This is a genomic window from Asticcacaulis sp. P2_B1 (assembly GCF_056404915.1).
Window position 1 is genome coordinate 285,716 of record NZ_JBFUDD010000004.1, and the last position, 47,509, is coordinate 333,224.

Consider the following 47,509-nt stretch of genomic DNA (forward strand, 5'->3'; position numbering starts at 1 on the left):
GGTGGAACTGGGTGTCGCCAACAAGGTGACGACTTTCACGGCGTCGGACTTCGGCCGCACCTTCTCGTCCAACGGCAACGGCTCCGATCACGGCTGGGGCTCGCACCACTTCGTCATCGGCGGCGCGGTCAAGGGTGGGCAGTATTACGGCACGGCGCCGCACGTCTCGATCGACACCGATGACCAGGTCGGCCAGGGACGTCTGCTACCCTCGACATCGGTGGATCAATTGGCGGCAACCCTGGCGCGGTGGTTCGGCGTATCGAATTCGGAACTGGCGACCGTATTGCCGCGGATCGGCAATTTCGCCACCTCGAATATCGGCTTCATGTCCTAACGCCGGTTAACCCTTTCCCTACGCGCGACCTTAAACATTATCGTTCATAATGACCCCAAGAGTTTAAAGGGCCAGCGTACATGTCGGCAATCACTACGGCTATTTCGGGCGTTATTTCGGCCGGTGCGCGTTTCGACAAGGCCGCCACGGCGACCGTGCGCGACATGTCGCAAGGCAACGATATCGTCAGCGACCTGGTCGAACAGATCGATTCCCGCAACGCCTTTCAAGCCAGCATCAATGTCGTCAAGACGGCCGACGAGATGCTGGGCCGGCTGTTAGATATTAAAGCGTGAGTGCAGTCCTCCCCAAACTGAAAAGCCCGCCGGAACGGTCCGACGGGCTTTCTTTTTATGTGCGCTCGCATCGGCCCCCCAAAGGCTGCCGAAGAGATACGGAGTAGATTTGGCCCTAACAGCAGAAATCAGCGCTCCGAATGGGAAAACGATCGCCCGCATAAGGTGTTATGATACCTGCCAAATGGGCAGCCGCGACGTACCCTGCGGTCGATGAAATATGAGTCAAACCATCCGCTGGCGACACCGTCCTCATTCGGCCCCCTTATTCGGAGTGTCGATTTTACTGAAATAATACCAAATCTACTCCGAATCTCGCCGCCAGCCATTTCGGAGACCGGCGGCGAAGTCGGACTTAGACGGGGAACTTAGACGGGGGACTTAATAGTCTTCGTCTTCCTCGGGTTCCGACAACTTGCCACCGCCCTTGCCGAAGACGTCCTCGACCGACAGGTCGTTCTTCTTGGCATAGGGGCTGTCGTCTTCTTCCTCGAAGGCCGGCTGCACCGTGACGGCGGGCTTCAGGCTCGGATCGTCAAGCGGGATGCCCAGCTTCTCGGCCTGCTTGCGCTTGACTTCCGCGGCCTTCTTGACGGCGGCGTCGAGTTCGATCTGACCGATGAGGCCCAAGGTCACCGGATCGACCGGCTTGATATTGGCCGAGTTCCAGTGACCGCGCGAACGGACCTGTTCGATCGTCGACTTGGTGGTGCCGAGCAGCTTGGAGATCTGCGCGTCGGTGATTTCCGGGTGATGCTTGACGAACCACAGGATGGCGTCGGGGCGATCCTGGCGGCGCGACACCGGCGTATAGCGCGGCGCCTTCTTGGCCGGCTTCAGCAATTCGGCGTGACGGCTAACCTGGGCCTTCATGCGGTAAGACGGGGTCTTCTCAGCCTTGTCGAGCTCTTCGCGCGTCAGTTGGCCATTGGCGATCGGGTCGGCGCCGCGAATATCGCGCGCCACTTCGCCGTCGGCGATACCCTTGACTTCGAGCAGGTGCAGGCCGCAGAAGTCGGCGATCTGGTCGAAGCCGAGCGAGGTATTGTCGACCAGCCACACGGCGGTGGCCTTGGGCATCAGGATGTCAGACATGGACTTTATCCTTGTAGTGAACGACCGTTACGGTGGTCCAGAAATGGCTACGCCCGGCCTTTTCGGCCGGGCGCGGGTGTTGGCCCAAGTCTATAGAGCGATTTTGCCGTGAAGGGAACACCCTGGCGTGATATTTTGATGACGGCAATTTTATCCCTTGAAGTTGAAAAAAAAGACGACAAGGCCGCGATAATCCATATGATGCCCTCCGTTGTAAGACCATAACAGACCGACGTCATGAATGCGGTCAAATGTTACAGGAAGCGATACTATGATGAATGCAGACCTTCAGTTGGCGTACAAGACGTTCAAAAGCGACCCGACGTCGCGGTCGCAATTCAGCAGCCTGGCCAAGGCTCTGGGAGAAAACGCCAACTTCGCCGATCTTCTGCGCGCTTCGCGCCTGTTTGAGACATCGGGCAAGGATCAACGTCTCGCCCTCTATTATCAACGCTGGGCCCTGTTCGGCCGCCGCCGGTTCGAGGAAGCTCTCGAAGTTGCCGAGGCCATGACGCAAGGCGACGAAGTTCAACCCAACGATTTCAGCTGGGTCGTCAAGATCCTGACCCGCCTCGGCCGCAATGATGAGGCGATCAAGGTCGCCCAGGGTGCCCTCGCCACCTGGCCCGACCATGACGGCCTGACCGCCAACCTGGCCGCCGCTTCGCAACCGGCGCCTGCCGCCGATCCGCGCGTCGCTCAAACGGCCCAGATCAAGCCTGCTCCTGGCGCCCGTCCCCGCCCCGACAAGAAGACGACGGGCAAGCGCGGCAAGGCCAGACGTTAAGCCCGCCCTTCACAGCCTCAACACGACCTTGCCTGTATGGGCGCCGCTGTCCATATAGACATGCGCCGCGCCCGCATCGGTAAAGTCGAAAACGCGATCAATCACCGGCTTGATCTTGCCGGCCTCGATCAGCGGCCACACACGGCTGTGCACGGCGGCGGTTAGTCGCGCTTTTTCGTCGGGTGAACGGGGCCGCAACATGGATCCCGTCAGGACAGCGAATTTTTGCATGATGCGGCGCAGGTCAAGCTCGACCGTCGACGGCTTGCTGAAACCGACCTGGACCATACGTCCGCGCGGGTTAAGACAGGCCAGGTTCTTGTTGAAGAAATCGCCGCCGACAATATCCAACACGACATCGGCGCCGCCGAAGGCCTTGACCGCCTCGACATAGTCATCGTTTCCGGTATCGATGACGAGATCGGCGCCGAGATCGCGTGCAAAGGCGCATTTGGCCGGTCCGCGCGCCGTTGCCACCACCTTGGCGCCGAAGGCCTTGCCCATCTGGATGGTCATGGACCCTATTCCGGAATTGCCGCCGTGGACCAAAACGGTCTCGCCGCCCTGCAAGGCGCCGTGCTCCATCAGGTTGGCATAGACGGTCAAAACCGTCTCCGGCAGGCTGGCGGCCTCCAGCAGGCTCAAGCTCCTGGGCACCGGCAGCAGATGGCGGATATCGACCGAGACGAATTCGGCATAGCCGCCGCCATTGACCAGGGCGCAGGCTTCATCACCGATCTTCCAGCCGACATCGTCACCGAAATCGGGCGGCAAATTGATCTCGACGATCGTGCCCGAGATCTCAAGTCCGAGGCCCGGCGCAGCACCCGGCGGCGGCGGATAGGCGCCCTTACGTTGCAGGATATCGGGGCGATTGACGCCGGCAAAGCTGGTTCGTATCAGCACATGGCCGCGTCCCGTTTCGGGGCGCGGGCTGTCGCCGACGTAAAGATCGTCCGCCCGCTGACCATCGCCGCGGATCAAAATGCTTCTCATCACATCGCCCATGGTGATTCGTTTTCCTTGATTTTATCGCGCAAGAGGCGTTTCATCACAAAAGGGACGATGCGTAGATTTAAGCGAATTGTCCAGCCTGGTCGGAACGCGAGGTAGCCGGATGATAGATGACGATCTGCCGCAAATGTTTAAAACCGCCGCGGGGACCGCGGCCTTGACGGGCTTGGCGCGTGAAGACCTCGATCCGTACAGTGTCGAGGACCTGGCCGAGCGCATCGGACTCCTCGAAAGCGAAATCGAACGGTCCCGCGCCGCCATGGAGCGTAAAAAAAATCGTCTCTCCGCAGCCGAAGCTTTATTCTCTTTTAAGGGTAGTTAACGCTTAATAACCCTGAATGACCTGTCGCCATGGCATAAGCGTTGCAGACAGGACCTCAGGTTTGACGATGAACGCGCCGGTTTCGGCCATGCGGTCAGAACGAACCGCCCGTAAAAGATTTAGCATAAGGCTTACAGATGTCCGAAAGCTCCGCCCAGAATATCAACGCCCGCGTCCACCTGGTGCGCGACTTCGCCTCGTCGGACCTGTTCGACCGTACCTTCAAGGAAGGCATGGCGTTGGTTGAGGAAACGGCGTCCTATCTCGATGGCGACGGCCGCCGCGATTCCCGCCTGTTGTCGCGTGAAGACGCCCTGCTCTATGCCGGCGAAAGCATGCGCCTGACCACTCGTCTGATGCAAATCGCCTCCTGGCTGCTGGTCCAACGCGCCGTCCGCGAAGGCGATATGGACGCCACTGACGCCTGCGACGACAAGTATCGCATCTCGCCGCTCAACGGCGACAGCCTCGACCCGCACAAGATCCTGCCGGGCGGCCTGCTCAATCTGCTCGATCGCTCCAACCGCCTGTATGAGCGCATTTCGCATATGGACAAGCGCATGTTCGTCGACGGCGAAGGTGACGAAGTGAAGGTCAATCCGGTCATGAACCAGATGGCCATGCTGCAAAACGCCTTCGGCCTGGAAGCCTGATAGCGTTCTGATATTCAGCCGTAATTTTGAAAGGCATCGTCCGATCGGGCGATGCCTTTTTCGTGTCCGTAATCCCGCCATATTGCGGTAGCAAATTCCCGCGGCATGGTTATCTTGAGCTTGCACCTTTATGGGGGATATCTGACTTGACCAAGCCACGCCGCGTTTCACTGGCCGTTCTCTTGCTGGCCATGGCCTTGCCGGCAGCCGGTGCGTCTTTGGCCGGCGACAGGTTGGCGCCCTATGATACCGGTGTTCAGTTCGCCCATCTCCACAGCGATATCGTGCCGGACCCCGATGTCCGCTTCGGCCGACTGCCGAACGGCCTGACCTATGTCATCAAGCATAATGCCGTTCCCGCCGGCGGCGCCACGGTGCAGATGCGCATCGCCTCGGGCTATTTGATGGAAGCCGAGGATGAGCGCGGCCTGAGCTTCCTGCTCAGCCGTCTCGCCTTCGACGGCGACAAGAACCTGAAGGGTCAGACGCTCGACGACTATCTCAAGGCGCATGACCTGCAAATGTCGATGACCAACGGCGTCACGGTCAATCCCGACACGACGAAATACCAGATGGACCTGCGTGGCGCCGCGGCTACCGACATCGATACGGGTCTGTTCGCCCTGCGTGAAATCGCCGACGGCTTGACCTTGCCGGGTGATGCCGTGAAGCAGGAAGCCGCCACAGCTGCCCAACGCTACGCCATGAGCGAGGGCAATGTTGCCTACCAGGCATGGACGGCGTCGAACGCCAAGCTCTATGCCGGTCAGGCCTATGCCAATCGCGAGCTGCTTGGCCTGCCCGACGTCCTTCTCTACAGCCCGCCAGAAAAACTGGCGGCCTTCTATGCCGCCCATTATCGCCCGGAATTGACCACCATCATCCTGGCCGGCGATTTCGATCCCGATATGGCCGAGAAGCGTATCAAGGCGGCCTTCGGGAGCTGGAAACCCACGGTCAAAAGCCCGCCGCCGGCGGCCGACTTCGGCGTCTACCAGCCCAAGGGGCCGAGCGTCCAGTCCCTGACCCAACCCGGCTTGCCCGAAGGCGCCCTGATTTCGTGGCTGGCGCCGTTCGACGACAGCTATCAAACCAATGCTCAGGTTCTCGACCAGACTCTGAACCAGGTGGCCATTCTTATCCTCAATGCCCGCCTGGCGCGCGCCGCCAGCGACCCGACTTCCCCCCTGACCATGGCGGAGCTCAGCCGTGCCTCGACGCCTAAAACGGCGGAGCAGATGACCTTGTTCGTCAGGGCCAAGCCCGGCCAGGAGGAAGCCGCCATCAAACTGGCCCTGACCTATGTCGAGCAATTGAAGGCCCATGGCGTCAGTCAGGACGAGATCGACGATGCGTGCAATCAGATGTCCCAGACGATCGGCGCCTATCGCGACCGCTCGGCCAAACAGGACGACAGCGACCTGGCGCAATTCCTGTCGATCAATCTCGACAACAATGCCGTCATCAATTCGGCTGAGCAGGACGTTGATCATCTCGAGGCCAACAAGCCTTTCCTGACCCGCGAAGCGGTCGCCGGCGCCATCAAGCGGCTGTGGTCGTGGGACGGTCCGGCCTTCCAGCTGCTGGGCGGGGCCTACGGCAAGCTGAACAGCGATGCTATCCTGGCCGATTATCGCGCCGTCGCCGCCGCTACGCCGCCCAAGCCGGAGGAGGTCAGCCATGCTGCCTGGGCCTTCGATAATTTCGGTCCGCCGGCTCAGCCGGTCAAGACTGAGACGGTCGGCGATACCGGCATTACCCATCTGACCTATGCCAACGGTCTCAACGTCTATATCGAGCGGCGGACGGATACGCAGAACGCCATCGCGGTCCGCCTGGACATCGCCGGCGGCGTGCAAAAATTTCCGCTGCAGAACCCGCCGCCCCTGTTCATCACCACGGTACCGGGCTTCCTGGAAGGCAGTATCGGACCGATGATCCACGACGACGTCGTTCGTGTCATGAAGAACAAAATGCTGTCGATGAATTTCTCGATCGACGAGTCTGCAACCGTGCTGCAAGGCAGCACCAACCGCGATGGCCTGGAAACCCAGATACAGTTGATGATGGCCTATGCCACCAACTATCACCTGACCCAGGGCGAGTTCGAGCGCGCCACGGCCGGTTTCGACGACTATTATACCCGCGTCGGCGGCACGGCCGAAGGCGTCATGAGCGGCCTGGCGACGCGCACCCTGCGCAGCAACGATCCGCGTTTCGGACCGCCGGGGCAGGAACAGGCGGCCCGTCTGACGCTTGCCGATGCCCAGGGTGTTTTCGATACCGCCCTGGCGCCGGCGCCGATGACGGTGACCATTGTCGGCGACGTCGATCCGGCGGCCGCCCAGGCAATAGTCGACAAGACCTTCGGCACGCTGAAACCTTTGCCCGCCAAGGCCAACCTGCCCGCCGGCGCCGACCACATCGCTTTTCCGGGCAAGGCGATGGACAAGACCCTGTACTTTCAGGCCAAGGGTGAACAGGCGATCGGCCTGCTGACCTGGCCGGCCTTCGACTATCTCAGCGACCTGAAACGCTCGGAAGCCTTCAAGCTGATGACGCGCGTCCTCAATCAGCGGTTCTACAACCTGCATGCCAAGGACTACGGCATGTCGGACCCGACCTTCTTCAGCAATTATTTCTCGATCGGCTTCAAGGGCTACGGCTATCTCAGCGCCATGACCTACGTGCCGGCCCACGCCGATGATACGCCGGTCGTGAATGCGGTCCGCGATGCGTTCGCCGACATGATCGCCCATCCCATAACCCAGGCCGAACTCGACAAGGCCAGGACCTGGGCCAGCCATCAACAACAGAATACGGCGCAAGACAATGCCTATTGGGCGGAGGTCATAGCCAGCGGCGCCACCCCCGCCGATATCGCGATGTTGCAGCACTATGACGCGACCCTAACGGCCGTCGATCTCAAACAGGTTCAGGATCTGGCCAATACCTATCTCAAGATGGACAAGACCGTGCATCTCAATATCGAACCCCTGCCGCTCGATCGTGCCAACGCATCATAGTGACATTGTTGCACCTGCTCACAACTATGTGACAACGCTGTCATCGGTTTCGCTTTAACCGCTTCGGTGACCCGCGTATAATTGCCACTGCGACAACGCACCACGTTGGAGAAAGCGCAAAACGGTTACGGGCCAAAAGCTCAAGCCATGTAAGACAATACATTTCCGGCCAACGGAATCCGACTGTTCGACCTTGTTTCACGACATCGCCCCCAGCCAGTACCCTTGCCGGACGTGGGGGGCATTATGTTCAAAACCTCGCTCAAAATCGTCGATAGCTACATCGACAAGATCACCGACGGCACCTTGCGGACGACGCAGGATTTCTGCAACTCAGACCGCGAGCGCCTGATGTACCTGTGCACGGAAACCAAGACCGGTTATCTGCAGATCAGGAACACCGACCTGTTCACCCACGGCATAGACGATTTCAAGGCCATCGTGTCGAACGACGACCAGTGGGAGCCGTTCGTCCATAGCAAGCTCGACAGCTATTTCGGCGAGCGGCTCGACCTGTCGCCCCTGAATAGCGCTGCCGAGGATGCGACACCCGACATGACGCCGGAAACCCTGATCCGCCTGTCGCTGGGCCGGATCGAGACTCAGTTCCCCGGCGGGCTGGGCCAGGACTATGGCGACCAGGACGTCCGCGACCTGATCGCCGCCAAGGGGCTGGTGCTGTATCACAATTACAAGCACCTCAACGCGGCGCGCCGCGGCCATATCGCCAAGCTGTACCGCTATGCGACAATCATGGCGGCTGTATCCGCGGCCTACCTGGCGGCTACGGCCTTCTGGCCGGTGTCCCTGCCCGTCCCGGCTCTCGTCGTACTCATGCCCGTTGCGGTGATCGCCTTTCATCTGATGAGCATCCTGACGCGCCGCAAGCATCGCGTCCTGGCCGATCAGTTCAACGCCGCCACGCGCCAGTCGTGCGCCGTGGTCAGCAAGTGCGCCATCATCCGCCAGGACAATATGATCTTCGCCAGCCACGCCATGTTCGAAATCGCCAATAGCGGCAAGGAGGACTACTGGGCCCAGGGCCGTCTGAAACGCTGGACTGAGGTCAATGAAAAATGGTGCGAACTGATCTTCTGGCTGAACGGCCGGGTGACCGCCAACGCCAATTTTGCCTTTATCCGCAGCAAGCTGATCGGCATGACCCTGGAAGGTCTGCAAGCCGAGGCCCGGTTCGAAAGCCTGAAACTGACCGGCCTGTGGTTGGCGGCGTTAACGGTTGCCGGCCTTATCGGTCTCGGCTTCGGCCTGCACGCTCCGCTCGATGCCGCCATGCTGGTCGTCTTTACCGGCTATATGGTGTGGCAAGTCCTGCGTTTGCATGACCTGATCAAGGCCGAGGATGTCCCCGACGCCGTCGACGAAGTCCTGCATTCGGACTCGCTGCAGAAGATGAAGGGCCATCGCGAAGCCAAGCTGCACGAAGAAGTGGCCCGCTTCATGAAGCGCGAAAAGCTGAAACAGCTTTATGCCGAACGGACGCGTTTGAATTCCGGCGTGATGAACGACGTCGTGGGATTGGTCTAACACCCCAGCCAGGCGACAAGGTAAACAAAACCTTACCGCCTGGCACGAGGTTTGAACCCTGTTACGCGAGCTGTTTCACATTGATACAGCGTGTCACACGAGTTAGGGGTTCGAAACCATGGCTACCGATATCGATCTGCACTTGGGTAAGCGTCTGCGTCGCCGTCGCCGCCTGTTGGGTCTCACACAACAACAACTGGCTCTGGCTGTCGGCATCCGCTTCCAGCAGATTCAGAAATACGAATGCGGCGCTAATCGTATCTCGGCGGCCCGCCTGTTCCAGCTCGCCAAGGCGCTGGAAACCCCGATCAACTATTTCTACGACGGCCTGACCGACGACAAGACCGAAGTCGCCGCCGTCAATAACGAAGGCATCGAAGTGTTTTCGCGCAAGGAAACGCTCGACCTGATCCAGGCCTATTATCGCCTGTCGGAGCGTCCGCGCCGTCGTCTGCTCGACTTGGCGAAATCGCTGAACGGCGAAAACGAACAAGCTGCGTAAGCCAAGTAAAGCACCCCACCACCACGCCCTCCGGGCGCGGTTCCCCTCCCCGGCAAGCGGGGAGGATCAGGAATACGGTGTTCCTCCCCGCTTGCCGGGGAGGGGGAGCACACGACGAAAGCGCAGCTTTCTAGATGTGGTGGTGGGGTGCCTTTTTAGTCTTAAACCAAGAAAGTTCGTGTCCTGACTGGACCCGCATAGCCCAACCGGCTATGCGGGTCTTCATGTCAAACACACCCGATTTTCAAACCCTGGAAGCCTTCGCCCTCCAGTTAGCCGCCGCGGCCGCCGATGCCGCCCTGCCGCTGTTTCGCACAGCCGCCCTGGCTGAGGACAACAAACTGGCCCACCTGTCGCGTTTTGACCCGGTGACCGAGGCCGACAAGGGCGCTGAACGCGCCATCCGCCATCTGATCAATCGCCACTTCCCCGACCACGGCATTATCGGCGAGGAATATGGCAGCGAAAACGAAGACGCCGAGTTCGTTTGGGTGCTCGATCCGGTCGACGGCACGCGCGCCTTCATTTCCGGCCTGCCGTTGTGGACGACCCTGATCGGCCTGCGCTACAAGGGCTATCCCGTCCTCGGCCTGATCGCTCAGCCGGTCCTGCAGGAAGTGTTTCTCGGCTCGCCACTGGGGTCGAAACGCATTACGCCGGTCAGCCAGACGCCGTTGACGGTCCGCCCCTGCACCGGCTTGGCCGACGCGGTTATCGGCACCACCGACCCTTATCTTTACGGCGACGGCGCCGAAATGACGGCCTATACCGGGTTGCGCAACGCCACCAAATTGCAGCGCTATGGCTGCGACGCCTACGCCTTCGCCATGGTCGCACAAGGAACAATGGACATCGCGCTGGAGACCGGCCTGAAGCCGTGGGATATCGAAGCGATTATTCCCGTCATCGAAAATGCCGGCGGCATCGTCACCAACTGGCGCGGCGAGCGTGTCGGTCCGGAAGCCGGCCAGGTCATCGCCGCCTCGTCACGCGCCCTGAGCGACGAAGCCCTGACACACCTGTCGCCGGCAGCGGCCTAAGCGCTTTTTTGGCCGTCAGCCGGGCTTTCTTCTTCGGCCAGAACCTCATCTGCCGGCAAATCTTCGTCTTCCGCCAAACCTTCATTTTCAGGCAGTATCTCGTCCTCGGGGATCAGGCTTTCGGGCGAAATATCCTCCGGCAGGTCCGACATGACCTCGGCCAGGTCCGCCACCTTGGTTGCGGGAGTCGTCGCGGCTGCGGGTATGGCCATGGGCTGATGCACCAAGCCGTGCGGCGCGACGAAGTCGAGCAGGGTGTCGAGCTCTTCCATGGCTTGGCGACGATACTGGTCGGCTTCGATCAGGATTTCATGCTCGGCGCCGGCGACCTCGATATACTGCCCCTTGAACAGCTTCTTGGCGAACAGCTTGGACGGCTGCTTGTTGATCAGGTTGTCGTCGCCGGAACAGATGATGGTGATCGGCGTCTTGACCTTTTTCAGCACCTTGTTCTTGTCGCGCAGCAAGGTCTCGCCGATCTTCAAGGCGAAGGACAGCCAGCCCCAGGTCGGCGAACCGACCGCCAGGTGCGGGCAGGCGAACAGTTGCTCGCGCCAGATTTCATACCGCGTCGCGTCATGCGTCAGGGCGTCATCTTCGAACGTATGCTCGAACGGATCGTCGAAGATTTCCGGCACATAGTCCGTGCCGCGGCCGTGATTGACCTGCCAATTGGTCTGGAAATTGACCGACCACAAGGAGTGCCGGCCGGTCTTCATGCGCAGCATCGGGTTGGTGAAATAGGCCCCGGCGATGCGCGGCTCGCCCTTGACCAGCGTGGCCAGGTTGAGCGCCGCTCCCATCGAATGACCGACCATGACCCACGGCTTGGGCGCCCGGTCTTCGAAGCTGTCGAGCAGGCGTTGGTAATCGTCGAGGAATTCCTCGGTCGAACGGGCATGGCACTTCAGCCGGTCCGGCAGCAGGCGCGCCGACAGGCCCTGACCGCGCCAGTCGTGAACGACGACATAGAAATCGCGCTTCAACAGGTCGCCGATCAGTTCGTAATATTTTTCAATCGGTTCCGATCGGCCGGGTGAGATAAACACCGTGCCGCGCGGCGGCCGGGCGCACGCCCAGAAACCCAGGCGCAACCGCAGACCGCCAGCGCCACGAAACCATTCGCCGGTCCCGCCTTCGGGCGGACGCGACTCAGGGATCGACATCAGCGGCGCATGGGTCGAAAGGGCGGCAATCCGGCTCAAATCTCTACACCTGTCATTGCGGTTTCCTGAACTTCAAGGTCATACGGTCGCTTTCTCCGATCGATTCGTACAGGGTACCATCGAATTCCGGATTAGGCGGCTGACCGCGAAAATTTGTCAGTCGTTGCGGTGGTAACGTCCATACTCCAAACGGATGATCCTTGTCATCCTTCGGATTGGCATTGATTTCGCTGGCGCCGACATATTGGAAGCCGGCCTCGGCCGCCAACTGCTTGATGAACGGCTCCTGGACATAGCCATTGCTGGCGACCGCGTCCTGGACGCTGCCGATATCGGCGCGGTGCTGCTCGACCCCCAGGATCCCGCCGGGTTTCAGAGCCGCAAAAGCCTTGGTAAAGCCGTCCTCGGCGATACCGCGCGCCATCCAGTCGTGAACGACCAGCAGCATCAGCACGGCGTCGGCGGAAAAATCGGGCGCCAGGCTGCCGCTGTCGGCGCCGAACTCGCTGAAGCTGACCGCGCCGTAGAGCTTCTTATTGCCGCTGAAATGTTGACGATAAGTGTCGCCCAGGGCCTTTGCGGCGGCATCGCCGGCCTGCCCCGGTCCGAACATGGCGGCGATATAACTGCCCTTGCCGCGCGTCAAGTAGGGCGCCAGGATCTCGGTCGTATAACCGGCCCCCGGCCACATATCGATGACCGTATCGTGCGGTTTAATCTCGAAAAAGTTCAGGGTTTCAATGGGATGACGATACTTGTCGCGCGCCTTGTCAAAGGCGCTGCGCCAACCGCCCGACACCGCCCATTCCAGCGTGCCCTCCTGCTTGGCAAGCTTCGGGTCGATGGTTTCGGTCGGATTATTGCCGTACTCATCCGGCACGATCTGGCCCTTGGGCTTTTTGCCGCACCCGGCCAGCCCGGTCATCAGCGCCCCCGCGCCAAGTCCCAAACCCAACACACCTCTGCGGTCATACACGCCCAAACGCCTGCCCTATCGTTCGCAAACTCAGTTGCGCCGCAAGTTAGGACCTCTGCACGCAAAGGTCAAAGCGCTTATCGCGCCGTTAACCAAAAACCCAGGGTCGCGGACCCTGGACCCGAAACTGACGCTCGGCAGGGCCGGTAGCTAACGAGCTGACAACATGCCCGCTATCAGATCAGCCTTCGCCTTCGATTTCCTTCATGGCGCTCTGGATATAGTTGGCCTCGCCCATCAGCTTGATCAGGCCCAGTTGCGTTTCCAGGAAGTCGATATGGTGCTCGGTGTCCGACAGAATGCGCAGCAGCAGTTCGCGGCTGACATAGTCCATATGCTCTTCGCAAAACTTGACACCCGGCACCAGAGTCTCGCGACCGCCCGTTTCGACCCTCAAGTCCGATTCGAGGCATTCGCCGATCGTCTCGCCGATGCGCAGCTTGTTCAAATCCTGCAAATTCGGCAGGCCGTCGAGGAACAGGATCCGCTTGATGAGCAAATCCGCATGCTTCATCTCCTCGATCGATTCCTTGTAGACGATGCGGCCCAGGTGATACATGCCCCAGTTTTCGATCATCCGCGCATGCAGAAAATACTGGTTGACCGCGGTCAGCTCGTTGGTGAGCACCTTGTTCAACAATTTGATGATCTCTGGCTGACCCTTCATGGCGCGTGCTCCCTGGTTGCGACGCACAACTTAAGCCCTTACGCACGCCGTGTGAAGCCACTAATTCTATAAAATACAGGCGCTTAGCTGCGAATGAAACGCAGATTAAATCGCAAAACGGCTATTCCGCCGCCATACCCAGGCTGACCTGCGCGTCGTCGATCATCTGGCGAATTTCGCAGACGCATTTGGCGCACTGCGGCCGGCACTGGGCGTGATCGAAAACGGCCTTGGGCGTCGCAGCGCCGGAAGAAATAGCCGAGCGCACCTGGCGCTCACGGATGGCATTACAATTACAAACGTACACTGTGGTCCCGGGGATTAACTGCGAATGCGTCTCATATAGCATTGCCCCGATTCAAATGCAAGTCATTCGCAGCAGGGGCACAGCCCCTGCACCCGGAACTGACACTCATAGCCGCCGGTTCACGCTAAGAGGGGATAGTGGGTGCGGCGGGATTGAGCTTGCCCACGCGGGCTGGATGGGCCAAACCTGACACATGACGCCCGAAGCCCTCGACCTTGCCGATCCGCTCCGCCATATGCGCGATCGCTTCGCCCTGCCTGAACATGTGACCTATCTCGACGGCAATTCACTTGGCGCTTTGCCAAAGGCGACAGCGGAGGCCGTCGCCAATACTGTGGGCGAAGAGTGGGGCAGCGGCCTGATCCGCAGCTGGAACTCTGCGGACTGGATCAATGCTCCCACCCGGATCGGCGGCAAGATCGCTCCGCTGATCGGTGCGCAATCCCACGAAGTCATCGCCGCCGACTCGACTTCGGTCAATCTGTTCAAACTGCTGACGGCCGCCCTTCAGGCCCGGCCCGGCAAGATCATCGCCGAACCCGGAAATTTTCCCACCGACCTCTATGTCGCACAAGGGACGGCCAGCCTGCTCGGGCGGACTCTGGTCGTCGCCGATGATGTTCTTGGTGCCATCGATGATGATACGGCCGTCGTCCTATTGACTCACGTCCATTACAAGACCGCCGCCGTCCACGATATGATGGCCATAACCGCCGCTGCCCATCGGCACAACGCCCTCGTTCTGTGGGATTTGTCGCACTCAGCCGGCGCCATCCCTGTCGACCTCAATGTGGCCCAAGCCGACCTGGCCGTCGGTTGCGGCTATAAATATCTCAACGGCGGTCCGGGCGCGCCGGCCTTTCTCTTCGTCGCCGAACGTCATCACGACAGTCTTACGTCGCCCTTGACCGGCTGGATGGGCCATGCCGAACCCTTCGCCTTCAATGACGACTATGCGCCGGCTCAAGGCATCCGCCGCTTCCTGTGCGGTACGCCGCCGATCCTTGGCCTGGCTGCTTTGGAGGCCGGTGTCGATCTATTCAGCGATCTCGACCTGGACACCGTCTTCGCCAAGTCGCGCGCCCTTACAGCGCTGTTTATCGACCTGATCGATGCCGCCGATCTCGGCTTCCAGGTCGTCACGCCGCGCGATCCGCTGCAACGCGGCAGCCATGTTTCTCTCAGCCATCCGCAAGCCTGGGCAATTTGCCAGGCGGCCATCGCCCGCGGCGTCATCGGCGATTTTCGCGCGCCCGACATCCTGCGCTTCGGCTTCACACCGCTCTATACGCGCTTCACGGATGTCGCTCATGCCGTCGCGACCCTGACCGATATCGTAGAGACGCGCGAATTCGAACATCCGCGCTTCCAACGCCGCTCAGCTGTGACATAGCAAGGCCTCCCGACGGAAACCGGAGGCCTTGCTAGGGACGGGTGCCTCAGTAGTTCGGCGTGTAATCCGCCGAGCCTTCGTAATTCTGCTCCGGCGTTTCATGCCACGATCCGTTGTGATCCTGGTAGCCGTAGCTCGCGAACCGGCCTTCATGCCACTGGCCACGATTGTCCTTCCAACCAAAGGCGAGCGGACGGCCGGCGTGCCAATTACCGTAGCTGTCGCGCCAACCCTGGGTGCCATTGCTGTCATAGCGGGTATTGTAGGGTTGGCTGTTATAGGGCTGCCCATTGTTATAGGACTGATTGCTGTAGCCGTTGTTATAGGCATAGCTCGGCGATGTATGGCGGTATTGGTCGTAATAGACGGTGCTGTAGGTGCTGGTGCTAGGCCGGGTCTTGTAATAGACGACGTCATAGCCTTCCGGCGGGCTGGCCGGCGCATAGTAGCCGCTTTGGTACGAATAGTATTCGCCGTTCAGGCACTTGACCGAGCTGTTGCCGATACTGCGGCCGACAACGCCGCCGATCACCGCGCCGCCGACCGTGCCCAGCCCGCGTTCGTTTTTCGATATCTGGCTGCCCAGCAGGCCGCCGGCGATGGCGCCGACGACGGTGCCGGTCGTCTTGGCGTGTTCCTTCTTGGCGTAGCAATAGCCGTCATAACTTTGGTCCTGGGCCTGGGCCGCCGGGACAATGGCTGTCGCAGCCATTACCAGCGCCGCACCCGCCGCCCATGTCCATGTGTGCGAAGTCTTCTTTGTCGAAGTCATGGGAGAATATCCCTTCAATCTTCCGTCAGCCGACCCCAGTCACGCATGCTGCATTGTCGGCTTTTGCGCGTCTCAGACAATGCGGAGAGACCATAGAAAACAGGGCGCGGACGTAAAATCTGCATAAGCCGCCGCGCTTGCCTTTTCATAATTTTTCAGGCAAGCCCGGCGCATGACCAAATGTCGTCTCTACCTCATCACCCCGCCCGTCATTGACGATGTCCCGGCCTTTGTCCGCGACCTCGAAGCCGCCCTGTCCGGCGGAGACGTCGCCGCCCTGCAAATCCGCCTGAAAGACCTCAGCGACTATGACCTGATCGCTGCCACACGGTTGATCGCGCCGGTCGCGCAAAGTCGGGGCGTCGCCGTGTTGATGAACGACCGCGTCCAGTTGGTAAAGTCGCTGAAGCTCGACGGCGTCCATATTGGTCAAAGCGATATGCCGTTGAAAGACGCGCGCAAGGCCCTGGGACCCGACGCCATGATCGGCGTCACCTGTCACAACAGCCGTCATCTCGCCATGGAAGCCTCCGAGAATGGCGCCGACTATGTCGCCTTCGGCGCCTTTTTTCCTACGACCACCAAGACGGTCGAGCATACGGCCGAGCTGGAGACCCTCAATATCTGGCAGGAAAGCATGGAAATTCCGTGCGTCGCCATCGGCGGGATCACGGCCGACAATGCCGGTGAGATCGCGCGCGCCGGCGCCGATTTCATCGCTGTGTCGGGCGCCGTTTGGAACCATCCGGAAGGCCCCGCTGCCGCCGTGCGTGAGCTCAATGCCGCGATTGCCTGATTAAAACCTTTGTAACTTGGCTTTGCGGCGAAATGTGGCATTTTCCCGCCATCATGAACTACCAAACCAAATATGCACTGGCCTTCGCCATCCTGGGCGTCGTCTTCATCGCCTCGATGGCGTTGACGGCCGGTATCACCCTGGGTCACTAATTTTTCGCTGTCGGACTATTCCGTGTCGGATTGGCCCGGCGGCGGCGCCCAGCCGATCGACAACCTTGCGACCTTGGTCCCCAGCGCCCTGACCGCCGCATCGTCGGAACTCAACGGCTTTTCGCCCGAAAGACTGTCCGGCACGCTGGCGCCTTCCGGAGTCTCCAGTCTCACACTCAGGCTGCAACCGCCCGGCAGATGCGCCAGCTGGCCGCCTTTGAGATCGTTGACAAAGCCGCCGTAATCCCAACCGAAGCCGAACAAGGTGAACGGTTTGCCGTTCGCCGTTTCGACATCGGCAAGCGGGCTGCCGAGATGCAGGCCGGACGGTCCGGTCCAGGCGGTCGCACCCGCCCCCAGACTCACATCCGACACCTTGGTCATGTCCTCGTCCCAGAAGGTGATTTCGACACGCCGGGCCGGATCGTTGCCGTAAAGGATGACGCCGTGCGCTTCGGAACCTTCCGGGCCTGAAATCGTGCCGACCACGGCATCGCCGGGATAGGCGGCCAGCAAGCTCTTGGCGCTGGCACCTTTCGCCACCGGCGTATCGCATGACAAAATATGGGTAACCGGTAAGGCTGTTGTGGCCGATGCGCTGCTAGAAGCAGGCTTTGGTGACTTCGGCGAACAGGCCGCCACGGATAATAGGATACAACCCAGAACTGCTAAACGATGGCTATACATAATCACTTCCTCGTAATGCGGGTAAATTACCGCATGGGAAGGTAACTTGTCACGCCCACCGCACGACTATTGCCAAAGCGTTGCAGTTATATCGCCCCCTTGCCTTTCAGCGCCTTAAAGGCTAGTACCGCCGCCACTCATCCTTTCTTTGACAAGTCATATCCAAATGAAAATCAACGCCAATCAGATCAAGCCCGGCATGGTGCTCGAATATCAGAAGGGCCTTTGGTCCGTCGTCAAGTCGCACCACGTCAAGCCGGGCAAGGGCGGCGCCTTCGCTCAGGTCGAGCTRAAGAACCTGATCACCGGCACCAAGCTCAACGAACGTCTGCGCTCCGAAGATACCGTCGAGCGCGTGACCTTGGAGCAAAAGGACCATCTTTATCTCTATACCGAAGGCGATATGCTGGTTTTCATGGATCAGGAAAACTACGAGCAAATCAGCCTGCACAAGGATTGGGTCGGTGAAGACCAGATCCAGTACCTGCATGACGGCATGGTGGTCACCCTGGAATTCCACGACGAGCGCCCGATCTCGATCAGCCTGCCCGACACCGTGATCCTCGAAGTCATGGAAACCGAGCCGACGATCAAGGGCCAGACCGCATCGTCTTCCTACAAGCCCGCCAAGGCCAGCAACGGCATGCGCGTCATGATCCCGCCCTTCATGGGTGTCGGCGAAAAGATCGTCGTCTCGACGCTCGACGGCGAATATATGAAGCGCGCCGACTGATAAGCCCCTCCTGCCCTACGGGGTAGCCCTGCCCACATTGTAAATCCTCCTCGAAGGCCCATCCCATGGTCACGATTCTTCAATCCTCCCTCATCCAGGTCATGGTCGGCGCCGTGCGCAAAGGCTGCAAGGGCGTCGCCCGCGACTTCGGCGAAGTGACTGAACTCCAGGTGTCCAAAAAGGGCCCGGGCGATTTCGTCACAGCTGCCGATAAGCGCGTCGAAGCCGCCCTGCTGGCAGAATTGCTGCGCGTTCGTCCCGGTTATGGTTTCCTCGGCGAGGAATCCGGTGAAGTCATCGGCACCGACAAGACCCACCGCTGGATCGTCGATCCGATCGACGGCACAACCAACTTCATGCACGGCATCCCGCATTTTGCCTGCACCGTCGCCCTGGAGCGCGAAGGCGAGATCGTTGCCGGCGTCACCTTCAATCCCGTCACCAACGACCTTTACTGGGCCGAAAAAGGCAAGGGCGCCTATCATAACGATCGCCGCCTGCGCGTTTCGTCCCGCAAAAACCTCGACGAGAGCCTGATCGGCACCGGCCTGCCCTTTATCGGCAAGGCCGGCCACGCTCAGGCCCTCAAGGAATTGCACCAGATCATGCAGCGCACGGTCGGTATCCGCCGCAACGGCGCCTGCTCGCTCGATCTCGCCTATGTCGCCGCTGGTCAATTGGACGCCTTCTGGGAACGCGGCCTGAAGCCGTGGGACATGGCGGCCGGTCTGCTTTTCGTCGCCGAAGCCGGCGGTAAGTTCGGCTCGATCGACAGCGAAGAAGGCCCGCTCAAGACCGGCGACCTGATCTGCGGCAATATGGACGTCTATCCGCAATTGCTGGAAAAGCTGAAGCTGGCGAAGTAAAACCAACGGCCGATGATTTGACACATCGGCCGTTGGCAGCGGGCAAGCGCCCGCCGCCGCCGATGCGGCGAGCCATGCGGCGTTTGAGCTGAAAATCTACTTGGCGCGGCTCTTCATGCCGCGCACCATCCACATGGCGATGCTGAGGTTCCACACGACCTGACCGACCAGGAACCAGAACAGAGTCTGGACGTCGATCCGCGCCGGGCTGATCAGGATAAAGGCCGCCGATATGCCGCCGGTCAGCATGGCCATGAGGGCGATCAGCCGCGCCAGGCCGCGATGATGCATCAGGGCATGGCCCCACATGATGATGCCGACCGCCATGAAGACCAGGCCAAGCTTGGTCAGGGCCTGATTAGCGACACCGCACAGGGCCAGCAGGTCGTAGGCCGCAGGATGCGCCGTCGGGTCAGCTAACCGCGCCGCCAGATCCGGTACGATAAAGCCGTCGATCAGGCCGGCGAGAATAACGAATACGCAGCCCATGACGTAGCCCAGCCAGCCGGCCATGATCGCCGGATGCTCGATACCCAGCCGCCAAGCAAAGCCGGAAAAGCCCACCGCCCACATCAGCACGATGGCGATCAAGGCGCCATGGATCCAGCGGTCGGCACCGCCGATGGCAACCAAATTCTGCAGGCCCTGCCCTTTGTCGTGCATGTCGGCGACCGGGTGGTGCGCGACCAGGATCAGCGCCAGCAAGGTGGTGATGGTCAGTATGACGCCATAAACCGGCGCATTGAGCCGCAGTTGCGGCAAGGGAACAGTTGAGGGGGTGTCCGACATGATAAAATCTCCTGATGAGCGGCCAGAGCTATCAAAAGAGATGCGGACGGGCTTCAAATGCTGCAGGGTGTTTGTCCGCTACCGGACAAAAGGAAGAAAATGTCTGCCGCTCCCGATCGCCGCCAGGAAAGGACCCGACAGGCCATTTCCGAGGCCTTTCTTACCCTGCTGTTCGAACTGCCCTACAATGCCATCACCATTGCCGGCGTCGCCGAACGCGCCAATGTCGGCCGATCGACCTTTTACGAGCACTTCAAGACCAAGTCCGACCTGCTGAGGGACAGCCTGAAGGCCCCGTTCGGCGCTTTAGCCTCCATTATTGCTGCGTCCGAGCCACCCGTATTTCTGGTCGATTTGCTGCAACATTTTCGCGACAACCATGCGCTCGGCCGCGTCCTGTTCGGTGGACCGGCGCGCGCCATACTGCATCGCGTCCTGGCAAGTCAGATCGAGGGCTATTTGCCCGACGGTCCCCTGCCCTTGCCACGGGCGTTGCTGGCTAGCCAGATCGCCGCTGCCCAGTTAGCTCTGCTGGAACCCTGGAGCCTGGGTCAGGTCGCGGCTTCCGCCGAAACCATGGCCAGGACACTGCACCGCACCAGCCGAGCCTTGGCCGCCGCCATAGCCTAATCATGGTATTGATATGACTAATGAAATGCCTTGACGTCCCAGGGTATCGAGGCGTTACTGCCAGCAAAAAGCCCGAGGAGACGTCATGACTTTCAATCGCCGTACGGCCATCACAGCAACCCTGGCTGCCCTTGCTCTTCCCAACCTGGCGCGCGCGGCGGACATCCCCGTCGCCATGACCGCGCCCGGCGCCATTTTGGGCGAAGGCCCTTTATGGTGCGCAAAAGAGAATTGCATCTACTGGGTCGATATTCGCGGCAAGATACTGCACCGCTTCGCTCTCGCTGATGGCCGTCAGGACGCCTGGCCGATGCCCGGGATGATCGGCTGGATCGTCGAGCGTGAACAGGGGGGCTTCATGGCCGGCATCGATCGTGGCGTCTTCGCGGTCGATACGAGCACGACACCGCCAACCTTGACCCATCTGCTCGATATCGAAGCCGACCAGCCCGACAATCGCCTGAACGACGCCAAGGTCGATCCTAAAGGCCGGCTATGGACCGGCACTATGCATATGCCATTCTCGCAGAAGACCGCGGCGCTTTACCGTATCGACCCGGACCTCAGCGTTCATCAGATGGACCCCGGCTATATCTGCACCAATGGTCCGGCCTTCAATGTCGCAGGCACACGCCTCTATCACAATGAAACCGCTGAGGGCATCGTCTACGCCTTCGACCTGGCCGCCGATGGGTCCCTATCGAACAAGCGCGTCTTCGCCACCTTCACCCAGGCCGAAGGCTATCCCGACGGCATGACCATCGATACTGAGGACGGCCTGTGGGTGGCGCTCAACAATGGCGGCGCTATCATCCGCCTGAATCCGGACGGCAGCCGCGATTATGCGATCGCCATGCCGGCGCGTCAGGTCACCAGCCTGACCTTTGCCGGGGCGAACCTGGAGCGCCTGTTCGTTACCACCGCCGCCCAGCCGCCGGTGGCCGCCGACGATCCGTTGGCGGGGACCATGTTCGAGGTGCCGGCAGGGTTGTTGAAGGGCCGCAAGGGCCTGCCGACCAACCTGTTCAAGGGATAAAGACGTCGCGAACACGCTGCCAAAACGATCGGCGTGACAATGGGGTGACAGGCAAGGGCTGAGGCTGTGTCTCGGGCGACGCCTCGGAAACCGTCTCCGGCGGTGTCAGCACCGTATTCATGGTCTGCCAGAACTCGGGCGCCAGGGCCAGTTGCCGGCCGAACATATGTGGATAGAGCAGAAACCGGGGGGCGGAGGTGTCGGGCTCGATCTTGCGCAAGAAGCGCTCGATCTGCTCGCTCATGATGTGGGTCGGCCGCATCTGGTCGACCATTTCGCGATGATAGAATTCGGTGCGGCAAAACAGGATCGTGCGGAAAAACGGCGTCAACATGCGCGCTGCAATATGCATGCATGAGTCGCCGAAAATCAGCAGTCGGCGGTCAGGCGATTCCGGCGCCAGAAAGATGTCCGTCTTGCCGATATTCCATCCCGTGTCGGCACTGTTGAAATTGGTCATCCAGGCGGAATCGAAACGTGGCTGCTGCTCCATCATCTGGGGCAGCAAGGCCCGGCCGAGATCGCCCTTGGCGGGGTAGGTTTCCGGGCTGATGGCGGCGCGCAACTTGGCCATACCGGCGGTGATCTCGGGTTCGGGGATGCCGAAACCGTGCAGGATTTTTTCCGCGGCGGCGATCTCGCCCGGGATGGCCCAATGGGTGTCGACGCGCTTGAAATAAGCCGGCATCGGGCCATCGGGCCGCAGGTCGATAAAGGCTTCTGCCGTATTGGCCTTATAGCGGTCGATCAGGGAGACAAGGTCCAGGGATTTCGGCAGGGAGGCAGTCGGGACGCCTTCCTTGTCGGGCACGATGGCATGCAGGTAGCGCGCGCCTGCCCGCTCCGAATAGGCCCGCCGCGCCTTCAGATTGGCGTCGAAATACATATAGCTCGATGACTCGATCGTCTTCAGCCCGGCCTTGTAGAGAAAGGGGTCGTGCGCCCCGCCACCGAGGAACAGCGTGTCGTCCGGCGTCCTGACGATATAGCCGAGCAGCAATTCGCAGTCAGGCGCACGTTCGGCGATCAGGTCTTCGAGCATCGGAGGTCCAGCGGATCAAAAGAGCGGGTAAAGTAGTCATAGACGGCTTTTGCCAGCTGGCCTAGCTGCTGAACTGCAACGAAGCCAGGTGGGCGTACAAACCACCGCGCGCCACCAATTCGTCATGCGTCCCGCTGTCGACGACCTTGCCGGCCTCCATCACCACAATGCGGTCGGCCTTCAGCACGGTCGCCAGGCGGTGGGCGATGACCAGGGTCGTGCGCTCCGCCATGGCTTCGTTGAGCGCCGCCTGAACCAGGCGTTCGTTTTCGGCGTCCAGGGCCGAGGTCGCCTCGTCGAGCAGCAGGATCGGCGCCTGACGCACCAGGGCGCGCGCGATCGACAGGCGTTGCTTCTGGCCACCGGACAGGGATTTGGCGCGTTCGCCGAGCGGCTGGGCAAAACCCTGCGGCAGGGCCTCTATAAAGCCGAGTGCCTGGGCCTTCTCGGCCGCCAGACGGACATCGTCCATGGTCGCGTCTTCGCGGCCGAAACGGATATTGTCCTCGGCCGAGCCGGAAAACAGCGCCGAATCCTGGGCGACCAAAGACAGGCGCTCGCGTACGTCCTTGGGATCGGCCAAGGCAATGTCGACACCGTCGACGGCGATCGTCCCGGCTTGGTATTCGTAGTAACGCAACAGGAGGCGGAACACGCTCGACTTGCCGGCGCCGGACGGACCGACCAGGGCAACGGTTTCCCCCGGCTTCACGACCAGAGAGAAATCATCCAGCACCACCGTGTCCGGCCGCGAGGGATAGGCAAAGGTGACATGGTCGAAGCGAATGTCTCCGCGCGCCGGCACGGGCAGTTTGACGGCATTGGCGGGCGCCTTGATATCCGGCTCGGATTGCAGCAGTTCGTCGATGCGTGTCATGGCCCCGGCCGCCTTTTGCACGTCGCCCCAGGTTTCGTTGAGATTGGCGACCGAGCCGCCGGTCAGGGCCGCCAGCATGACGAATTGCAGCAGGGTGCCATTGGTCATGCGATGATGCAGCACGTCCTGCGCCCCAAGCCACAGCACGAAGGCGATGCCACCGAACACCAAGGTAATCACCATGGCCGTCATGGTGGCGCGCGTCGCCATCCGCCCGACCGACATGCGATAGGTGTCTTCGACGCCTTGATCGAAGCGTTTGCGGGTAAAGGCTTCGCGCACAAAGGCCTGCACCGTCTCAAGCGCATCGAGCGATTCACCGGCAAAGCCGACGGCGCGGGCGAAGCTGTCCTGGGTGTCGCGCGTCGCCTTGCCGACCTGGCGGCCGAAGGTGATCAGGGGGATCAATACGAAAGGAAAGGTGCAGAAGACAAAGAAGGTCAGTTTCGGGCTGACGATGCTCATCATGATCAGGCCGACGACGAAGGTCAGCAGGTTGCGCAGGGCGATCGAGATCGACGACGCCACCAAGGTCTCGATGATCTGGATGTCGGCGGTCAGGCGGGAGATGACTTCGCCGGTACGTATCTTGAGGAAATAGGCGGGATCGAGGCCGAGTATATGGCCGAAGACGTCTTCGCGCAGATCGGCGACGACCCGTTCGCCCATGCGCGTGATGAAGTAGTAACGCAGCGCGGTCGACAGGGCCAGCACCACCACGACAATGCCGAAGACGCTGAACCAGAAGTCGAGAACGCCGACATTATTGGTGCCGAACCCCTGATCCACCAGGTGCTTGAGCACCACCGTCATGAAGGGGGTGGCCGCCGACGAAATCAGCAGGAAGACCATCATGACCACCCCGGTCATCTTCTGCCGCATCAAATAGGGCCACAGCCGCACCAGCGGCCGGAGATTCTTGGTCTTTTCGCGCTTGCCCGCCGCCTGGTGGATCTGCCCGACCAATTCCGCGCCCGTGCTGGGACGCCCGTTGTCAGGGCTTGTCGGGGTTTCTGTTTGAATCTGGGGAGATGAGTCGGCCATCACGTGTCTTTAGCTAGGAAAGGCTTGCACAGCAAGGAAGCTTCATGTAAGAGCCCCGTCTTCCGCTGGCAATGCCGGCATAACTCGATTTAGGCGTTCGCACCATGCTGGCAGAACGTCGAAGGACACCGCGATGAAGCCCGAAGGCCACCCCGACTATCACTGGATCACCGTCACCCTGACCGACGGCACGACCTACAAGACGCGCTCGACCTATGGCAAGGAAGGCGCCGTGCTGAACCTCGACATCGATCCGCGCACCCACCCGGCCTGGACGGGCGGCACCGGCACCCTGCTCGACCGCGGCGGCCGCGTTTCGCGCTTCAACAACAAGTTCGCCGGCTTCCTCAAGAAGTAAGCGGGGCGGGGCGGGTACGACCCGCTGCGGAAACTTGTACAGCGTTTCAAAGCCGGCCCGGGGCAACCTGGGCCGGCTTTTTTGTCCGAAGGCCGGAGATTCGGAGTAGTCTTGGGTGTTTTCACGAAAATCGACACTCCGAATAGAAAAGCGGTCGGGCGCCATCCTCGACAGTGAGATGAATTGCCGCCTGATACCTCGGCATTATAATACCTCTAACATTTGGCGATGCTCTCATTCGGAGTGCCGGTTTTCGTGGAATAGGACCCAAACTACTCCGAATCGCACCGGCAGGCATTTCGCTTCTATAGCCAGCGCCGCTCTTTGAACCACCACAACAGTCCGGCAATGATGGCGATCATGACGACACAGATGCCCCAGAAAGCGTCGAGATTATGCAGGAACGGCATATAGTCGAAGTTCATGCCGTAGATCGATGCGAGCAGGGTCAGGGGCAGGAAGATGACCGAGGTCACCGACATGACTTTCATGACTGTATTTTGGTCGACATTGATCAGACCCAGGGCGGCATCGAGCAGGAAGGCTATGTTGCCAGTAACATAGCTGGCGTGGTCGCTGAGCGAATTCACATCCTGGCCCATGACCCGCAGGCGATCGTGAAATTCCTGGACTTCGACCGCCTGAACGACCGGGGTGATGGTATCGAGATTGGTCGCGAACGTAATCAACCGGTTCATGGACACCAGTGAATCACGTATCTTGGCTATGTCGTTCTGAAAACCGCCCAACCGGATCAGCACGTCTTCGAGCTTGGTCTGGCGCCGCGTCTTAAAGACTTCGCGTGACAATTCGTCGATACCGGCACCGGTTTTCTCGATCAGATCGGCGGTGCGATCGATGAGGATGTCGAGCAGATTGAGGAAAGTGGTTACACCGTCGCTGCACAAAATCGGCTGTTTCTCGATATGTTCGGCGAAGATGGCGAAGGACGCCGGATCGATGTAACGAATGGTGACCAGACGATGACCGACCAGGACGAAGGTCACCGGTCCGGACTGCAGGCGGTCGTGGCCGCCGAAAAAGGCAATCTGCGCCGTCATGAACGCGGCATCGTTCTCGATATAAAGGCGGCTCGACGTCTCGATCTCGGCCATGTCCTCGCGGGTCGGCAACAGGACGCCCAATTGCGCCTCCGATCGCAACTCCTCATCGCGGGTAGGATTGACCAGGTCAATCCATACGACCTTGTCATTGATATTCAGGCCATCGTTGACCAGCGCAGCTTCCTTGGCCTGGTTGTGGAAGCCCTTGGTGTGAAGAGTCAGCATGGGTACCCCAAAGGCAAAAGCCGGATCGTCAGGCGCTGTTTTCCACTGAAATCACCCGGCAAGTCAAACGAATAGAGCCATGCGACGTACGTCGCATGGCTCTATAAAAAACTATATGCGTCTTGGCCTTAAGGTCGGGCCGTTGTCGCTGCATGGGAAACCGGGGCAACAACCGGCTTGGCATTGTCGGCGTCGATCTTGGCGACCAATTCCTTGGCCGACTTGCCGGCGGTTTGACCGCTGACCGTGGTCGCCTTAGCGCCGAGGAAGCCCTGGGTATTGCCGGGCGACAGGGCGGCCTTCAGATCGCTGGGCAGTTCCGGGGCCGGGGCCGGCGTGGCCATGGCGATTTGCTGCGGCGCGACTTCGATCGACTTCTGATCGTTGTCGATCAGTTGTTGCGCGGCGGCCTGACCCTGCGGCGTATCCTGATAGATGAAGCCGTAGGTCGTGTAGACGGTGGTGCCGAAATCGTTGAGCGGGCCGTACCACACCTTGACCTTGGACCAGTCGCCCTTGTCGGAAACGTCCATGACGTTGACATGGTCTTCGACCTGGCCGCGGCGGCCGTTGATCGGCGACCAGTTGGCGTGGGTGACCTGGATATAGCGGTCGGTGATGATTTGCGAAACGACGGCGACGTGGCCCAGTTTCATCTTGCCTTGCGGGCGGAAGACCAGGACCGAGCCAGGCTTCGGACGGGCGCCTTCGGTATATTTGCCGGTCGCTTTGCCCCACCAGGTCCAGGCATCGCCGAAGATCTGCATGCCGGTGAACTGACGCACGAAGGTGACGCATTGCAGGTAAGGCGAAGCGGAGCCGACCGAGGTACGGCTGCTGATGCGGGTAACGCGGCCAGAAGACACTTTGCCGGAAGATACCTTTGCAGAGGCCTTCACGGCCTTATGCGAAACTTTTTGAGCGGTAGATTTTTGCGAAGCAACGTGAACGCGGGTGGCGGCAGGTTTAGCCGTTGCGTGCGCCGAAGTTTTCGCATAAAGCGGACTGGCAGCGCACAGGATGGAAGCGGCAAATACAAACGCCGACACGGTTTTCTTCACGCACTATACTCCGTGAAAGTTAAGCCCCGTGACTTCGATACAACAGAAAAATAAAATTTCAAACAATTTTTCGCCCTGATCACGTAAAATGTTAACCGTGTTTCGCCAATTGGTAGGTATATTTATAACGCAACACGTCCCCCCAGTTGCGTAAAATACGGCGAAATGGTCGTTCGACCAGATGATGGGCCAACATGGCCAGGGGAATCAGGGCTAACAGCCCGGCCAGCCACCAAAAGAACGGCAACGGCGCATGATTGGTGCCCAAAAGCGCGTTGACGCCTTTCAGCCAGATCCATTTCCACGGCACATAGATCATGTAGACGGCGAAACTGATCTCGCCGAGATAGACGCACAGCGGACTGGACAGGATTCCAGTCTCGCGTCCCTCTCCGTCCCTGCCGAGACCGGCAGAGGACAGGATCAACAGGCCGAGGGCGATAACGATGACGATATCCGAACGGGCAAAGCTGGAGGCGATAATGACCGTCAGGCTGGCGACCGCGGCGCCCGTCGTGGCGATCCATGGCCGGGCAACCGCCCCGGCGCGCCAGGCGAGGTAGAGCGCGCTGCCGAGCAGGAAGCACGGCACGATGCGCAAGGCGCCCCATTGGAAGGTCGCCTCGGTCAAGGGAAAGCCGGCAATGACATAGAAGACGATATAGAGCGCGGTGAGGATCAGGCAGGCCAGGGCAACCGCCAGGATCGGCCGATGACGCAGCGCCCAGGCGGCGGTGGCGACCACCGGGAAACCGAGATAGGCCAGCCACTCGGCGCTGATCGACCAGGACGGATGATTGAATGACGCCGATGCCGCCAATCCCCACGCCTGGGTCAGGGTCAGATGCGCCGGCAGGGCAGCCCAGTTGACGACATTGTCGTCCAACGCGACGCCCTTCAACGCGGCCATACCGGCCAGAACCAGGGTAACCAGCAGGGTTGCGATATGCAGCGGATAGATGCGCGCCAATCGGTGATTGATGAAGGTAAAATAGTCGAACTGTCGCGTCCCGAAGCCTTCGAGATAGACATAGCTCAGGATAAAGCCCGACAGGATGAAGAAGCCTTCGACACCGAGATAGCCCTTGTCGATGAAGCCGATGTGGATACCGCTGTCCAGTTCGTGGATATAGGTGAACAGCACCACCCACAGGGCGGCGAAGAAGCGCAAGGACGTCAGGGGTTTCAAGTGATCCTGGGGCATGGCCGCAGTCTAACCGGCACCCGTTAAAAGGCCGTGTCATTTGCCCTTAAAAAGCGCTCCGGCCAAAGAAAAACCCCTCCGGATAGGGATCCGAAGGGGTTCAAGCAGGGGTGTGGGCCTTATTCAGCTCAAGCGCCGCATGGCTCGCCGCATCGGCGGCGGCGGGCCCTTGCCCGCTGCCAACGGCGGATGAATCGAAATCTCCGCCGTTGGTATTACTTGCGAACCCAGGCGCTGTTGGCGTCCTGGTAATATTCGCCGGCCTTGACCTTGGGCAGGATGATATTGGTATAGGCCGAACCGGCGGCGGCTTCGATCGAGACGCCGTTCTTGGCGGCGGCCTGGCCGTAGACGTCACGGCGACCGGCATTGATCTCATCGACGGCGGCCTTCAGCGACGCATCGCCCGAGCCGGAAACGAAGGCGAGGAAGCCGGTATTGGCTTCACCGACCGTGCCTTGGGCCTTGGCGGCGTCGACAGCGGCCTTGGAGGCGGCGACGTCGGCCATGGCCGGCAGGGCGATCAGGGCACCTGTAGCAACGATCGAGGTCGAGAGAACGGTGGCGGCCAATACGGCCTTAAATATAGAGGTCTTTTTCATATCAGGTCTCACTTTCTAAGCCTGGATTAGAACAAATTGGGGTTCTGCTGCACCAGGGCCTTCACGTCCTGGTCGAGCTGAACCTTCACATTGACGTCGAGCTTGGCGTAGATGGGGGCCAGATTGACATTGACGTTGACCGACGGCGTACACGCCACCAGCGCCAATGCGCTTATCCCTGCAACCGCCGTAAGCATGGCTTTCTTCATAAATGGGTCCCTCTTGAACCTGACTAAGCACTTCCCGAAAAAGTGGACGCCACTTTTCGGATAAGAAGTGCGGCAAAGCAAAAACTATCTCATGGGTACTATATAAACAGATATAGGCTGAACCGTGGCTGAACGGAATGGGGAAATTTCCGTGCAACGCTCCCGGCCGCAAGAAGCCTGCTTATTGCGGCTTGGTGGCCGTATTGGCGTTAAACTGCGCCAGATCATTGAGAATTTCGTCGAGATTGACCGGGATGTCGAGATAGAGCTCGACCGGGGTCTTCGACGGCAGCTTGATCGGCTTCTTCATCCACGCGCCGCTGACATAGTCGAACAGGGAGATGGTCGCCTTCTGCTTTTGCGGTGGATCGAAATAGCCCTTGATGTGGAAATTGACATCGAGGATGCCGCCCTTTTGCGAGTTCAGCTTGGCATCGATCTGGTCGTAGGTGACATATTCCATGGCCTGGAAGGCCAGGTCCTGGAACGGATTAAAATTGGGATCCGAGGCCGCGGCGGCATTGGCATTGGCCGCGGCAAGGGCGGCCGTCGCCGGCGGAGCGTCGGTCGTGACCGTGCCGGTGGCGACGCCGGGCGCTGTGACCGCGGTGCGTTTGACCGATATCTGGCCGGGCGCGTCGGACGCCATATGGCCGTCGACGAAGGTGATATGGCCGCCGGAAACGGTAAACGGCAAGCGGCCGCTCAGGTTTCCCTGGAAGGTCATGCTGGTCGCCAGCGAGGTGGCGGCGATGATCTTGCCGAAATCGAGGCCGTTGAAGCTGAGAGCGCCGGTGATGTCGGACTTGCCGTCGAGCGGGATCGCCATCGGCTCCAGGATAACCGGGCCGCCCGGGCTTTCGACCACGGCCTTTTCCAGCGCGATGCGGTCGGCCAGGAACTGGACGCTGAGGTTCAGATTGTTGAGCGGAACGCCGATCTGCATGGTGTCGATGGTGATCAGCTGACCGGGTTCGGAGGTCAGGGGCGCCAGCGAATTGAAGGCGATCTCGCCCTTCAAGCCTTGGGACACGCCAGTGGCGCCGGTATAGTTCAAGCCATTCAGCTTGAGCAGGCCACCGGAGCTGGCCGTATCCTTGGTCCAGTTGAAGGCGCCGGTGAAGTCGAGGCTACCGCTGACATCCTTGCTCATCAGGACGGTGACCAGCGGGCTGAGATAGGACGGCTGCACGCCGGACGGATCGAACTTCAGGTCTAGCGTCCGGAACGACAGGCTGCCTGTGCCCGCAGCATTGTCGTTGTCGAGATTGATGGCGGCGATGGGGAAGGGCTGGCCCTTGGCGTCCTTGACCGATGGCGTGGCGGCGGTGAAGCGGCCCGCCATGGCCTTGGCGTTCTGATTCAGATCGCCATAGATAATCAGCGGGTTGAAGCGCGTGGCACCGGCCGGCGAGGTGTCGGTTAGCCTGGACGAGGCGAGATGGGCCTTCAGGCCGACGGCGTCGCTGCCGGGAATGGTAAAGGCTTCGAACGTCCCAGCACCGCCGGCCAGGTGAATGATCTCATTGGGGGCATTGAGGGCCAGATTGCTGAAGGCGCCATGCGCCGCCCAGCCGGTCGGGCTGTAGTGGAAGAACAGCGGCCCGGTCTGGCTCAGATTGGCCGACAGGTCGGTCATATGGTCGCCCAGTTCGGCGGATCCGGCGGTAAAGGTGGCGCCGTCCTTGAGCGTGACGTCGAAATTGCCGTTCAACAGGGTGAAACGGCCGCTGCCGTCGACACGGATGTCGCGCACGGGGTCGAAGGTCAGGCCCGCCATCGCGTGGAAATTGCCGGCCAGGGCGCCACTGCGCGGATCGCTGGCGAAACCGTCGACCGTGGCGTCGATTTGCGGCAAGTCGCCACCGCTCAAAGCTATGCCGAACGCCCCAGCCTGGCCGCTCGACAGGAAGGGTTTGCCGGCGACGGAGGTTAGAACAGCCGTTCCGCCGCCGTTCAGCGCCAGTTGCGCGCCGTTCTTCAGGCGGACATCGCTGCGTACGCCGTCGGCCGAGCCATTGAGCGCAATATCAAGGCCCTTCATGCGCAGGCTGAAGCGTTCGAACGCGCGGTCCAACACCACGATAATGTCTTCCGGCGGCGCGGTCGGGGCGCCCGGCGCCGGCTTTTTGAGCAGATCGGCCCGCGCCTGGACACGCGCGGCGACCATGGGTTTCAGGGCCTTGTAGGAACCGCGGTCGCTGGCGACATCGTTGTGCAGGTTCAAGTTCCAGGCGCCCGACGTGTCGCTTTGACCGCTACCGGACAGGGCTACGGTCACAGCGTCAAGGCTGAGGTCGGTCATGCCGGCATGCTGCATCGTCATGCCACCCTTGAACGTGGCGGCCGCGCCGTCGGCACCCGAGGTCAGGTGCAGGTCGGTCAGGTTGATATGGGCATGGTTGAAGGCCAGGTCGCCTTGCTTGAAGGCGCCGATGTCACCGGTCACAGGACCTTGCAGATTAAGGCTCGTCAGGGCGCCTTCGATTCCGGCGGTCAGGGCCAGGTGATCGCCGTTGATCTGGACATCGCGGCTGTCGAGATCGCCCGACTGGATAGCGTCGGCGCGCGCCAGCAGGCGGGACTTGCCGGTAAAGCTGCTGCCGGTCAGGCTCGACTTGATCTGGCCGTCGAGATCGAGATTGGCTTCCAGGCCGGTGAAGGACGATGTCGGCATGACGGCGTCGTCGGCGCGGAAGGCAAAAGTGCCGGACATGGCGCCGGTGAAGGCCTCGGCCATCGATTTGGAGTCGCGATAGGGCAACAGGGAATCGATACTGACGGCCACGCCTTTCAGGTGCAGCGGTTGTGTCGGTTCGGCGACTTCGGTCGCATCCGTGCCCTTGACGTCCCAGCTGTCGGCATCGACCTTGGCGACAACATGAAGTTGGTCGCCATTATTGGGCGCAGCAACGCTTTGGGCGGTGACCGTGGCGGCATTGAGATCGCCCTCGCCCATCGGCCCGCGCAAATGGGTTTTCGGCACCGACAGAGTCAGGTATCTGAGCAGGCCGTTGTGCAGCTTGGCGTCGCCGCGGCCATGTACGACGCCGTAGTCCGAGGTGAGCCGGACATCGGCGCCATCGATGATGATATCTTCAGGTGGCGGCGCGTTCAGTTGCTTCGGATTCGGTTTAGCCGTCAGGGCGTTTTGCACCACCTTATCGAGCGAGCCGAAGTTGAGCTTGCCGTTTAGATAGGAAAACTGGACGACCGGCTTGACCAGGTGCAGGTTCTTGATGCGCGCCAGGGGCTGCCCGCCGCCGAAAAAATTCAGGCTATAATCGACGTCGAAACTGTCGATGCGCAGCTCAGGATGGGCCTCGTCGCCGACATAGATGGTGCCGGTGGTGTGGCTGAGGCTTAAGGCGTCGAACTTGATATGGGCGTTGGCGCCCTGCCCCCTCAGCCAGGATTGCACGACCTCGGCGGCGATTTCCTTGCGCGCGGCATAGGAGACAACACCGATGGCGGCGGCGCCCCACAGGGTCAACCATAGCCAGCTCGAGGCCTTGATGCCGCCTTTTTTGGGCGGTCCTTTGCCGTTTTTCGGGCCGTTTTTGGGGTTTCGCGATGGCGGACGGCCCGGCAGGCCGATCGAGTCGTCGTCACCCGCCGGCGCGCCGCCGTCAGGCCCGGCGCCACGCGAAAAGCTGTCGCCGGCGCTCGTGTGCACGGGAAACCACAAGGCTTCGTCGTCGGTGAGGGAGGGCGATGGGCTCATACGGTCTTTTAAACGGCTTCTGCGCTAACCATGTTTGGAACGGTACACTATCACGCAAACTTGTTAAAAATTGTGGACACTTTCAGATTCTTTTCGCACGCTAGGTAAGGTTTGTGCCCGAATTCGGGCGCAAATTCGCTTGACAGTGTTTTTTATGGCTCACTTACGATTTGCGCCATTTTTCCACATCGAATGAGACGGTTAGCACGCAACCGCATACCATGGCTATCCGGTCGCCTGTTTTGTTAACGCCTCATTTACCATTCTTAAGCTTCATTTTAACCTTATTGAGCTAAAAGCCCTACCCGAAAACGCCGTTTGGGAGGTGCAAAAGTGCCTCATTTTGGCCTTATTTTGGCGTAAACGGAGCCTTTCGCAACACCAAGACTCAGGTCATGGTGCCACCCAAGCTCGGTGGTCCGGCCTGACTGCCTATACCACGGGGCCGAACAAAAACTGCCTCAGGGAGCTTTGTCGAAACGCCGCGAGCGGCGGAATACGTCTTTGAATTTCGCCTTCGCCCGCTAAACAGGACTGTCAGTACCGCATTCATGGCTCAAATCGATCCCCGCCGCCAACCTGTCCGCCTGACGCCGATGATTTTCGCATCGGCGATCGCGTTGACGGCTGGCTTCGGCCTGTGGCAAGTGCTGCAGCCGGTGACGGGTTTCGCCACGCCGATGGATCCGACGGCCGCCATGGCGCTGGAGACCCAGGCCTATGCCGAAGCCGCCGCCCGCCCCGGCTACAGCCAGCCGATCGACGTTCCCATTTCATTGCGCGGCAACGAAACCCTGGCCGACGCCATTGCGCGCATGGGCGTGTCGCCCAATGAAGCCGCTACGGCGGTGGCCCTGTTGTCCAATTCCTTCAATGTCGCCAGCCTGAAGGCGGGCTTAAGCCTCGAAGCCGCGATTGCCAAGCCCTTGTCCGGCTCGAACCTGCCGGTACAGCTTCTCGGCCTGACCGTGCGCACCGGACCGGCGCGGCAATTGACCATGACCACGGATGGCGACGGCGTCATGCGCCTGCGCGCCCTGGAAGAGCCCATTCGCGCTGAACGCCGCGTCGCCATCGGCACGATCGACGGCTCCTTGTTCACCTCGGCCGCGGCGCTGGGCGCCACGCCGTCCCTGACCGCCCAGGTGGTCAAGCTGTTCGCCCACAAGCTCGACTTCGAACGCGATATCCAATCGGGCGACACCTTCAAGCTGGTCTTCGACCGCAAGGTCACCGAAAGCGGCCGAACCGTCGAGGCGGGCAATCTGCTTTATGCCGAAATCGAAGCCAAGGGCGGCGTCGATCGCTTCTATTCCTTCCAGCCCAAGGGCGACAAGACGATCGAGTTTTACGACGAGAACGGCAAGAACATCAAAGGTTTCCTGCTGACCACGCCGGTCTATGGCGCGCGTATTTCTTCGACCTTCGGCATGCGTTTCCACCCGATCCTCGGCTTCAACAAGATGCATACCGGCATCGATTTCGCGGCACCGATCGGTACCCCGATTCAGGCTGCCGGCGACGGCGTCGTCCAGGACGCCAAGTGGTGGGGTGGTTATGGCCGCTGGGTCCGCATTTCGCACAACAAGGACTGGGATACGGGTTACGGCCACATGTCCGCCATCGCCGTGTCGCCGGGCCAGCACGTCGTTCAGGGCCAGATCATCGGTTATGTCGGCTCGACCGGCCGTTCGACCGGCCCGCACCTGCACTTCGAAGTCTGGCACGATCACGTGGCCATCGATCCCAAGAGCGCCAAGGTTCCCGACAGCAATATGTTGCAAGGCGGCGACCTGATCGCCTTCCGCGCCCGCAAGAGCGAAATCGACGGCATGATCGCCATGGCCGACGTCAAGCGCTCGGGCGACGACAGCCATAATGAGAGCCTGGCGATGAACTCCGGCGATTATCACTTCGAAAACGAAGACCAGACCAGCCGTCCGACGGTGTTGACCGCGACCGAGGCCACGCCGGTGCGGACCAATAACCTGGCGCCATTGCGTCCGGCGCTGTCGACCACCCGCGGCATGAAATAGGATTGCCGGGCCGGTGACGCCGTTTGCCAGCCCTGAAGTCGCCGCCGTTTTTTCCAACTATCCTGAAACCGCGCGCCCGCACATGCTGGCCCTGCGCGAGCTTGTGTTCGCCGCGGCCGCCGAGACAGCCGGCGTCGGCCTTTTGGAAGAAACGCTGAAATGGGGCGAGCCGGCCTATCTGACCAGCAAGAGCAAGAGCGGCAGCACTGTGCGCATGGATTGGAAGGCAAGGACGCCCGATATGTGCGCGCTCTATTTTAATTGCCAGACGGATTTGGTCGAGCGCTTTCGCACCCTGTTCGGTGACGCGCTTGGCTTTGAGGGCAATCGCGCCGTTCTTGCGCCGGTGGCGAAACCTTTGCCGGAAGAGATGCTCAGGACCTGCATCATCGCGGCCCTGACCTATCATCGCGACAAGGCGTTACTCTAGCCTGTCCGCCCTGAAGAGAGGCGGGAACAGCTTCGCCCAGACGCCGGTGACGATCAACGAGCCGATGCCGCCGAACAGGGCCGCATTGATCGGTCCCATCAGGCGCGCCATGACGCCGGTTTCGAATTCACCCAGCTCGTTCGACGCCCCGATGAACAGGTAGGATACCGAGGCGACCCGGCCGCGCATGGCGTTGGGCGTGACGATCTGGACCAGGGTGCCACGGACATAGACGCTGATCATGTCGGCGGCGCCGAGCACGATCATGGCGGCGATGGACAGCCAGATCATTTTCGACAAGCCGAAGACGATGGTTGCCAGGCCGAAAACGGCGACCCCGCCGAACATCCACGGACCGGCATGCCGCCGGATCGGCGTGTTGGACAGGATGAAGGAGGTGATGATGGCGCCGATGGCCGGCGAGGCGCGCAGCAGGCCGAACATCTGGGGCCCGGCCTGGAGGATATCCTTGACATAGATGGGCATGAGGGCCGTGGCGCCTCCCAACAGAACGGCGAACAGGTCGAGCGAAATGGCGCCGAAAATGACCTTGTTGCTCCAGATGTAGATCATGCCTTCCTTCAGCATGGTCATTTTCGAACCCGAGGGCGCGTCGGGCGCGGTGGGTGTCCGGATGGTCAGGACCAGGGCGGCGGCGATCAGCACCAGGATGGCGCAAAAGCCGTAGGCGAAACGCGGCGAGAAGCCGACCAGGACGCCACCGAGCGCCGGGCCGACGATCAGGCCGGTTTGAAAGGCCATGGAATTGACGGCGATCGACTTAGGCAGGATGTGCTTCGGCACCAGCATGGGACCGATGGCGGAACTGGCCGGGGCGCTGTAGGCGCGTAAGGCGCCGAGCACGGCGCTCAAGGCAAACAAGCCCCAGAACGGCGGATGCGGCAAGAACGAATAGGCGAAGAACGCCGCCGAGAGGGCCAGTTGCGCCAGCATGACCAGGCTGACGATCTTTTTGCGGTCGTGGCGATCGGCGACAATGCCGGCCGGGATGGTGAAGGCGAACAGGGTAATGAACTGCGCCAGACCGATCAGCCCGACATAAAGCGCCGATTGCGCCACGCCCTCGGTGCGGCGGGCGATTTCGTAGACCTGCCAGGCGATGGCGGCGCTTTGGGCCGAGGTGCCGAGCACGCCGAACAGGCGCGCCAAGAAGAAATTGCGGAAATCCGGGATTTGCAGGGGATGGCGGTTGTCTTCGGGCTCCGGCAGGGCTTCGGCGACAGGCGGGACGGATTGCGGCGTGGACACAGGCAGAGGCCTTCGATTATTTAGACGCGCGGATTTTGAGTCTTCCCCCGGACTAGAAAGGCTCTTAGAGGAAGACTCATGGCGAGAATAGTCTTTTCGCGAAGAAATCCTCGCATTGGCTCGGGCGGGCGGTCGCCCTTGCCAAGTCAGTGCGAAGAGGCATTGCCTTGGAAGAATATATGCTCGACGTCGTAAAACTGACCCAAAGTCTTATCAGCCGGCCATCGGTGACGCCGGTCGATGCCGGTGCCATGGATACGGTACAATCGGCCCTGGAGGGGTTGCGTTTCACGTGCACGCGGCTGCGTTTTGGCGAGATCGAGAACCTGTATGCCCGGCGCGGGACGGCCGCGCCCAATCTGTGTTTCGCCGGCCATACCGATGTCGTGCCGAGCGGTGTGCGCAACCTGTGGCGTTACGACCCGTTCGGCGCCGAGATCCATGACGGGGCGGTGATCGGCCGCGGCGCCGTCGACATGAAGGGCGGCGTGGCGGCCTGGATCGCCGCTGTGTCACGCGTCGAGGTTGCGGGCAGCCTGTCGTTTTTGATCACCGGTGACGAAGAAGGCGATGCCGTCGATGGCACGCGCCAGGTCGTGGCGTGGTTGAAAGACCAAGGTGAGGTCATCGATCATTGCATCGTCGGCGAGCCGTCGTCATCGGCGGTTTTGGGCGATATGATCAAGGTCGGGCGGCGCGGTTCGATCAACGCCCTGTTCACCGTCACCGGCAAGCAGGGGCACGTCGCCTATCCGCAGCGCGCCTTGAACCCCGTGCCGATTCTGGTCGATTTGTTGGCGGCGTTGAAGGGACGGAAGCTGGACGACGGTTACGAGTCGTTCCCGCCGTCGAACCTCGAAATCACCAGCATCGATGTCGGCAATGCCACGACCAATATCATCCCTCAGGAAGCGCGGGCGCGGGTCAATATCCGCTTCAATCCGGCGCATACCGGAGCGGAGTTGGCGGTGTGGATGGAACGCTTGGCGGCCGACCATGCGGGGGCTTCGGGCGCCGCGATCGAGTGCCAGGCGCGCATTTCCGGCGAGGCTTTCCTGACCGAGGCGGGGCCGTTCGTCGATGTCATCGCCGAGGTTATCCGCGAGCGTTTCGGCATCGAGACCGATCGCTCGACGACCGGCGGCACATCGGATGCGCGCTTTATCCGCGACCTGTGTCCCGTCGTCGAATTCGGCCTGGTCGGGACCACCATGCACCAGATCAATGAATGCGTGCCGGTGGCCGATTTAGAGGCCCTGACCGATGCCTATCAGGCCTTGATCGAGGCGTATTTCTCGAAGTTCGGTTCCGCGTCGTAGGTCACCTGGGTCAGGTAGAGGCCGTGGGCCGGGGCGACCTGGCCACAAAGATTGCGGTCTTTCGCCGCCAGGGCGTGGGCGACATAGCCGATCTCGCGGCGGCCGGTGCCGACATCGACCAGGGTGCCGGTCATGGAACGGACCTGGTGGTGCAGGAACGATCGGGCAGCAAAGACCAGGTGGACCTCTTCCCCGACGCGGGCGACGCGGGCGATGTCCAGGGTCTTGACCGGCGACTTGGATTGGCAGGCAATGTAGCGGAAGGTGGTGAAGTCGTGCTGGCCGATCAGGGCTTGGGCGGCCTGGCGCATGGCGTCGACATCGAGCGGTTTCTTGACGTGCCAGACGCGGCCTTGATCGAGCGCCGGCGGGGCTTCGCGGTTAAGGATGCGATAGAGATACATCCGCCCAGTCGCTGAAAAGCGGGCGGAGAATTCGGCGTCGACTTCGGAGGCTTCGAGCACGGAAATCGGTTCTGGGAACAGGTGGGCGTTGATGGCGTCGCGCACGACTTTCGGCCGAAAGGTCTTGACGAGGTCGAAGGTGACGACGGCGCCGGTGGCATGGACGCCGGTGTCGGTGCGGCCAGCGGTCGTCAGGCGCAAGTGTTCACCGGTGAATTTGAAGATGGCGGCTTCAAGCGAGGTCTGAACCGTCGGCAGATCGCCCTGGGCCTGGAAGCCGCAATAGGGCCGGCCGTCATATTCGATGAGCAGGCGGTAACGTGGCACTATCGCAACCGATCGCCGGGCTGTAGCAAGCCACCATTGAGGAAGTCGGCGGCGTCTTGCGCGGCCTTGCCCTCACGCTGGACACGCAGCAACTCGATGACGCCGTCGCCGGTGGCGATTTTCAGGCCGCCGAGCAGGCGGGTGCCGGCGGCCTCGCCGGTCGCCAGATCGGAGGTGCGCGACATCAGGACCTTCAGGCGTTGTTCGCCCCTGGGCGTGTCGACGATCGTCCAGGCGCCGGGAAAGGGTGACAGGCCGCGGATATGGAAATCAAGCTCGCGCGCCGGCCGCGACCAGTCGATGCGGGCCTCTTCGGGGGTGATCTTTTTGGCATAGCTGGCTTCGCCGGCCTGTTCCTGTTCGTTGGCGCCGCCGCGTTCGATGGCCGCCAGTGCGACCGGCAGGAGCGAGGCGCCAAGCAGGGCCAGCTTGTCGTGGACGGTCTGGAAAGTGTCTTTGGCGGTGATTTCGGTGCGACCCGACAGGATGATGGGCCCTTCGTCGAGGCCTTCCGACATGCGCATAACATCGACGCCGGTAAAGGCGTCCCCAGCCATGATGGCGCGTTGGATGGGGGCAGCGCCACGCCAGCGCGGCAGCAAGGAGGCATGGAGGTTGAAGCAGCCGAGCGGCGGGTGATCGAGGACGGCCTTTTTGAGGATCTGGCCATAGGCGACGACGATACAGGCGTCGATGTCGAGGGCTTCGAATTCGGCGATGGCTTCGGGCGCCTTCATCGATTTCGGCGTACGGACTTCGATGCCGAGGCTTTGGGCGAACAGGTGAACGGGCGACGGGCTGAGGACCTGGCCCCTGCCCTTCGGCGCCGGCGGTTGGGTATAGACGCAGACGACTTCATGGCCGCTGGCGACCAGTTCGGCCAGGGCTTTGACGGCGAATTCGGGGGTGCCCATAAAGGCAAGACGCATGACTTCGGTCCTCGGTTACGGCGCGAGGTCTAAACGCAAAGGCTTGGCGGAGCAAGCCTTATGCGGCTTGGGTGCGATTGAGCTTCTTGACCTTCGAGACGGCGCGGTCGCGCTTCAGGCGCGACAGGTGGTCGATGAAGAGGACGCCTTCGAGGTGATCCATCTCGTGCTGGATACAGGTGGCGAAAAGGCCTTCGGCGTCTTCCTCGACCTGTTCGCCCTGGTAGTTGAGATAGCGCAGCTTGACCTTGGCCGGGCGCAGAACCTCGTCATAGACTTCCGGCACGCTGAGGCAGCCCTCTTCGTAGGGCGCCAGCTCTTCCGACTTCCAGACGATTTCCGGATTGACGAAATAGCGCGGATTCTTGACACCCTCGGCATCGGGCTCGGCGCCTTCGGGTTTTTCCTGCAGGTCCATGACGATGACGCGCACGGGCTCGCCGATCTGCACGGCGGCCAGGCCGATGCCGGGCGCCTCGTACATGGTTTCAAGCATATCGTCCATCAGGGCGCGCAAAGCGTCGTCGACTTTATCGACGGGCTTGGACACCTGCTTGAGGACAGGGTGGGGTACAGTCAGGATTTCGCGTAAGGCCATGAGCGGGATGTAATATTTGTCAGTATAAAAATCAAGCGGGCTCGTCTTCGGCGGTCGCCAGGGCCTGTAATTTGGCCGCCACCTTGGGCTGGGATTCGATGGCCGGCAGGTCGGGCATGGTCTTGCCCTGGTGCTCGACCTGGAGATCTTCGAAGCGCTTGGCCTGGGTCAGGACCTTGGTCTCTAACGAACCGACAAAGGCATTGTACTTGTCGACGGCGCGGGTCAAGGACGTGCCCATATCGGCGACGTGCCCGCCCATGACCGACAGGCGAGCATAGAGTTCGCGGCCCAGTTCGGCGATGTGGGAGGCGTTCTTCATCTGGTCTTCGACGCGCCAGCCATAGGCCACGGCCTTGCACAGGGCGAACAAAGTGGTGGGCGTGACGATGATGACCTTCTTGTCCATGGCTTCGGTCATCAGGTCGGGCGCATATTCCAAAGCCGCGGCCAGCAGGCCGTCGCCCGGGATGAACATGGCGACGAAATCAGGCGAGACCTGGTCCTTGAACTGGTCCCAATAGGCCTTGGCCGACAGGTCGCGGACGTGGCCGCGCATGGCCTGAGAATGGTTGCGCATATGCAGTTCGCGCATGGCCTCGTCGGTCGCTTCGGCGGCGCCGAGATAGGCCGTCAGGTTGACCTTGGCGTCGATGACGAAGATGGCCGACGACTTGTCGCCCGGCAGTTTGACGACGACGTCGGGGCGGCGGCGGCCTTCGTCGGTATCGAGATTATGCTGTTCGACGAAGTCGAAACGCGCCGACAGGCCCGCGGCCTGGAGGACGTTGCGCAGGACCTCTTCACCCCATTTGCCCTGGACGCCGGCGCCGCGTTTCAGGGCGCCGGCCAGTTTTTGCGTCACTTCGCGGGTGGCGTGGGAGGCCGCCAGCATATCGGCTATCTGTTGTTTCAGGCCGCCGGTTTCGCCGACGCGGGCCTCTTCCATGGCCTTGACCTGGGCTTCGAAGCGGGTGAGGTGTTCGGCCACCGGTTTCAGGCTGCTGTTCATGCGTTCGAGGGCCAGCTTTTCGCGGGCAACGAAGGATTCCTCAGCGCGTTTCAGCAGGGAGTCGCTGGAAGCCTGCATGGCCTGGTGCGACACCAGTTGGAACTGCTCGCTCATGGCGGCGCGGGCGTCTTCGAGCCCGCGGGCGCGTTCCCTGACCTGGGACAGTTCGTTGGAGGCGGTCATCAGCTTGTCGCCCAGGTCTTCGTTGCGGGCACGCAGACGTTTGGTCTCGGTGAAGGCGAGGAACCAGGCGCCGGCGAAAACGGCAGCTACGCCAAGCAGGACGATGATAAGGACTGTGGACGTGTTCATGCCTTGTTCTCTAGCTGGATTCTGGGCCGCTTGCAAGAATGCGGAATCGCTGCCAGTCTTGTTAGAGCTCAAGCGCCGCATGGCTCCTCGCAACGGCTCGGGCGGGCGCTTGCCCGCTGCCAATGGCGATGAGTCTCATTCGCCATTGGTATTAGCTTGAGCAAGGGGTAATGCGATGAATTTCAAGGCGGCGGCGCACAAGGTTATTATCGGCAAGACGCCGTGGACCTATCTTTATCTGGTGCTGATTCCCTTTATCAACTGGTGTTTCGAGCACGTGCCGACCTTCAACCTGCCGACCGGCGGCGACTGGAATCCGATGACGGTGGTGACCGGCCTGGTGTTGGTGGTCAGGGATTTCGCCCAGCGCGAAATCGGCCACTGGATCTTTATTTTCCTAGCTATAGGCCTGGTTTTGTCGGTCTATACGTCCGATCCGACGATCGCCTTTGCCAGCGCCTGCGCCTTCGCCATCAGCGAAACCATTGACTGGGCCCTGTTCACCTTTGCCAAGCTGCCCTTGTCCAAGCGCATCTTCGTCTCCGCCGGTATTTCCGGGCCGATCGATGCGGCGGTTTTCCTGTGGATCGCCAGCTATTCCATCCCCGGCATTTTCAATATCTGGTCGCTGCTGGCCTCGGTCGTCAGCCGGCTCCTGGGGTGTCTGGTGGTCTACCTGCTGATGAAGCACCGCGAAAAGAAGGCGGCTTTGGCGGCGGGTTGAGCCCGCCCATTCCGGGCGGCCTTATGCAGTAGTCAACCCGCGGCATAGCGCACCATATTTTGTTGAATCTATTCGATTTTCAGCGTCCTAATGCAGAGCCTCCTAAACGGTAATAGGTGGCCGCTTTTTCGCAAATCCGAGCCTCCGCGCGGCGGCATGAATAGCATTGACGCATCGCGTCATCGGCCATATTGTCGGACATAATAAATGCCAAGAAACAGCACAGGAAACAGACGCCATGACGACATCCCGTTATCGACGGTTTATTGGCGCCATGGCGGCCGTGGGCTTTATGGCGTTTGCGGCGGTCGGCGCGGCAACGGCGGAAACGCACGCGCCGAAAATGGACACGGTCCTTTATGGCGTGGCCTATTACGACGAATATTCGCCTTATGAACGGCTGGACGAAGACGTCAGGATGATGAAGGCGGCGGGGATCACCGTCGTGCGCATCGGTGAATCGACCTGGGGCACCATGGAGCCGCAGGAAGGGGTTTACGATTTCAACCATATCGACCGCGTCCTGAAGGCCATGGACAAGGCCGGGATCAAGGTCATTGTCGGCACACCGACCTATGCCATTCCGACCTGGATGGCGCGGAAATACCCGGATGTGCTGGCGACGACGCCCGGCGGCAAGAATATCTATGGCGTCCGGCAAAACATGGACATCACCAATCCCGACTATCGCCGGGCGGCCGAGCGGACGATCCGCGCCATGATCGCCCACGTTCGCGACAATCCGGCGGTGATCGGCTATCAGGTCGATAACGAAACCAAGCCCTATAATGTCAGCGGTCCCGCCGTTCAGGCGGGCTTCGTCAAGGTGATGCAAGAGCGCTTTCCCGACCTGAAGGATCTCAACCAGGCCTATGGTCTCAACTACTGGAGCAACCGCATCAATAGCTGGGAAGATTTTCCTTCGGTCGACGGCTCCATCAATGCCAGTTTGTCGAATGCTTTCACGGCCTATCAGCGCGACCTGGTCACCGAATTTCTCGCCTGGCAGGCCGGCATTGTCGATGAGTTGAAGCGGCCCGATCAGTTCGTGACGCAAAACTTCGATCTCGACTGGCGCAATGCGTCCTATGGCATTCAGACCCAGGTCGATCATTTCGCGGCGGCGAAGGCGCTGGATATAGCCGGCGTCGATATCTATCACCTCACCCAGGACAAGCTCACCGGCACGGAGATCGCCTTTGGCGGCGACCTGGCGCGATCGATGAAGGGCGGGCAAAACTATCTCGTCATCGAGACCAATGCGCAGGGCTTTCCCGAATGGACGCCCTATCCCGGCCAGTTGCGGCTCCAGGCCTTCAGCCATTTTGCCTCCGGCGCCAATATGGTGGAATACTGGCATTGGGCGACCACCACCAATGCCGCCGAAACCTACTGGCGCGGGCTGCTGACTCAGGACTATTCGCCCAATCCGACCTATCAGGAGGCCATGACCATCGGCGCGGACCTGAAGCGGATCGGGCCGGGGATCGTCAACCTGAAGAAGGACAATACGGTCGCCATCTATTTTTCCAACCGCGCCCAGGACGCGTTCAATGCGTTCAAGCCCGGGCAGACGGCCTATAATGACGTGCTGCGGCCCTATTACGACGCGCTTTATCGGATGAATGTCGAGGCCGACCTGGTCGATCCTTCGACCCAGGATCTGTCGCGCTACAAGCTCATCATCGTGCCGGCTCTGTATGCGGCGTCGGACGCGGAGATCGCCAAGCTCAATGCCTTCGCCAAGGCCGGCGGGCAGTTGGTCTATACTTTCAAGAGCGGTTTTTCGGACGAGAATACCAAGGTGCGGACGGTGACCCAGCCCGGTTTGATCAGCGAAGCGGCTGGGGTGGGCTATAGCCAGTTCACCGTGCCGGACCATGTCGGTTTGAAGGGGAACCCGTTTGGCGTGGCGCCGGCGGATAATGAGGCCAAGGTATGGATGGAGTTTTTGACGCCGACCACGGCGCAGACCCTGGCCTATTACGACCATCCGGTATGGGGCAAATATGCCGCGGCGACGTTGAACAGCTACGGCAAGGGCCAGGTCGAATATGTCGGCTTTATGCCGAGCGCCGCGGTTATCGACAAGATCGTCACTGGCGCCGTCAAACGCGCCGGCCTGTGGGGCGTGGCCCAGGAGGTCGCCTTCCCCATTATCCTCCGCAGCGGGGTCAATGGCCAGGGGCGGACCTTGCACTATGTGCTGAACTATTCCGACAAGCCTCAGTCGATGGTCTATCGGTTTGGGAATGCGTCGGACCTGTTGACGGGGGTAAAGGTGGCATCAAATGCAGAGATGACGCTCCCGCCGTGGGGTGTGTTTATTCTCGAAGAGGCACGTTGAGTGAAAAAGTGGCGCGCATAAGGGGTCTGTTTTGCCGCTTAAGGGCCGGGAAATCGGACAGATAGGGCGATTTGAGCCGGTTTTTGCATCTTTCGTGGCGGAAATCTCGCCTTTTTTGGATGACGGAATCGGCGTCGGTAGGCTGTTTGGGCGAAGAATCTGAATTGGGTGAGTTTTTTTCATCCAATTTCATCCAATTAAAATTCGGATTATGTGAAAAAGGGGCCAGTTTTGCGGATTTGGCCTTAGTTTTTGAGGGTAAGCCGTCCGGAGCCTGGGTTTACTGCCAGATTCCTTGCTCGCTGAGAATGTCTTTGCAGCAATCTCTGCATGACTCAAACAAATTGGCTCCGGCGACCTCGGGGCCTTTCACACCCTGCACCAAGGATTGGTCATGCGACTCCCGATAAGAAATCAGTACGATCGACCGCTCACGATCTTCATCGAACCTATCTGCGACGCGTTCGAAATACCTGTAGGTGGCGAGGCGATCCTTCGCCTCGAGGACGGCTTGCCTCACTCCATCGAGGTCAGTGATGCATGGGTGACGATTTATGACGAGGGATGCTCCGCGACCGTCGAAGTCGTTTCCAAAGAAGATAAAAGGATCGATGACGCTCTCAGGCTTGCGGGTACATGGCTTCACAGGTTCGGCGCGAAGAACGAAGCCAAGCTGATCGATAGGGTCGTCGAAGATCTTGAACCTGTCGCAGGGTATTTTACGGCGCGGAAGCAGGTCTTCGCAGCCTTTCACGATGGACTAGCAAACGAAGAGCAGCAAGTTTCAGTCAATAATGAGCCGCGGGATGAGACCTTGGCGGCGTGTTACCGCGCCGGCGTGCAAGCTGCTCGCCTTAACCGCGCCGCGCGAGAGAACCGCTCATTCCCTGAATTGAGCGCCGCAGCGCCGCTGGATACAGAAACGGTGCGAGGGGCTTTCGCTCGTGCCTTGGTCAATGGCATGTAACCTTCGCCTTTCCAATCATTGGGCGCTTCAGGCGCGCTTCCAAGAGAGCCGCAATTCCGCAAGGCCGGGCTAAGCTCCCCGCTTCGCAGCGAGGCGATTCACACATCGTATAAATAGCAGCTGAATAAAGGCCTTTGAGTCGGTTTTCAGCTTGAAGGCCCCCACCACAGCATCTAGAGCGTACCGCGCGTCGTGCGGTCCACCGCCCCGTCCCGGAACGGTATAAGATATTGATTTTACTTACTCTTATGCTCCCAACTTGGCCGCCGCCGAGGCTGAGGGACCATATGCGGCGACTAAATTCAATCATCAGGCCCTAGTTTTTGAGCGTAAATCCGTCGGGAGCCTGGGTTTCTTTATAGTCCCGGAAGTACATGTCCATATAGATTTCGACGGGTGCGGGCGCATTGCGGCAGGTGACGTCGAAGACATCGAGGATATGGCCGAAGACGCCCATGCCGACATTGCCCGGGCGCTTGAACTTCGGCGCCTTGCCGTCCGAGCAGCGCAGGTGTTTCAGATAGTTTTCTTCGCCGCGCGGCATGTCGACCCGGACGGGATTTTCCTTGCTGCCCAGAGGGTGTTTGGCGGCTTCGGCCAGGCGGGCGTCGATATCGGCCGGTTGACCGCCGAGGGCGACGAGAAGATCGGACATGTCTTCGTCACTCATGCCGGCTTCTTCTGAAGAGCTCGATGAGGTGCTTTGTGCGGCCGTTTGGTCCTGGGCGACGGATGTATGGGCGGCGGTCAGAGCCAGAGTGAGGCTGACGGCTATAACCGTTGTGGATATGATTTTCATGATGAAGCTCCCCCTTAGGTCGGTGAGATTAGCGTAGCCGGCCGCTATCTTCTACTCTTAAAAGCGCGGAAGGTGGTGCCGTCGTCGAGCCCGGCGCGGCTGCGTTAGAATGTGTTGAACTGCTCGGTGGCCCCCTCCGTCGCGGACTACGCGCAAGAGCGCGAGCGCCGCGCCACCTCCCCCGCTGCGCTGCGCTCGCAAGGGAGGAGAAGCTTTTTTATTGGATTATCGCGCATCGCGGCGTGTAAAAGGCCCGGTTTTTGGATGAGAGGCTAGCCGGCTAGCGACGCGGGTATACTTCATACCCGCTAGCGACGACTGCGACGCCTATCGCCAAAAGCCGGTGACTTTTACCGGCGGGATTTGAAGGCGTGGGCAATGGTCCCATCGTCCAGCCAGTCGAGTTCGCCGCCGACCGGGACGCCGCGGGCCAGGTGGGTGATGGTGACCTGGTTGCCGAAGCCTTTGAGGCGGTCGGCGATATAGTGGGCCGTGGTTTGGCCTTCGACCGTGGCCGGCAGGGCCATGATGATTTCGTGGATATGGCCGTCGCGGACGCGTGAGATCAGGCTGTCGAGACGGAGGTCGTCAGGGCGGACGCCGTCGAGCGCCGACAGGAGGCCGCCGAGGACATGGTAATGGCCGGAAAAGGCGCCAACGCGCTCCATGGCCCAGAGTGCGCTGTCTTCTTCGACGACGCAGATCATGGTGCGGTCGCGTGATGGGTCCGAGCAGGTGGCGCACGGGTTTTGGGTCGAAAGCGAGCCGCAAATGGTGCAGGAAGTGACCTTGTCAGAGGCGTCCTGCATGGCGAGGGTGAGCGGGATCAGGAGTTGTTCACGCCGTTTTAGGAGCGCGAGCGTGGCGCGGCGGGCCGAGCGCGGGCCGAGGCCTGGGAGTTTGGAGAGGAGCGCCATCAGGCGTTCGATTTCGGGTCCGGCGCCGGGCATTATGCGCGCCTCGAAAGAAAGTAAGAGGCCCCACCACCACGCCCTACGGGCGCGGTCCCCCTCCCCGGCAAGCGGGGAGGATCAAGAAA

General features: G+C 60.7%; 46 protein-coding genes (1 of these 46 only partly in view). 22 read left to right on the plus strand and 24 right to left on the minus strand.

From position 1 onward, the window contains the following. Positions 1 to 337, plus strand: the end of a protein-coding gene (locus AC1DX3_RS13170; RefSeq protein WP_476989757.1) for a DUF1501 domain-containing protein. The gene continues 1,091 nt to the left of window position 1, outside the view; 337 of the gene's 1,428 nt are visible here — the last part of the coding sequence; its start codon lies off the left edge, out of view; it ends in the stop codon at positions 335 to 337. A gap of 80 nt (positions 338 to 417) precedes the next feature. Beyond that, on the plus strand, positions 418 to 633 hold the full coding sequence (locus tag AC1DX3_RS13175; RefSeq protein WP_476989758.1) for a flagellar basal body rod C-terminal domain-containing protein: 216 nt from the start codon (positions 418 to 420) through the stop codon (positions 631 to 633). A gap of 381 nt (positions 634 to 1,014) precedes the next feature. Here AC1DX3_RS13175 and AC1DX3_RS13180 read toward each other — a convergent pair whose 3' ends face one another. Continuing rightward, positions 1,015 to 1,728 carry a DUF1013 domain-containing protein gene (locus AC1DX3_RS13180; RefSeq protein ID WP_476989759.1) on the minus strand — a complete coding sequence of 238 codons (714 nt, stop codon included), beginning with the start codon at positions 1,726 to 1,728 and terminating at the stop codon, positions 1,015 to 1,017. A 271-nt stretch (positions 1,729 to 1,999) separates the two neighbouring features. Here AC1DX3_RS13180 and AC1DX3_RS13185 point away from each other — a divergent pair, with 271 nt between their 5' ends. After that, positions 2,000 to 2,515: a hypothetical protein gene (locus AC1DX3_RS13185; RefSeq protein WP_476989760.1), complete on the plus strand. Its 516-nt coding sequence runs from the start codon at positions 2,000 to 2,002 to the stop codon at positions 2,513 to 2,515. A gap of 9 nt (positions 2,516 to 2,524) precedes the next feature. On the opposite strand, the gene AC1DX3_RS13190 is transcribed toward AC1DX3_RS13185, so the two are convergent. Continuing rightward, the gene (locus AC1DX3_RS13190; protein ID WP_476989761.1) at positions 2,525 to 3,511 is read right to left on the minus strand and encodes an NAD(P)H-quinone oxidoreductase; all 987 of its coding nucleotides are present in this window, start codon (positions 3,509 to 3,511) and stop codon (positions 2,525 to 2,527) included. A gap of 121 nt (positions 3,512 to 3,632) precedes the next feature. Here AC1DX3_RS13190 and AC1DX3_RS13195 point away from each other — a divergent pair, with 121 nt between their 5' ends. The 6 genes from AC1DX3_RS13195 (at position 3,633) to hisN (ending at position 10,617) form a co-directional block, all read left to right on the plus strand. Then, positions 3,633 to 3,851, plus strand: coding sequence for a DUF1192 domain-containing protein (locus AC1DX3_RS13195; protein ID WP_476989762.1), 219 nt, complete (start codon positions 3,633 to 3,635; stop codon positions 3,849 to 3,851). 137 nt (positions 3,852 to 3,988) lie between these two features. After that, positions 3,989 to 4,504, plus strand: a complete 516-nt coding sequence (gene rcdA / locus AC1DX3_RS13200; RefSeq protein WP_476989763.1) for a protease adaptor protein RcdA — start codon at positions 3,989 to 3,991, stop codon at positions 4,502 to 4,504. Between the two features lie 146 nt (positions 4,505 to 4,650). After that, a complete protein-coding gene (locus AC1DX3_RS13205) occupies positions 4,651 to 7,530 on the plus strand; it encodes a M16 family metallopeptidase (RefSeq protein ID WP_476989764.1) in 2,880 nt (959 codons plus the stop codon). A 246-nt stretch (positions 7,531 to 7,776) separates the two neighbouring features. Continuing rightward, positions 7,777 to 9,075: a hypothetical protein gene (locus AC1DX3_RS13210; protein WP_476989765.1), complete on the plus strand. Its 1,299-nt coding sequence runs from the start codon at positions 7,777 to 7,779 to the stop codon at positions 9,073 to 9,075. Between the two features lie 118 nt (positions 9,076 to 9,193). Beyond that, a complete protein-coding gene (locus AC1DX3_RS13215; RefSeq protein ID WP_476989766.1) occupies positions 9,194 to 9,577 on the plus strand; it encodes a helix-turn-helix domain-containing protein in 384 nt (127 codons plus the stop codon). 224 nt (positions 9,578 to 9,801) lie between these two features. Further along, positions 9,802 to 10,617 (plus strand): histidinol-phosphatase, encoded by an 816-nt coding sequence (hisN, locus tag AC1DX3_RS13220; RefSeq protein ID WP_476989767.1) that lies wholly within the window; start codon positions 9,802 to 9,804, stop codon positions 10,615 to 10,617. On the opposite strand, the gene AC1DX3_RS13225 is transcribed toward hisN, so the two are convergent. From AC1DX3_RS13225 to AC1DX3_RS13240, 4 genes are all read right to left on the minus strand, one after another. Next, the gene (locus AC1DX3_RS13225; RefSeq protein ID WP_476989768.1) at positions 10,614 to 11,822 is read right to left on the minus strand and encodes an alpha/beta hydrolase; all 1,209 of its coding nucleotides are present in this window, start codon (positions 11,820 to 11,822) and stop codon (positions 10,614 to 10,616) included. The genes hisN and AC1DX3_RS13225 overlap by 4 nt on opposite strands. Positions 11,823 to 11,835: 13 nt before the next feature. Then, positions 11,836 to 12,765 carry a class I SAM-dependent methyltransferase gene (locus tag AC1DX3_RS13230; protein WP_476989769.1) on the minus strand — a complete coding sequence of 310 codons (930 nt, stop codon included), beginning with the start codon at positions 12,763 to 12,765 and terminating at the stop codon, positions 11,836 to 11,838. A gap of 175 nt (positions 12,766 to 12,940) precedes the next feature. Beyond that, on the minus strand, positions 12,941 to 13,426 hold the full coding sequence (gene bfr / locus AC1DX3_RS13235; protein ID WP_476989770.1) for a bacterioferritin: 486 nt from the start codon (positions 13,424 to 13,426) through the stop codon (positions 12,941 to 12,943). A 121-nt stretch (positions 13,427 to 13,547) separates the two neighbouring features. Continuing rightward, complete coding sequence (locus AC1DX3_RS13240) at positions 13,548 to 13,733, minus strand: (2Fe-2S)-binding protein (RefSeq protein ID WP_476989771.1); 186 nt, start codon at positions 13,731 to 13,733, stop codon at positions 13,548 to 13,550. A 193-nt stretch (positions 13,734 to 13,926) separates the two neighbouring features. Here AC1DX3_RS13240 and kynU point away from each other — a divergent pair, with 193 nt between their 5' ends. Continuing rightward, a complete protein-coding gene (kynU, locus tag AC1DX3_RS13245) occupies positions 13,927 to 15,126 on the plus strand; it encodes a kynureninase (protein ID WP_476989772.1) in 1,200 nt (399 codons plus the stop codon). A gap of 46 nt (positions 15,127 to 15,172) precedes the next feature. On the opposite strand, the gene AC1DX3_RS13250 is transcribed toward kynU, so the two are convergent. Continuing rightward, positions 15,173 to 15,898 carry a glycine zipper 2TM domain-containing protein gene (locus tag AC1DX3_RS13250; protein WP_476989773.1) on the minus strand — a complete coding sequence of 242 codons (726 nt, stop codon included), beginning with the start codon at positions 15,896 to 15,898 and terminating at the stop codon, positions 15,173 to 15,175. A 172-nt stretch (positions 15,899 to 16,070) separates the two neighbouring features. Between AC1DX3_RS13250 and thiE the strand changes: the two genes are divergently transcribed. Beyond that, positions 16,071 to 16,694: a thiamine phosphate synthase gene (gene thiE, locus AC1DX3_RS13255; RefSeq protein WP_476989774.1), complete on the plus strand. Its 624-nt coding sequence runs from the start codon at positions 16,071 to 16,073 to the stop codon at positions 16,692 to 16,694. 167 nt (positions 16,695 to 16,861) lie between these two features. Here the strand turns inward: thiE and AC1DX3_RS13260 are convergent, their stop codons facing one another. Further along, positions 16,862 to 17,389, minus strand: coding sequence for a hypothetical protein (locus AC1DX3_RS13260; RefSeq protein WP_476989775.1), 528 nt, complete (start codon positions 17,387 to 17,389; stop codon positions 16,862 to 16,864). Between the two features lie 310 nt (positions 17,390 to 17,699). Between AC1DX3_RS13260 and efp the strand changes: the two genes are divergently transcribed. Together efp and AC1DX3_RS13270 are read left to right on the plus strand one after the other, a co-directional pair. After that, positions 17,700 to 18,266 carry an elongation factor P gene (gene efp, locus AC1DX3_RS13265; protein ID WP_476989776.1) on the plus strand — a complete coding sequence of 189 codons (567 nt, stop codon included), beginning with the start codon at positions 17,700 to 17,702 and terminating at the stop codon, positions 18,264 to 18,266. Between the two features lie 65 nt (positions 18,267 to 18,331). Next, a complete protein-coding gene (locus AC1DX3_RS13270) occupies positions 18,332 to 19,132 on the plus strand; it encodes an inositol monophosphatase family protein (protein ID WP_476989777.1) in 801 nt (266 codons plus the stop codon). 96 nt (positions 19,133 to 19,228) lie between these two features. Here AC1DX3_RS13270 and AC1DX3_RS13275 read toward each other — a convergent pair whose 3' ends face one another. Beyond that, positions 19,229 to 19,921 (minus strand): hypothetical protein, encoded by a 693-nt coding sequence (locus tag AC1DX3_RS13275; protein WP_476989778.1) that lies wholly within the window; start codon positions 19,919 to 19,921, stop codon positions 19,229 to 19,231. Positions 19,922 to 20,020: 99 nt separating this feature from the next. On the opposite strand from AC1DX3_RS13275, the gene AC1DX3_RS13280 reads away from it, so the two are divergent. Further along, positions 20,021 to 20,551, plus strand: coding sequence for a TetR/AcrR family transcriptional regulator (locus tag AC1DX3_RS13280; RefSeq protein WP_476989779.1), 531 nt, complete (start codon positions 20,021 to 20,023; stop codon positions 20,549 to 20,551). A gap of 85 nt (positions 20,552 to 20,636) precedes the next feature. Beyond that, the gene (locus AC1DX3_RS13285) at positions 20,637 to 21,587 is read left to right on the plus strand and encodes an SMP-30/gluconolactonase/LRE family protein (protein WP_476989780.1); all 951 of its coding nucleotides are present in this window, start codon (positions 20,637 to 20,639) and stop codon (positions 21,585 to 21,587) included. Here AC1DX3_RS13285 and AC1DX3_RS13290 read toward each other — a convergent pair. Continuing rightward, positions 21,577 to 22,629: an alginate O-acetyltransferase AlgX-related protein gene (locus AC1DX3_RS13290; protein WP_476989781.1), complete on the minus strand. Its 1,053-nt coding sequence runs from the start codon at positions 22,627 to 22,629 to the stop codon at positions 21,577 to 21,579. The genes AC1DX3_RS13285 and AC1DX3_RS13290 overlap by 11 nt on opposite strands. 61 nt (positions 22,630 to 22,690) lie before the next feature. Continuing rightward, positions 22,691 to 24,550: an ABC transporter transmembrane domain-containing protein gene (locus AC1DX3_RS13295; protein ID WP_476989782.1), complete on the minus strand. Its 1,860-nt coding sequence runs from the start codon at positions 24,548 to 24,550 to the stop codon at positions 22,691 to 22,693. Positions 24,551 to 24,683: 133 nt separating this feature from the next. Here AC1DX3_RS13295 and rpmE point away from each other — a divergent pair, with 133 nt between their 5' ends. After that, complete coding sequence (gene rpmE / locus AC1DX3_RS13300; RefSeq protein WP_476989783.1) at positions 24,684 to 24,908, plus strand: 50S ribosomal protein L31; 225 nt, start codon at positions 24,684 to 24,686, stop codon at positions 24,906 to 24,908. A 305-nt stretch (positions 24,909 to 25,213) separates the two neighbouring features. On the opposite strand, the gene AC1DX3_RS13305 is transcribed toward rpmE, so the two are convergent. From AC1DX3_RS13305 to AC1DX3_RS13330, 6 genes are all read right to left on the minus strand, one after another. Next, positions 25,214 to 26,197, minus strand: coding sequence for a magnesium transporter CorA family protein (locus AC1DX3_RS13305; RefSeq protein ID WP_476989784.1), 984 nt, complete (start codon positions 26,195 to 26,197; stop codon positions 25,214 to 25,216). A 128-nt stretch (positions 26,198 to 26,325) separates the two neighbouring features. Further along, entirely contained in the window at positions 26,326 to 27,096 is a 771-nt protein-coding gene (locus tag AC1DX3_RS13310; RefSeq protein WP_476989785.1) for a CHAP domain-containing protein, read from the minus strand. Between the two features lie 253 nt (positions 27,097 to 27,349). Next, on the minus strand, positions 27,350 to 28,462 hold the full coding sequence (locus AC1DX3_RS13315) for an acyltransferase family protein (protein WP_476989786.1): 1,113 nt from the start codon (positions 28,460 to 28,462) through the stop codon (positions 27,350 to 27,352). A gap of 215 nt (positions 28,463 to 28,677) precedes the next feature. Then, positions 28,678 to 29,064 carry a YdbL family probable chaperone protein gene (locus AC1DX3_RS13320; RefSeq protein ID WP_476989787.1) on the minus strand — a complete coding sequence of 129 codons (387 nt, stop codon included), beginning with the start codon at positions 29,062 to 29,064 and terminating at the stop codon, positions 28,678 to 28,680. 26 nt (positions 29,065 to 29,090) lie between these two features. Then, on the minus strand, positions 29,091 to 29,273 hold the full coding sequence (locus tag AC1DX3_RS13325; RefSeq protein WP_476989788.1) for a YnbE family lipoprotein: 183 nt from the start codon (positions 29,271 to 29,273) through the stop codon (positions 29,091 to 29,093). 181 nt (positions 29,274 to 29,454) lie between these two features. After that, entirely contained in the window at positions 29,455 to 32,997 is a 3,543-nt protein-coding gene (locus AC1DX3_RS13330) for an intermembrane phospholipid transport protein YdbH family protein (protein WP_476989789.1), read from the minus strand. Positions 32,998 to 33,548: 551 nt separating this feature from the next. Here AC1DX3_RS13330 and AC1DX3_RS13335 point away from each other — a divergent pair. Together AC1DX3_RS13335 and AC1DX3_RS13340 are read left to right on the plus strand one after the other, a co-directional pair. Next, positions 33,549 to 35,033 (plus strand): peptidoglycan DD-metalloendopeptidase family protein, encoded by a 1,485-nt coding sequence (locus tag AC1DX3_RS13335; RefSeq protein ID WP_476989790.1) that lies wholly within the window; start codon positions 33,549 to 33,551, stop codon positions 35,031 to 35,033. A gap of 13 nt (positions 35,034 to 35,046) precedes the next feature. Beyond that, complete coding sequence (locus tag AC1DX3_RS13340; RefSeq protein ID WP_476989791.1) at positions 35,047 to 35,463, plus strand: DUF1801 domain-containing protein; 417 nt, start codon at positions 35,047 to 35,049, stop codon at positions 35,461 to 35,463. Here AC1DX3_RS13340 and AC1DX3_RS13345 read toward each other — a convergent pair. Next, on the minus strand, positions 35,455 to 36,732 hold the full coding sequence (locus tag AC1DX3_RS13345) for an MFS transporter (protein ID WP_476989792.1): 1,278 nt from the start codon (positions 36,730 to 36,732) through the stop codon (positions 35,455 to 35,457). The two genes, AC1DX3_RS13340 and AC1DX3_RS13345, sit on opposite strands and share 9 nt — an antisense overlap. 179 nt (positions 36,733 to 36,911) lie before the next feature. Here AC1DX3_RS13345 and dapE point away from each other — a divergent pair, with 179 nt between their 5' ends. Next, entirely contained in the window at positions 36,912 to 38,051 is a 1,140-nt protein-coding gene (gene dapE / locus AC1DX3_RS13350; RefSeq protein WP_476989793.1) for a succinyl-diaminopimelate desuccinylase, read from the plus strand. Here the strand turns inward: dapE and truA are convergent. The 4 genes from truA to AC1DX3_RS13370 are packed head-to-tail and all read right to left on the minus strand — an operon-like array spanning position 38,003 to position 41,633. After that, entirely contained in the window at positions 38,003 to 38,782 is a 780-nt protein-coding gene (gene truA / locus AC1DX3_RS13355) for a tRNA pseudouridine(38-40) synthase TruA (protein ID WP_476989794.1), read from the minus strand. The two genes, dapE and truA, sit on opposite strands and share 49 nt — an antisense overlap. Next, the gene (gene fmt, locus AC1DX3_RS13360) at positions 38,782 to 39,711 is read right to left on the minus strand and encodes a methionyl-tRNA formyltransferase (protein ID WP_476989795.1); all 930 of its coding nucleotides are present in this window, start codon (positions 39,709 to 39,711) and stop codon (positions 38,782 to 38,784) included. Before fmt ends, truA begins: the two co-directional genes overlap by 1 nt. A 58-nt stretch (positions 39,712 to 39,769) precedes the next feature. Continuing rightward, positions 39,770 to 40,309 carry a peptide deformylase gene (def, locus tag AC1DX3_RS13365; RefSeq protein ID WP_476989796.1) on the minus strand — a complete coding sequence of 180 codons (540 nt, stop codon included), beginning with the start codon at positions 40,307 to 40,309 and terminating at the stop codon, positions 39,770 to 39,772. Positions 40,310 to 40,340: 31 nt separating this feature from the next. After that, positions 40,341 to 41,633 carry a DNA recombination protein RmuC gene (locus AC1DX3_RS13370; protein ID WP_476989797.1) on the minus strand — a complete coding sequence of 431 codons (1,293 nt, stop codon included), beginning with the start codon at positions 41,631 to 41,633 and terminating at the stop codon, positions 40,341 to 40,343. Between the two features lie 175 nt (positions 41,634 to 41,808). Here AC1DX3_RS13370 and AC1DX3_RS13375 point away from each other — a divergent pair, with 175 nt between their 5' ends. From AC1DX3_RS13375 to AC1DX3_RS13385, 3 genes are all read left to right on the plus strand, one after another. Beyond that, positions 41,809 to 42,357, plus strand: coding sequence for a VUT family protein (locus AC1DX3_RS13375; RefSeq protein ID WP_476989798.1), 549 nt, complete (start codon positions 41,809 to 41,811; stop codon positions 42,355 to 42,357). A gap of 238 nt (positions 42,358 to 42,595) precedes the next feature. After that, positions 42,596 to 44,704, plus strand: a complete 2,109-nt coding sequence (locus AC1DX3_RS13380) for a beta-galactosidase (RefSeq protein WP_476989799.1) — start codon at positions 42,596 to 42,598, stop codon at positions 44,702 to 44,704. Positions 44,705 to 45,098: 394 nt separating this feature from the next. Next, entirely contained in the window at positions 45,099 to 45,671 is a 573-nt protein-coding gene (locus AC1DX3_RS13385; RefSeq protein ID WP_476989800.1) for a hypothetical protein, read from the plus strand. 316 nt (positions 45,672 to 45,987) lie between these two features. On the opposite strand, the gene AC1DX3_RS13390 is transcribed toward AC1DX3_RS13385, so the two are convergent. Beyond that, complete coding sequence (locus tag AC1DX3_RS13390; protein ID WP_476989801.1) at positions 45,988 to 46,470, minus strand: hypothetical protein; 483 nt, start codon at positions 46,468 to 46,470, stop codon at positions 45,988 to 45,990. 350 nt (positions 46,471 to 46,820) lie between these two features. Further along, positions 46,821 to 47,423 (minus strand): recombination mediator RecR, encoded by a 603-nt coding sequence (gene recR / locus AC1DX3_RS13395; RefSeq protein WP_476989806.1) that lies wholly within the window; start codon positions 47,421 to 47,423, stop codon positions 46,821 to 46,823. Positions 47,424 to 47,509 lie beyond the last annotated feature (86 nt).

Bases quoted from the DNA above. Each gene is read 5' to 3' on its own strand.
- AC1DX3_RS13175 (WP_476989758.1), top strand. From the start codon at position 418: ATGTCGGCAATCACTACGGCTATTTCGGGCGTTATTTCGGCCGGTGCG.
- AC1DX3_RS13180 (WP_476989759.1), bottom strand. From the start codon at position 1,728: ATGTCTGACATCCTGATGCCCAAGGCCACCGCCGTGTGGCTGGTCGAC.
- AC1DX3_RS13185 (WP_476989760.1), top strand. From the start codon at position 2,000: ATGATGAATGCAGACCTTCAGTTGGCGTACAAGACGTTCAAAAGCGAC.
- AC1DX3_RS13190 (WP_476989761.1), bottom strand. From the start codon at position 3,511: ATGAGAAGCATTTTGATCCGCGGCGATGGTCAGCGGGCGGACGATCTT.
- AC1DX3_RS13195 (WP_476989762.1), top strand. From the start codon at position 3,633: ATGATAGATGACGATCTGCCGCAAATGTTTAAAACCGCCGCGGGGACC.
- rcdA (WP_476989763.1), top strand. From the start codon at position 3,989: ATGTCCGAAAGCTCCGCCCAGAATATCAACGCCCGCGTCCACCTGGTG.
- AC1DX3_RS13210 (WP_476989765.1), top strand. From the start codon at position 7,777: ATGTTCAAAACCTCGCTCAAAATCGTCGATAGCTACATCGACAAGATC.
- AC1DX3_RS13215 (WP_476989766.1), top strand. From the start codon at position 9,194: ATGGCTACCGATATCGATCTGCACTTGGGTAAGCGTCTGCGTCGCCGT.
- hisN (WP_476989767.1), top strand. From the start codon at position 9,802: ATGTCAAACACACCCGATTTTCAAACCCTGGAAGCCTTCGCCCTCCAG.
- bfr (WP_476989770.1), bottom strand. From the start codon at position 13,426: ATGAAGGGTCAGCCAGAGATCATCAAATTGTTGAACAAGGTGCTCACC.
- kynU (WP_476989772.1), top strand. From the start codon at position 13,927: ATGACGCCCGAAGCCCTCGACCTTGCCGATCCGCTCCGCCATATGCGC.
- AC1DX3_RS13250 (WP_476989773.1), bottom strand. From the start codon at position 15,898: ATGACTTCGACAAAGAAGACTTCGCACACATGGACATGGGCGGCGGGT.
- thiE (WP_476989774.1), top strand. From the start codon at position 16,071: ATGACCAAATGTCGTCTCTACCTCATCACCCCGCCCGTCATTGACGAT.
- AC1DX3_RS13270 (WP_476989777.1), top strand. From the start codon at position 18,332: ATGGTCACGATTCTTCAATCCTCCCTCATCCAGGTCATGGTCGGCGCC.
- AC1DX3_RS13275 (WP_476989778.1), bottom strand. From the start codon at position 19,921: ATGTCGGACACCCCCTCAACTGTTCCCTTGCCGCAACTGCGGCTCAAT.
- AC1DX3_RS13280 (WP_476989779.1), top strand. From the start codon at position 20,021: ATGTCTGCCGCTCCCGATCGCCGCCAGGAAAGGACCCGACAGGCCATT.
- AC1DX3_RS13285 (WP_476989780.1), top strand. From the start codon at position 20,637: ATGACTTTCAATCGCCGTACGGCCATCACAGCAACCCTGGCTGCCCTT.
- AC1DX3_RS13290 (WP_476989781.1), bottom strand. From the start codon at position 22,629: ATGCTCGAAGACCTGATCGCCGAACGTGCGCCTGACTGCGAATTGCTG.
- AC1DX3_RS13295 (WP_476989782.1), bottom strand. From the start codon at position 24,550: ATGGCCGACTCATCTCCCCAGATTCAAACAGAAACCCCGACAAGCCCT.
- rpmE (WP_476989783.1), top strand. From the start codon at position 24,684: ATGAAGCCCGAAGGCCACCCCGACTATCACTGGATCACCGTCACCCTG.
- AC1DX3_RS13305 (WP_476989784.1), bottom strand. From the start codon at position 26,197: ATGCTGACTCTTCACACCAAGGGCTTCCACAACCAGGCCAAGGAAGCT.
- AC1DX3_RS13315 (WP_476989786.1), bottom strand. From the start codon at position 28,462: ATGCCCCAGGATCACTTGAAACCCCTGACGTCCTTGCGCTTCTTCGCC.
- AC1DX3_RS13320 (WP_476989787.1), bottom strand. From the start codon at position 29,064: ATGAAAAAGACCTCTATATTTAAGGCCGTATTGGCCGCCACCGTTCTC.
- AC1DX3_RS13325 (WP_476989788.1), bottom strand. From the start codon at position 29,273: ATGAAGAAAGCCATGCTTACGGCGGTTGCAGGGATAAGCGCATTGGCG.
- AC1DX3_RS13330 (WP_476989789.1), bottom strand. From the start codon at position 32,997: ATGAGCCCATCGCCCTCCCTCACCGACGACGAAGCCTTGTGGTTTCCC.
- AC1DX3_RS13335 (WP_476989790.1), top strand. From the start codon at position 33,549: ATGGCTCAAATCGATCCCCGCCGCCAACCTGTCCGCCTGACGCCGATG.
- dapE (WP_476989793.1), top strand. From the start codon at position 36,912: ATGCTCGACGTCGTAAAACTGACCCAAAGTCTTATCAGCCGGCCATCG.
- fmt (WP_476989795.1), bottom strand. From the start codon at position 39,711: ATGCGTCTTGCCTTTATGGGCACCCCCGAATTCGCCGTCAAAGCCCTG.
- def (WP_476989796.1), bottom strand. From the start codon at position 40,309: ATGGCCTTACGCGAAATCCTGACTGTACCCCACCCTGTCCTCAAGCAG.
- AC1DX3_RS13370 (WP_476989797.1), bottom strand. From the start codon at position 41,633: ATGAACACGTCCACAGTCCTTATCATCGTCCTGCTTGGCGTAGCTGCC.
- AC1DX3_RS13375 (WP_476989798.1), top strand. From the start codon at position 41,809: ATGAATTTCAAGGCGGCGGCGCACAAGGTTATTATCGGCAAGACGCCG.
- AC1DX3_RS13380 (WP_476989799.1), top strand. From the start codon at position 42,596: ATGACGACATCCCGTTATCGACGGTTTATTGGCGCCATGGCGGCCGTG.
- AC1DX3_RS13385 (WP_476989800.1), top strand. From the start codon at position 45,099: ATGCGACTCCCGATAAGAAATCAGTACGATCGACCGCTCACGATCTTC.
- AC1DX3_RS13390 (WP_476989801.1), bottom strand. From the start codon at position 46,470: ATGAAAATCATATCCACAACGGTTATAGCCGTCAGCCTCACTCTGGCT.